The sequence below is a fragment of the Microvirga mediterraneensis genome (assembly GCF_013520865.1).
In the GTDB taxonomy this organism is placed as follows: Bacteria; Pseudomonadota; Alphaproteobacteria; order Rhizobiales; family Beijerinckiaceae; genus Microvirga; species Microvirga mediterraneensis.
In genome coordinates, this window is sequence record NZ_JACDXJ010000001.1 from 3,899,602 (window position 1) to 3,956,398 (window position 56,797).

Genomic DNA, 56,797 nt, shown 5'->3' on the forward strand with positions numbered 1-56,797 from the left:
CGACAGAAGCCCCACAAGGCGGTTTCTCATAGAGGCCTTAAAGTAGCACTCCCCTCTGAGGATCTTAGATGTCCCGTGGCGAGTTTCCACTGTCGGGTTTCTTGATTTAATAGTTTAGTTATGAACTATCCGCCATCCAAGCCTCAGGAGAATCAGATGGAAGAACTCATCGCCCGCATCACGCAGAAGACCGGCCTCGATCAGGCGACCGCTCACAAGGCCATCGGGCTCATCCTGGGATACCTTCAAAAGGAGGGTCCGCAGGAGGAAGTCAACAAGCTGATCGCGGCCCTGCCGGGCGCTCAGGACGCCATCGAGCAATCCAAGACCGGGGGCGGCGGCGGCCTCATGGGCATGGTCGGGTCCATGGGCGGCGGCGTGATGGCGCTCGGCGGCCAGCTCATGGGCATCGGCGTCTCCATGGGCCAGATGCAGCCGCTCGGCAAGGAACTCTTCGCCTATGGCCGCGAGAAAGCCGGCGAGGACACGATGGGCACCATCATGGGCTCCATTCCCGGCCTGTCGCAGTTCGTCTGAGCCGCAATCCGTCATCACCAGGCTTGTCCCGGTGATCCCCATGGGTTGCAGCGCTGCGCCTCCTCGAATCGGAATGGCTGGCCATGACGGGGCGGGTGTCATGCCCGGCCGGAGCGCAGCGGAGGGGAAGGGAATCCGCACCGTACGCTCCGCGCCATGGATCCCCTTCCCGGCCTTCAGCCGCCGGGGATGACAGCGGAGCGCGTCACCGGAGCGTGGTGGTCGCTGTCAAAGAGCCAGCACCTTGGGGCCCGCAGCTTGCGCTGCGAGCCTTTCGGGTTCGAGGGTGGCGCGTCGGGCAGCCCGGCTCGCTCTCTAAGGGTGAATGTGAGAGCCGAACTGCTCGTCACGCACGGTTCTTTTCAGGTGGACCAGCTGGGGAGCCCCCAAGGTCGACCTCCCGCGACCACAGGATTGCGAGGCCTGCGGCGGGACCGTGCCTGCTCTCACTCTTGCGACGCCTCGCGAGCGCGCCCCTCGTCAGAGCAGATCTAGGCAACGATATAGCCAAGGTTATTCGCCCTGTCAAGAACAAAATGAGAACATTCGATCCGGCCGACCTGACGGCTCTCCCCGTCATGGCTGTCCGTTCGTGGTGAGGGAGGAATGAGGGCATGCCCGCGCAATGCCGTCCTTTGGGGCATTCCCACTCTCGCCTCGTCCCGGTATTGTCCGGCGCAACCGATGAGCCCTCCTTCGGACGAGGATACCCATGGACGATCTCTCTCTCGCGGCTGAATTTCCGCAAGCCACCCGCGAGCAATGGCTCAAGCGGGTCGAGGGCGTGCTGAAGGGCGCGGACTTCCGGAAGAAGCTCGTCTCCCGCAGCCATGACGGCATCGATATCCAGCCGCTCTATGCCAAGGCGGAAGGATCCACGCCCGTCGCGCGCGAACAGGCGGGCCGCTGGCGTGTGTCGCAGCGAATCGACCATCCCGATCCCGCGAAGGCCAACGAACTCGCGCTGCTCGACCTCGAAGGCGGCGCCGATGCCCTGACGCTGGTGGCCCACAAGGCTCCCGCCGCGCGGGGCTTCGGCGTGCGGATCGGCTCCCTCGACGATCTCGATCAGGCGCTGTCGGGCGTGATGCTTGACCTCATCCACCTGCGCGTCGATGCGGGTGGGCATGGCCGCCAGATGGCCGCGCTGGTCCTCGCCCTGGCTGCGCGGCGCGGCCACAAGCTTGCCGACCTTTCCCTCGATCTCGGCCTCGACCCCATCGGGGCCATGGCCGCTCAAGGGAAGATGTCCGCCTCCTGGGACACCATGGCCGGGCGGATGGGCGACACCCTCGTCCACCTGACGGAGCAGGGTTTTGCCGGTCGAGCCTTTCTGGCCGATGGGCGCGTCTATCACGAAGCCGGCGCCAGCGAGGCGCAGGAGCTTGCCGCCGTGCTGGCGACCGGGGTCGGATATCTCCGCGCCCTGGAGATGCAGGGGCACACGCTCGACGCCGCCCGGCGGGCGCTCTCCTTCCTCCTCGTGGCCGATGCGGACGAGTTCCTCACCGTGGCGAAGCTGCGGGCCCTGCGGAGGCTCTGGGCGCGAGTGGAACAGGCCTGCGGCCTGGAACCGCGGCCGATCCGCCTCCACGCGGAAACCGCCTGGCGCATGACCACAAGGCGCGACCCTTGGGTGAACATGCTGCGCACGACGGTCGCGGCCTTCTCAGCCGGGATCGGCGGCGCGGATGCGGTCACGGTGCTGCCCTTCACGGCAGCCCTGGGCCTGCCCGATGCCTTCGCCCGACGTGTCGCGCGCAACACGCAGCTCATCCTGCTCGACGAGTCGAACCTCGCCCGCGTGACCGATCCGGCCGCGGGCGCGGGCGGGTTCGAGGCTCTCACCGATGCCCTGTGCGAAGAGGCCTGGGGACTGTTCCAGGAGATCGAGAGCGAGGGCGGAATCCTGGAGAGCCTCAAGGGCGACAAGCTCCAGGCCCGCATCGCCATCGTGCGGGCGCAGCGGGAGCAGGCCGTCGCCACCCGCAAGGAACCGATCACCGGCACGAGCGAATTCCCGAACATCCATGAGACGGAAGTCACCGTCTTGATGCCGGCATCGGGCGAGCCCCTCTCTCCCAAGGGCGAGGAGAAAGCGGCAGGAGAGCAGGTCGCGCCTGCGGAAACCTCCTTCTCGGCCCTGGTCCGGATGGCCGGACAGGGAGCAACCCTTCCCCAACTGGTCGGCACGGCCTCGGGCCCCTCGCCCGTCGCCATTGCGCCCCTGCCCTCAACCCGGACGGCCGAGCCCTTCGAGCGCCTGCGCGACCGGTCGGACGCGCATCTCGCGAAGACCGGCGAGCGGCCTAGGATCTTCCTCGCCAATCTCGGGCCGATCGCAGCCTTCACGGCGCGCGCCACCTTCGCGAAGAATTTCTTCGAGGCCGGCGGCATCGAAGCCGTCACGAACGACGGGTTCTCGGACGTAGGCGCGCTTCGAAAGGCCTATCTCGACAGCAGGGCCGGGCTGGCCTGCATCTGCTCGACGGATGAGATCTATGAAAAGCACGCCGAAGAGGCGGCTCAGGCCCTGGCATCCGCCGGATCCCCCCTCATCGCCCTCGCAGGGCGGCCGGGCGAACGAGAAGAGCAGCTGACCCGCGCCGGGATCACGACTTTCATCTATGCGGGGTGCGACACGCTCAAGGTTCTGAGCCGGGCTCTCGACGAGGCCTGCTCGTAAGCCTTCCCCCCTCGAAACGGGAGCCGCTTCATCGACAGGGATGAAGCGGCTTTTCTGCTGCTCACGGAAAGCTGAGGCGCCGCGCAGGAACCGGCCCCGGGGACTCACGTTGGTTCAGCCTGTTTCCCACTATCCCGGAGCGTTCCATGCGTGTGATTTCCTGGCTCGGTGCTGCAGCCCTGACGGCCATCGTCATGTCTCCGGAGGCCCATGCGCAGGCTAACCGTTTCGATGGCCGATGGAGCGTGGAAGTCGTGACCGAGAAGGGCTCCTGCGACCGGGCCTACCGTTACGCCGTCATCGTCGAGAACGGGCGCGCCCGCTACGGTGGACCGGAGGACTTCAATGTGAACGGCCAAGTCGGCCGCAACGGCGCCGTCTCCGCCAGCATCTCCCGTGGCCAGGACCGGGCCAACGTTTCCGGCGGCCTGTCCGGCAGAACCGGCCGCGGCACATGGTCGACCTCGGGCGGACGGGTCTGCTCGGGCTATTGGAATGCGGAGAAACGGGGGTGACGAGCCCCTTGTGTCATTACCGGCCGGAGCGAAAGCGGAGGGGAAGGAATCCATAGCGCCGCGCGTGAAAGTGGATCCCCTTCCCTCGCCTCCGGCTCGCCGGGGATGACACGTACCTGTCATGGCCGGTGATGACGCAGCGACAGGCCGACCTCGCCGCCTCCGACCATGCGCCGATAGCATCCCGGGTCCGGATGCCCTAAAATGATGCGGTTCACATTGTTTCAACCGTCAAGGCCATGACCAGCATCCCGGACTTTTCGAGCGTAGCCTTCACTGACGCTCCCCTGGCATCCTCCCCTCGGAGCGCCGCCGAGCCCTGGCTCACGCCCGAGGGGATCGCGGTCAAGGCAGGCTATGGCCCCGAGGATCGGGCCGGGCTCGACTTCCTCGACACCTATCCGGGCATCGCGCCGTACCTGCGCGGTCCCTACCCGACCATGTACGTGAACCAGCCCTGGACCGTGCGCCAGTATGCGGGCTTCTCCACGGCCGAGGATTCGAATGCCTTCTACCGCCGCAACCTCGCGGCCGGCCAGAAGGGCCTGTCCGTGGCCTTCGATCTCGCCACCCATCGCGGCTACGATTCCGATCACCCGCGCGTCTCGGGCGACGTGGGCATGGCGGGCGTCGCCATCGATTCCATCTACGACATGCGCACGCTGTTCGCCGGCATCCCGCTCGACCAGATGAGCGTGTCGATGACCATGAACGGCGCCGTGCTCCCCATCCTCGCGCTCTACATCGTGGCCGCCGAGGAACAGGGCGTGTCGCCGGAGAAACTCTCGGGCACGATCCAGAACGACATCCTGAAAGAATTCATGGTGCGCAACACCTACATCTACCCGCCCAAGGGGTCGATGCGCATCATCTCGGACATCTTCGGCTACACGTCGCAGAACATGCCGAAGTTCAACTCGATCTCGATCTCCGGCTACCACATGCAGGAAGCCGGTGCGACGCAGGACCTGGAGCTCGCCTATACGCTCGCCGACGGCGTCGAATACATCCGCGCCGGCATCGCGGCGGGACTGACCATCGACCAGTTTGCCCCGCGCCTGTCCTTCTTCTGGGCGGTCGGCATGAACTTTTTCATGGAAGTGGCCAAGATGCGCGCCGCGCGCCTACTCTGGGCCAAGCTCGTGAAGGAATTCAACCCGCAGAGCGAGAAGTCCCTGCCGCTGCGCACCCACTCGCAGACCTCGGGCTGGTCGCTGACCGCGCAGGACGTGTTCAACAACGTCACCCGCACCTGCATTGAGGCGATGGCGGCCACGCAGGGCCACACGCAGTCACTGCACACCAACGCGCTCGACGAGGCGCTGGCCCTGCCGACCGACTTCTCGGCGCGCATCGCCCGCAACACGCAGCTCTTCCTGCAGCAGGAGAGCGGCACAACGCGCATCATCGATCCGTGGGGCGGCTCCTATTACGTCGAGCGCCTCACCTATGAGCTGGCGCAGAAGGCCTGGAGCCATATCCAGGAGGTGGAGAGCCTGGGCGGCATGGCGAAGGCCATCGAGGCGGGCATCCCGAAGCTGAAGATCGAGGAGGCGGCGGCGCGCACGCAGGCGCGCATCGATTCCGGCCACCAGAAGATTGTCGGCGTGAACGCCTTCCGCACCACGGACGAAGCGTCCATCGACATCCTGAAAGTCGACAACGCCGCCGTGCGCGCGAGCCAGATCGACAAGCTCAGGCGCCTGAAGGCCGAGCGCAGCCAGGGCGACGTGGATGCGGCGCTGGCCGCCCTGTCGCAGGCGGCGGCAGGCGAAGGCAACCTGCTCGATCTCGCGGTCAAGGCCGCCCGCGCCAAGGCCACCGTGGGCGAGATTTCGGACGCGCTGGAAAAGGTCTGGGGCCGTCACCGGGCCGAGATCAAGGCGATCTCGGGCGTGTACAAACGGGAGGTCGGCATGGCGTCGCCAGCCGTGGAGAAGGTGCGTACCCTGGTGGAGCAGTTCGAGCACGACGACGGAAGGCGCCCGCGCATTCTCGTGGCCAAGATGGGCCAGGACGGGCACGACCGCGGCCAGAAGGTGATCGCCTCGGCCTTCGCCGATCTCGGCTTCGACGTGGATATCGGGCCGCTCTTCGCCACACCCGCCGAAGCGGCCCGGCAGGCGATCGAGAACGACGTGCACATCATCGGCGTCTCGTCGCTTGCGGCAGGCCATCTGACCCTCGTACCGGAGCTGAAAGCCGAACTCGCCAAGTTCGGCCGCGAGGACATCATGATCGTGGTCGGCGGCGTGATCCCGCCGCAGGATTTCGACGCGCTTTATCAGGCCGGCGCCTCGGCGATCTTCCCGCCCGGCACCGTGATCGCCGATGCGGCCGTGAACCTGATCGGCGACCTGAACAAGCGGCTGGGTTACGGCCCGAAGCAGGCAGCGGAATAATACGTCTCAACTCGCCTTCGCTGCCGGACGAGACGTCTCCAAAGCCGCCAAGGCTTCGGAAAGGCGCCTTCTGGCCTGATCGATCTCACCGTGCTTGATCGCATCGAGATCGAGGAACAGGTCGAGCCCCGTCACGTGTTCGACGATGACCTGAGGCCTTTGCGCGAGTTCGCCCAGGAAACCTTCGACCGCATAGGGCACCACCTCGCGCTTGATGCCTTTCATGGCGATGGCTTCCAAGGGCCTCGCCCGCACCAGGTCCCGCACGAGGGCATAGGTTTCATAGCTCAGGCAGATCCCGCCCGGCTCCGCCACGGCCTGCAGGCGGGCCGCGATATTCGCTTCGGCTCCGATGATCGTGTAGGCCATCCGGTCCTCGCTGCCGAAATTGCCCACATTGCAGAAGCCTGTATTGATGCCCATGCGCACGCGCATCGGCAGGTCGATCCCCTGTTTGCGCCAGCGGGCGTTCAGCTGCTCCATGTATTGCTGCATATCGACGGCCATGCGCAGGCAGGCTCTTGCATCCTCCTTGACGCCCTTCGTTTCAGGATCGCCGAAGAAAATCAGGATCGCATCGCCGACGAACTTGTCGATGGTGGCCCCGTGCCGGAGGGCGATGGCGGACATCTCGGTAAAATACTCGTTCAGGAGCTGCGTCAGGTCCTCCGGCTGCAGCCGTTCCGCAATGGTGGTGAAGTCCTTGATGTCCGAGAAGAAGATCGTGAGTTTCTTGCGCTCGGTGGCGATCGCCACATCCTTCTGGCCGCTGAAGATACTCTTGTAGATCTGGGGGGACAGGTACTTTGCGAGCTTGGTCGAGATCCCGGCGAGGAAATCGTTCGCCTCGGTCAGTTCCTGATTCATGCCGCGGATCAGCCTTTCCTGGCGCCGCTGCAGGAAGATGCAGGCGAGCCCGGCCAAGGAGGCGAGCGAGAGATAGATCAGCGAATACTTGAACGAGAGAATATTCGCGAAAATCGGCTGTCTCACGGAAATTTCCTGGATGCCCCGGATGTCGCCGACCTTCCAGTCCGTCTTGGGGCTGTCCGGATGAGAATTGTGACAGCTCACGCAGACGGGGCCCATCACGATCGGCGCAGCCGTTCGAACGTTCTTGTCGAAGAGAGAACCGGACACTTCCACGACGGGCTGTTCGGGGTTGGCGCGCAGACGGGAAAGGGCATCCCTCTCGAAGTCATCCAGTTGATGGGGCTCCCGGCCCTTGAACGGCATATCGGAAACGAAGCGGTATTTCACCGAGCCGTCCTGAGCGCTGATGCGCTTTCCGAGTTCGATCGAGAGAGTCGCGGGGATCGGAATGGCCCCGGAAATGTCGCGATAATTGTGAGTGACCATCACCGGCTCGGGCGCTTCGAGAACACGCCCGACAACGTCGCTGCCGTAAAAGCTTCGCATGTCGTCGATGATGCGGCTGGCTTCGCTTGCCTGCATCCGCAGGACGCGCTCCGATAGGATCTGCAGGTCGAGCCAGACGGCGACGGGCAGGCCCAGAACGCCCAAGATGACTGTTGCCACCAGCAGCGTGACCATCGCACGCGGCTGATAGGAAGCCCGTTCACCCAGTCCAGCCATAGGAAGCCTCACTGTCGAACTTATGCCGTGAGGACAATCATTTGCCTTTGTCGGCGGGCGTGCAACCCCTAATTCATGAGCGCCGGCGGGCTCCCGCCCGTCAGGGATAATGTCCGCGCTTGCGGGTCACCCCGCCCGCTCGATAGCCCGCTTGATCACCTGCTGCACTTCCTTGTTCGTCAGGAAGATGTCGTGATTGATGATACCGCTGCCGAACTCGGAGGCGTCGGCCACGCGGACGCCGAGCGCCTCCAGCCGGTCGCGATCCGCCGCGCCGGCCCGGACGATGCCGCCGGCAAGCCTGCTCGAGACGGCGAGCGCCCGGTCGTTGGTGGAGCTGATGACGGTGATCTTCTTGGCGTCGGGGCCGAGACGTTCGAGACCGCGGGCGAACAGGTCGATGTCGATGTCGGGAGCCGCCAGCACCACGGCGCCGATGCGGTCCATGGCGCTCTCGCCGCCGGAAGCGCGCAGCATCCGCAGGGTCTCCAGGGTGAGCAGCGTGCCCATGCTGTGGGCGACGATGTGGATGCGCCCGCCGCTCGGGGTCTTGGCGATGGCGGTCAGCAGGTCCTCCAGGGCATCGCGGGACCACATGGCGCTTTCGCGATCGGCCACATAGCTGAAGGTGGACGCTGCGGAAGGCCAGGTGAACAGGCCCGTCACCCCGGCGAACTTGATCCCTTCGGAGAGATCGATGGTCGAGGTCGCGGCCGTCTCGAAGCTCTCGCGATAGCCGTGGATGTAGAGCAGCAGATTGTGCCCGAACGCCGCCTGGGCGAAGGTCTGGGCCGCGTTGCCGTGGTCCAGGTTCTCGACCTTGGCGATGCTCCAGCCGCTGCCGCCGATCAGAGAATCCGAGGGCGGCTTCAGGCGCGCTTCCGCGAAGACCAGATCCGGAGACCGCTCACTGCTGAACCAGGGCTTTCTCGGCGGGTCGCCCACCGGGAGCCGCGTGGTCGCGACCAGGAGCTTCGGGTCCCGTGCGAGCCCCACCTGCGACGAGACCGGGCTGGTGAGCGCCGAATCCTCTCCGATGCAGCCGGACAGGGCGAGGCTTGCGAGGCACACGAGGGCGAGGCGGGAGACGGGAAAAAGCATGAGGCCGGATTTCAAGAGACAATGAGGGCAGTGCTGTTTTGTCCCCGATCATGGCACGCACAAGGCAGAGACGCGACCAAGTCACATCCGAGCCGAAATATGGTAACCCAATGGTGAACGGGGGTGTCGCAACATCATCTTGATGCTCCGGGGGTGGCCCCATACCTTCGCCCGATGCTTGCTTTCGTCTCCCGCATTCTCCTTCTCATCGTCGGCCTGTTTCTCCTGCCCCTGGGGGCTCACGCGCTCTGGTGGGCGCTGCGCGACGATGTCGCGCCGAGCTGGCGCGCCGCCGACTGGTCGAGCGCGAAACTTCTTCCCGCCGCATCCGAAGCGCCTCAGGCCGTCGTGGCCGTCTATGCGGCCCGGGTCGGCCGCTGGCGCGGCATCTTCGCCCACCATACCTGGATCGTCGTCAAGGAGGCCGGCGCCGGCACCTATACCCGTTACGACAAGGTCGGCTGGGGCAGCCCTGTCCGCACCAACGGATGGGCACCGGATGGGCGCTGGTTCGGCAATGCGCCGCATCCGGTGGTCGTGATCGAAGGCAAGGCGGCGGAACGGCTGATCCCGCAGGTGCGGCAGGCGGTGGCGAGCTACCCTTACCAGACCTTCGGCGCCTACAACGCCTGGCCGGGGCCGAACTCGAACACCTTCGTGGCCCATGTGATGCGCTCGGTCCCCGAACTCGACGCCGCGCTGCCTCCCACCGCTCTGGGAAAGGACTGGCAGCCCTGGCGGGACATCGTCGGCCTGACTCCGAGCCGGACCGGCATCCAGGTCTCCCTCGGCGGCTATGCGGGCCTCGCCCTCGGCTGGGTCGAGGGCGTCGAGATCGACTTCATGGGCCTCGTCGCCGGAATCGACGTGCGCCGGCCCGCCATCAAGATTCCCGCCTGGGGACGAATCGGCATGGACCCGATCACTTGGTGAAAGCGCGGTCGAGATACGCTAAACCTCTCCCATGACCGGGGGATCACCGAAAACGGCAGTAACGGCGGAGATGGTCGCGAAGGGCGACCGGGCATCGCTCGCGCGCGCCATCACGCTCATGGAATCGCGCCGCCCGGACCATCGCGAGGCGGCCCGCGCCCTTCTGCAGGAGCTGATGCCCCGCACGGGCCGTGCGGTGCGCATCGGCATCACCGGGGTTCCCGGCGTCGGCAAGTCCACCACCATCGACACGCTGGGCTCCATGCTCACCGGGAAGGGCCACAAGGTCGCCGTGCTGGCGGTCGATCCCTCGTCCACCCGCACGGGCGGCGCAATCCTCGGCGACAAGACCCGAATGGCGCGCCTCGCCGCCGATCCCGACGCCTTCATCCGCCCCTCCCCGTCCTCCGGGACGCTCGGCGGCGTCGCGGCCAAGACACGGGAGACCATGCTGCTCTGCGAGGCGGCCGGCTTCGACGTGATCCTGGTCGAGACCGTTGGAGTCGGGCAGTCGGAAACGGCGGTCGCCGACCTGACCGATTTCTTCCTCGTCCTCATGCTGCCGGGCGCGGGCGACGAATTGCAGGGGATCAAGAAGGGCATCCTCGAACTCGCCGACCTGATCGCCGTCAACAAGGCGGACGATGCGGGCGCGAAGGCGAAGGCGGCCGCCGCCGAGTACAAGGCCGCCCTTCACATCCTGTCGCCCGCCTCCCCCACCTGGACGCCGCCCGTGCTCACGATCTCGGGGCTTACCGGCCAGGGGCTCGACGAGCTCTGGGCGAAGGTCCTCGATCATCGCAAGCGCCTGGAAGCCACGGGAGAACTCGCGGCCAAGCGTCGGGCGCAGGACACGAAATGGATGTGGGCCCTCGTTCACGAGCGCCTGTATGAACGCCTGCACCACGATCCGGCCCTGCGCCAGCGCGTGCCGGAGATCGAGAAGGCCATTGCGGACGGAACTCTGTCGCCCAATGCGGGAGCCGGCGAGATCGTGAAGCTGTTGAGGCTCTAGGCCCGGTGCGTGCTCTGAGCGAGAATCGAAGGCTGCCCCCTAAATCCGGATGATTGCGGGTCGAGCATGGCCGGCATTAGCTTATAATCATGAGCGCACTGAATCTGACCCAGCACTTCGATGTCCCTGCCGCGGTGGTCTACCGGGCGCTGATCGATCCCGTGGCCGTCTCGGCCTGGATGTTCCCGGACGGAATGAGCATTCATATCCACTCTTTCGAATCCAGGGTCGGAGGCCGGTTTCCGATCTCGCTCACCTATGAGGACGATATCGGGGTCGGGAAATCCTCGGCACGGACCGACACCTATCGCGGTCGTTTCGTGGATCTGGTTCCGAACGAGCGCGTCGTTCAGGCTCTGGAGTTCGAGACGGAGGATCCGTCGATGCAGGGCGAGATGAGCATCACCTTTGCCCTGACCGAAATCGGAGGCTCGACCTTGCTCGACGCTTGGCATGAGAATGTCCCTTCGGGCATCTCTCCGGCCGACAACGAAACGGGCTGGCGAATGTCCTTGGCAAGGCTCAAGCAGCTCGTCGAACAGGGCCGAACCGGCACATCCGGGGACCCGCCGGACGGAGCAAGTCCCTCATGATCAGCTCCATCGGGGGAACGGTGAAGCATAGCCATGCTTCAAGCCTGTATTTTTGCCGATCCCGCCCATAGCAGGAAGCTCCGTCCCCCTATCCGGAATTCCACCTGATCCTTCTCGGGAAATCCGCTTCATTCGGGAAAGGCCCAAGGGCCAATACCGAGAGCCGGCAACGCCGTGATCGATCGACTGCATCAATTGCCCATTTTCATGGGCGCCGTGATCGTCTGCCTCGTCTTCCTGGTGCCGACCCTGGCCGGCCTGGTGCTGCTGCAGCCCACATTCACGCGCCTGATACGCAGGGAACGCGATCCGAACACGGTCGTCACGCTGCTCCTGAACGTCTTCTCGCTCTACTACGGCGTTCTCCTGGCCCTGCTGTCCGTCGCGGTGTTCGAGAATTACGTCAAGGCGCAGGATGCGGTCGGGCGCGAGTCGTCCAAGGTCATTGCCCTCTACCGCACTTTCAATGCCTATCCCGAACCGGCTCGCACGACCCTATTGGATACTCTTCGCCAGTATGTCGACGAGGAGACAGGGCCGGGCTGGGTCGCGCAGCGGACCGATCAGGTCTCCACACGCGGGACACAGCTCGTCGACCAGTTGAGCCGCCAGCTCCTCAGCTTCCGGCCCGATCGGGATGCGGGAGAGGACCTGATCCACCAGGCGGCGCTACGGACCTTCGAAGACTTCATCGAGCAGCGCCGCCTGCGCATTCAGGCGGCTGGGACCAGCATTCCAAGAGTCATCTGGGCGGTCGTCATGGTGGGCGCCGCCCTGAATGCCATCATTCTGTGGCTGTTCGACCTGAGGCGAACGACCCACTTCATTCTGAGTAGCATTCTGATGATCTTCATCGGCCTCGTCGTCTACATGGTCGGCGTTCTCGACCGGCCATTCCATGGCCCGCATGGCCTCCAGCCCGACGACCTCATCCACACCCGCCTGCAGATGAACCCGAGGCCGTGAGCGCCTTCAGGTAATGCCACGGATCTCCGGCGAGACGCGGATCTGTCCGACTTCGATGCCGTTCCAGTTCTTGAGCACCGGTCCGGCCAGCACTTCGACCGCTTTGCGCTCGTCGGCGCTCAAGGGCAGGAAGCGCAGGACGAGCCCGGCCATCATGGCCTCGGCCGCGCGGGCATGGCCATCCTCGACCTTCAGGGCCACGCCATAGCCGAGTTCCGGGAAGGAGGCGCAATAGACACCCTCGGCCCCAACCTTCACGAAGGCGCGCTCGCCGAGAAGCTCCATGAGCTTCGTGTCGAAGCGGCCGGTCCCCGCGACCATGAAGGGATGGCGCGCCACGGCCTTGCGGATCCGGGCCGCCGCGGCCTTGCCGTCGCCCGGCAGGCCCGTCCCGGTGCCGAAACGGGCGAAGCCGAATGCCAGAGACGGAAGCGGGATCGCATAGGTCGGAATCGAGCAACCGTCGATGCCGCTCTTCTCGACCGTGTGGCAGGCGCCGGTGATCTCCTCAAGCGCCTCGCGCACGCTGCGCTGCACCGGATGATCCGCCAGCACATAGCCCTTCGGGTTCTGGCCCTGGCCGCAGGCGAGGCAGACGAATCCCGCGTGCTTGCCCGAGCAGTTATTGTGCAGGGCGCTGGGACTGGCGCCCGAGGCGGCCAGAGCGCGGTTGGCGGCCTCTCCCATGGGCCAATGCACCCCGCATTCGAGGCAGCCGGCATCCTGCCCGGCCTTGGCCAGCATGGCCTTGGCAGTCGCCGCATGCTCCGGCTCGCCCGAATGGGACGCACAGGCGAGAGCGATCTCCTCGTCGGTCAGGCCGTATTTGTCCGCAATGCCGCTTTCGACCAGCGGCATGGCCTGGAGCGCCTTCACGGCGGAGCGCGGAAAAACGCGCCGGTCCACATCCCCGATCGACAGAACCGTGCCCCCCTCGGCGTCGACCACGGAGACGCTGCCCCGATGGCGCGACTCGACAAGGTGTCCGCGGGTGACCTCGACAAGAAAAGGATTGTGCATCAATGCCCCGTTTGAAAAGCGGCGGTGTTGTGGAGGCACTCCATCCAGAAGTCAAAGGGGACATTGTTGCAATGGCGAAAAATGTCTCATTCAAATCCTTTGCGGCTGTGGGTTGCTGCGGGGCTCCCGTCACTCTAAACCCAAGGTCCGAACAAACTGGGAGCTCTCGATGCGTGTCGCGATGATCGGAGCAGGCTATGTGGGCCTGGTCTCCGGCGCCTGCTTTGCGGATTTCGGCCACGAGGTCTGCTGCGTCGACAAGGATCCGGCCAAGATCGAGGCCCTCAACCGCGGCGAGATCCCCATCTTCGAGCCGGGCCTGGCCGAACTGGTCGCCAAGAACGTGCGCGAGGAGCGCCTCACCTTCACCACCGACCTGTCGTCGGCGGTCCGGAATGCCGAGGCGGTCTTCATCGCGGTCGGCACCCCGTCCCGCCGCGGCGACGGCCATGCCGACCTCTCCTACGTCTATCAGGCCGCCCGCGACATCGCCGCCGCCATGGACGGCTACACCGTCATCGTGACCAAATCGACCGTGCCGGTGGGCACCGGCGACGAGGTCGAACGCATCATCTGCGAAGTCCGCCCCGATGCGGATTTCGCCGTGGTGTCCAACCCGGAATTCCTGCGCGAGGGCGCGGCCATCGCCGATTTCAAGCGCCCGGACCGCATCGTGGTGGGCACCGAGGACGAGCGCGCCAAGGGGGTGATGACCGATCTCTACCGCCCGCTCTATCTCAACCAGTCGCCCCTGCTCGTCATGTCCCGGCGCACGGCGGAGCTGACGAAATACGCCGCCAACGCGTTCCTGGCGACCAAGATCACCTTCATCAACGAAATCGCCGACCTGTGCGAGCAGGTGGGCGCCAACGTGCAGGACGTGGCCAGGGGCATCGGGCTCGACAACCGCATCGGGGCGAAGTTCCTGCATGCCGGTCCGGGCTATGGCGGCTCGTGCTTCCCCAAGGACACGCTGGCCCTGATCAAAACGGCGCAGGATTACGAGGCGCCGATCCGCATCGTCGAGACGGTGGCGGCGGTCAACAGCCAGCGCAAGCGCGCCATGGGGCGCAAGGTGATCGCCGCCTGCGGCGGCTCCGTGCGGGGCAAGACCGTGGCGGTGCTCGGCCTGACCTTCAAGCCGAACACCGACGACATGCGCGACGCGCCCTCCATCGACGTGATCACCGCCCTGCAGGATGCGGGCGCCCAGGTGCGGGCCTACGATCCCGAGGGCATGGCGGCCGCCAGGGCGGTCCTGCCGGACGTGCACTATGCCCGGGACGCCTATGACTGCGCCCGCGGGGCGGATGCGCTCGTGCTCGTGACCGAATGGGACACGTTCCGGGCGCTCGATCTTCCCCGCCTGAGGGCTTTGCTGGCGGCTCCGGTGGTGGTGGACCTGCGCAACGTCTATCGCCCGGAGGAGATGCGCCGCCACGGCTTCACCTATGTGAGCGTCGGCCGGGGATGACACACCTCAGGATCGGACCGGAGGTTCTCACCGGTCCGGTCCCATGCCATATGTCTCGGACTGAGACATTCCAGACGCCCCCGGAGCTTCCCATGCAGACCTTCTTCGTCGAGATCAAATGCAAGCTCGGTAAGACCTACGCCGTCGCGAACGCTCTCGCCGACCGGGAGATCGCATCCGAGATCTACTCGACGGCCGGCAATTACGACATTCTCGCCAAGTTCCACGTGGATGACGGGGTCGATATCGGCCATTTCATCGCGGAGAACGTGCAGGTCATCCCCGAAATCGCCGATACGCATACGATCATCACGTTCAAGGCCTTCTAGGCAATCCAGACCGCTTTTGAGCGGCAGCCTCGTCAATCCCTGCCCCGTCAGAGGGCGGACGCGAATTCACTGCCGCCTCCGAGACACAGATCACGGCTCACGTCATTCCTCGACGAACCCGTCCGTCAGGTGCTTCCAAGCACAGCACGGCAATTGCACACTGGATAACATCGGGATCCTTCAAGGAGGAGCGGATGTCGTCTCAGCTGGATTGGCGCAGGGTCCATGATTTCTGGTTTCCGGTCGACCTGTCGCGTTCCGGCATCGCGGCTCACTGGGAGATGATGGCCTGGTGGCTGCACGGCGGCGTTCAAGCGGAACTGCCCCCTTTCGCCCCCCTGGTTCACGCGGCCAGGAGCGGCCAGCTCGACCATTGGCGCGCCACGCCGCCGGGACGGCTGTCTCTGATCATCGTTCTGGACCAGTTCCCCCGCAGCCTGTTCGCGGGGACGCCGCAAGCCTATTCGTCGGACCAGGATGCCTTGGGGATGGCCGAGGAGGGATTCGGAAACGGGCACTACGACGACCTCACGTCCCCGTATGAAAAATTCTTCTACCTCCTGCCCCTCGTCCATGCGGAGGGGCCGGATCATGGGGTTCGGATGAAGCGCGTCGTCGCCATCGCCGAGCGCGCCCTCGACGAGGCCCCCGCGGCTCTCAAGCCGGTCTGGCTTTTCTCCCTCAATCAGGCCCGGACCCGCTTCGACATCATCTCCCGGTTCGGCCGCTTCCCGCACCGGAATCCGGTTCTCGGGCGGCCCTCCACGCCGCAGGAGCTGACCTACCTGGCCAAGGACGATTTCGTCCACACCCGCTCGCTTCCCACCTCGGCATCGTCGGCGATCAGCGCGATCGGGTGACCTCCGGCAGGGCCGCCCTTACTGGACGAGAGCGGCCGCCTCGGATGTCCGCTCCTCGCTCTGACGGGAGATCTCGGCGAGATAAGGTCCGATGCCCTCGTAGCGGTCGAGGCGGCGGACGATCTTCGAATCGATCTTGTTGTAGAGTTCGGCGACGCTCACCGGACGGCGCTTGCGGCCCTTGCCTTCCATGAACAGCCCGGCATTGGCCTTCGCGGCCTTCGGGAAGAGCTTGGAGGCCTTCATGTTCGGGTCCTGGTCGAGGACCTCGAGGAACCGGACGGCGCTGGAGGCCCCCAGGAAGTGAGCGAGATAGAGTTCCGCCTCGGCCAGCTCCCGCTCGCCCTGGGCCTGGAGGGCGCGCTCCACGTCCTTGATCAGCTCTCCGGCCATGAGGGCGGAGAAATACGGGTCCGTGCGCAGGTTCATGATCCAGGCGCGGTCCCGGTCGCCGACGACCGGATCGCCGTCCACGGTCTTGATCGCCTCGGCGGCGGCGGCGAAGCCGTAATCGGCGGCGTGGAGCTGCACGATCTCGAGCCAGGTGCGGTCGATGAACTGGAACAGCCCCTGAGCCGACGAGGTCGGCGCCTTGGCTTCGGGCGAAAGGCTCGATTCCACATCGGCCAGGGTCATCATGTAGACCGGATCGACGCCGGTCACATGGGCGGCCTTGAGGATGGAATGCACGAGCCAGCGGGGGACATTGCGCCCGTTGAAGGGAATCAGCTCATCCGGGTCGCCGGCAGCCTCGTCCTGCATCTCATGGGGCGCCGGTTTCGCCGCATGCGGCTTCCTGAAGGAAAATGCGCCGTCGAGGATAGCCTTGAAGAGGCTCGGGTCCTTCATCAGCTTCGGGGTGAAATCCATCGAGGCCGTGATGAGGGAACCGGTGGTGACCGGCTGCGGCGCCGAGGCTGCGGCCGGCCGAGCCATGAGCGCGCTCGGCAGGGTCGCAACGGCCGCCGGTCCGGCGGAGAAGCCCTGGAGGCCCATGAGCAGGCCCGCGGTCACGGTCAGCTGAAGAAAACGGCGGCGACGTCCGGGCTTGCGCACATCCGCAACAGGCTGCGGAACCGCGCACAGCAGCGTTCTCGCGTTACTCATCATCACTTATCCCGCAACAGCCCGCCCTGACGGTCGGGCCTTCCCTTGTGTCATTCTGGGACAAGGGTTGACGGGTAGATGTGACGAGAATCGGTCAGCTTGGCCATTAGAGGTAGGATTTTGCTAACCTTAAGCAGGGTTTTCCCCTAAAAATCTCAAGGATTGCCTGGAAATTTAGGATGAGGATTGTGCGACAAGCTGCGCATTGGTCCGCTCGAGGCGCTTTGCCAGCTCTCGCATGATCGCCAGGGACATCTGGGGAAACTGGGCCAGAAGCTCGAGAAAGACCCTCTTGTCGATTCGCAGGGCCGTCGTCGGTTCGGCCGCCATGATCGTGGCGGAGCGCGGCGTGTCCGAGAGAATGCCCATTTCGCCGACGAGAGCATTGCTCCCCAGCTCGGCCACCTGGATGTCGCCGCCCGGCGTGTTGAGGAGAACGTTCGCCCGGCCGTCGAGGATCACGTAAGCGGCGTCGGAGGGATCCCCCTGCGAGAAGAAGCGCTGCCCGCCGGAGAACTGCACCCGCTCGCTCGTGAAGGCGAGAAGCTTCAGGCGGGCCGGATCCACATCCCGAAACATCGGCACCTGCCGCAAGGACTGAACCTCTGTTTCAAGGGTCATGCCACCTCTCCTGCTACTCTCTGGGCGGCGTCCGGCTCGGGTCTGGCGGACCCGAGGGCCGGAGCGGCCGTCTTTTCTGTAATGATTTGTCCGTCACGGAAGCGCAACTGAACATCGAAAGAGCCTGCCTGTCGATCATTCGGAAGGACCATGAACAGGCTTTGTTGATCGAGAAGCTCCAGCAGCAATTCGAGCATTTGCTGGCTGCGCGCCTCGTCGAAGGGGGCGAACGCCCCGTCGATCACGAGAATATCCGGGCGTTTCACGAGGCAGCGCACGAGATTGACGCTCGCCCGCTCCTGGGGCGACAGGAGCCGCCCGGCCGTGCCGACCTGATAATCGAGGCCGATCCGCTCGATATCCTCCACCAGGTCGAGTTCGCGGACCACCGTCGCGACGGCCTCGGTCACCCGAACGCGGGCATTGGCGACCTGATAGCTGACGCGTCCGAACAGGAGGTTGTCCCGCAAGGGCGCCGCCGCGCAGAAGTGCTCGGGATCGTAGAATTCCACCCCCTCCGACGCGGAGTTCGTGAGGACCTCCCGGACGCGGCCCCGCGCCTCTACGATCCGGGCCATCAGCTGTTCGTCGAGGAGGCCGAGGCGGTGCCGGGCTTCGATATAGGCGAGCGGGAGAGCCAGAAGCCGGGTGCGGTCCTCCCGCTTCAAGTTGCCCTCGCCCCGCGCCTGCCGGCGCAGGATCGCGGCGAATTCCGACAGTTCCTCGGCGCCGATGAAGGAGAACTGCTCGAACAGCGAATGGCCGGGGGGCAGCCCCTCGAAGATCTCGGTCATGGTCTCGGCGATCTGCAGGCCCATGCGGACGAGATCGTCGGTCAGCCCGGCCCGGTCGATGGCGCTGCGGAACTGGCCGTTCTCGGCCAGATTGCGGCCCTTGAACTCGTCCGAGATCGGGACTCCGAAGAGAAGGTTCTCGGCGATGGTGGCCTGGCTGTTGTATCGCTCCGGGTCGAAGGGTTCGACCAGATCGGCCATGCCGTTCGACTGGAACGTCTCGCGCAGGCGATGCCGGGCTTCGACCACGCGCTCGGCGAGAGCCGTGTGGCGCTCGGGATCGATCCGCCCCGCCAGCCCGAACAGGTAGATCGTGTCGCCCATGCCGATCCGGTCCAGCAGATCGAGGAGAATGCGGTCGAGATCGCTCTCGTCCCGCGCGCCGATCCGCTCGTAATCCACCCATTGATCGGCAATGCTCTCGACCGGGTTTCCCGTCCGGATCGCCTCGGCGATCCGGCGATCCATCTCCCGCTTCTCCTCCTCGATCCTGCCCAACGGCTTCGAGCGAAGGCCGTAGATCAGGTTGTCGCGAATGCTGCCGGGGAAGAGGATGGGATCGACGCCCGCATAGGCGATCCGTCGCCCGACCACCGGAACGGGGAGTTGCATCAGATCACGCTCGCCGATGCGGATCTGGCCGCTGAACTCCGAGGTACGCCGGGCGACGATGCGCGCGAGCATGCTGGCCGCGGCGCCGCCGTTGGAAATCAGGGCAACGCTCGCAGGCAGGTCCACCGCGAAGGTCCCACCCTCGATGATCATGTCGCCATGGATGCCGGCGACGCGGATGTCCTCGGCAAGCAGGGGACCCGTCAGGGGCATGTCCTCCTCGGCCGCCTCGCGGGCCTCATGCAGGGGCACGAGCCGCTCCTCGGCGAAATGCTGGGTGACCTGATCGTATTTCACCTGGACGTCGAGACGCTGCTGGTCCCAGTCGATCAGCTCCTTCAGGGGCGGAGGCAGCTCCCGATAGGCCCCGATGACGGCCACGAGCTGACCGATGTCGAGGGTGCCGCGCAGGGCGAAATAGCCGCCGATGGCGTAGAAGAAGAACGGCGTCAGCTGCGCCAGGAAATTGTTGAGCGATTTGACGAAGAACTTCCGGTTATAGATCTTCAGCCGGACGGAGAAGAGATTGAACAGACGATGCCCGATCTCGGCCCGTTCCCAGTTGTAGGCGTTGTGGACGTGAACGACCTCGATGCCGTCCTGGACCTCGGCGATGCGACCTGCCAACTGCCTCGATTCCAGCTGCCGCTGCTTTCCCAGGCGGAGCAGCTCTCGCCGAAGCCGTGGAATGATGGTGAACTGCACGGCGATCACCGCCAGTGCGATCAGGCCGAGCCAGACGTTCTGGATCATGATGAAGACGAGGGCCGTGATGGCCTGCATCCCCAGGAAAATCGGGGTGATGAAGGCATCCCCGATGAAGCCGCCGATGGGTTCGACCTCATCCTTGATGATCGTCGCCGTCTCGGAGGATTTCACGTTGCGCAGGGCGTCCGGGGTGAAGCGGAGCACCATGGAGAACAGGTCGAAGCGCATGCGCCTCAGCATGCGCTCGCCCAGGATGCCCTTGGCGACGTTGATCCAGTACTTGAACGCCCCGTTGACGACGACGAAGAACAGAAACAGGGTCGAGAGACCGAACAGAAGCCCCAGCCGGCCCACCTGGAACCCTTCGAAGATCTCCAGGGTGCCGCCGCCCAGCCATTTCGGCCACGCATAGCTGAGATGGAGGAAAGTGGCGGTGGAATTGCCGTCCCTGAAAGCCTCACCCTGGATGGCCTGGTTCACGATCTGCCGAGGCAGATCCAGGGACATGAAGTAAAACGGCAGCGAAGCGAGCACGACCGCGCAAACGATCAGCTGGTCACGCCTGGAATGTGTCCAAATGTACCTGAAGAGGCTCTTTTCCATTGCCGTAGGGTTACCACTTCTATACGCCTGGATGAACCTCTTTCCGATCTCGGGCAGCGCCTTATTTGATCGATAGGGACCTTAGTAGGTAGAGAAGGCCGATGGGTCGTCAATCGCCCTCGTCGCCTGACCGTAGGGGCAGCCGCATGGCAGACCTGGCAATGGATTACGATCAGGACGCAGGTTCTGTCTCGGCGCAGGCCGAGGGCACCCGTGGAACGCGGGTCCTGATCTACAGCCATGACACCTTTGGCCTCGGGCATCTGCGCCGGTCGAGGGCGATCGCCAACGCCATCGTGCAGGACCGGCCGGACACCTCGATCGTCATCATCTCGGGATCGCCCGTCATCGGCAATTTCGAGTTCGACAGCGGCGTCGACTACATTCGCATCCCGGGGGTCACGAAGCTGCCGGACGGGGATTACCGCAGCCTCAACCTCAACATCGAGCTGGACGAGGCCGTGGGCCTGCGCCAAGCCCTTATTCTTCAGGCCGCCAAGGCTTTCAGGCCGGACATATTCATTGTCGACAAGGAACCCACGGGCTTCCGCGGCGAGGTCGTGCCGGCGCTCGACTACCTCAAGGCTGCCGGCTGCCGCCTCGTTCTCGGGATTCGCGACGTGATGGACGAGCCCGCGCTTCTCGTCCCCGAATGGGAGCGCAAAGGGGCCAAGGATGCCCTGACCCGCTACTACGACGAGATCTGGGTCTACGGCCTCAAGGACGTCTACCAGCCTCTCAAGGCCCTGGACCTGCCTTCTTACGTGGAAGAGCGCATCACCTATACCGGCTACCTGCGCCGGGACGTGCCGCCGACCCCGTCCCTCACCAAATATCCCAAGATCACGAAGCAGCCCTTCATCCTTGTGACCACGGGCGGCGGCGGCGACGGGGACGACCTGATCGACTGGGTGATCTCGGCCTATGAGGCGGACGCGGCGCTCGAACAGCCCGCCCTCATCCTGTTCGGCCCCTTCATCGACAGGGACAAGCGCCGATCCTTCGTGGAGCGCATCGCCCGGCAGCCGAAACTCGACGTGATGTCCTTCGACAACAAGATCGAATGGCTGATGAAGAAGGCGGACGCCATCGTGGCCATGGGTGGGTACAACACCTTCTGCGAGGCCCTGTCCTTCGACAAGCGGACCCTGATCGTGCCGCGCACGAAGCCCCGTCTCGAGCAGTACATCCGCGCCGTCGAGGGCAAGCGGCTCGGGCTTGTGAGCATGCTGAGCGACTACAAGGAACCGCGAACACCCGAGCGCATGGCGGCGGCCTTGCGCGCCTTGTCGTCCCAGCCCCGCCCGTCGGAGGTGATCGTCCCCGGCCTTCTCGACGGTCTCGACAGGGTGCAGGATCGCCTGAAGGCACTCACAGCCTCCAGGGCACCGTTTGCCACCGCGTATCATCAGGCGGCCGAGTAACCGTACATATGCTTCCCTCCAAGACAGCCCGACGCATCGCCATCGTGGTGAAAGGCTACCCGCGCCTCTCCGAAACCTTCATCGCCCAGGAAATCCTGGCTCTCGAGCAGCGCGGCCTCGCGCTCGAGATCTGGTCCCTCCGGCACCCGACGGAACGGGCCGTGCATCCCATGCACAAGGCGATCAAGGCGCGGGTCTCCTATCTGCCCGAATATCTTTACGAGGAGCCCTTGCGCGTCCTGCGCGGCGCCTTCTGGAGCTTGGGCCGGAAAGGTTTCGGGCCGACCATCCGGGCCTTCTGGCGCGATCTGAAGCGTGATTTCACCGCGAACCGCGTGCGCCGCCTCGGCCAGGCCTTCGTGATGGCGCGCGAGATGCCGGAGGAGGTGCGGCACCTGCATGTGCATTATCTCCACACGCCCGCGTCCGTCGTCCGCTATGCGGCCCTGCTGACGGGCCGGAGCTGGACCTTCTCGGCCCATGCCAAGGATATCTGGACGACGCCCGACTGGGAAAAGCGCGAGAAAATGGAGGAAGCGCTCTGGGGCGTGACCTGCACGGCGCAGGGGGCCGGAAATCTCCAATCCCTGTCGCGGCCCGACAAGGTGGCGCTCGTCTATCACGGCCTCGATCTCTCCCGTTTTCCGGCAGCTCCCGAAAGCCGCCCCGCCAGGGACGGCTCCGACCCGCTCGATCCGGTCAGGATCGTGTCCGTCGGGCGAGCCGTGGCGAAGAAGGGTTTCGGCGATCTCATCCAGGCGCTCGCCGCCCTGCCTCAGGACCTCCATTGGCGCTTCGCCCATGTGGGCGGCGGCGAACTCCTGAACAGCCTGAAGAAGCAGGCCCAGGAGGCCGGTATCGCCGACAAGGTGGCGTTTCTCGGCTCGAAGGCGCAGCCCGACATCATCGCGCTCCTGCGGGAGGCGGACCTCTTCGTCCTGCCGTCGAAGGAGGCGAAGTCGGGCGACCGGGACGGCCTTCCCAACGTGATCATGGAAGCGGCCAGCCAGGGCCTCGCCATCGTGGCGACGGACTTCGCCGGCATTCCGGAATTCATCCGCAACGACGTGGAAGGCGTACTCGTGCCGCCGGGCGATTGGGCGGCCCTGTCCAACGCGCTCAACCTCCTGGCCCGCGACCCGGCTCAGCGCGATGCGCTCGGCGCCGCCGCCTTCGCGCGCCTGCGGCGGGACTTCTCCATGGAGGGCGGGATCGACGTTCTGGAGGATCGCCTCCGGGCCGTGACGGACAACGCCAGGAAAGAACCGGAGCGGGTGTGAAAAACGCGAGGCCAGTTGCGTTCTATGCCCCCTTGAAGAGCCCGAACCATCCGCTTCCCTCGGGCGACCGAACCATGGCCCGCCTGACGATGAAGGCGCTCGACCGGGCCGGCTATTCGCCCTGTCTCACCAGCGAAGTGCGAACCCTCGACAAGGCGGGCGACCGGCAGCGACAGGAGAGGCTCCGAGCCGAATCGCTGGAAGAGGCTGACCGCCTCATCGCACGCTACACGGCACTGCCCGGGGACAGCCGCCCCTGCCTGTGGTTCACCTACCACGTCTATTACAAGGCGCCCGACTGGATCGGCCCGCATGTCGCGGAGGCACTCGGCATCCCCTATGTCATTGCGGAAGGATCGCGAGCATCCAGGCGTGCGCAAGGACCCTGGGCGCTCGGGCACGAAGGCGCGCAAGCGGCTCTCGACCGCGCCGACGTGATCTTCAGCATGACGCCCGTTGACCGGGAGGCCCTGGAGACCGCGAGGCCCTCACATCAGGCTCTGGTGGACCTGCCGCCGTTCCTGGATCTTGAGGAATGGCCCCTGTCGGGCTCCCGCCCGTCGCGAGCGCCCGAACCACGCCTTCTCACGGTGGCAATGATGCGGGAGGGCGACAAGCTCGCTTCCTATCGCATTCTCGCGGCCGCCCTGGGGCGTCTCCTGCACCTGCCCTGGTCTCTCGACATCGTCGGGGACGGCGAAGCGCGGGACGAGATCGCGCGGCTGTTCTCGTCGATGCAGAACCGCGTCCGGCTCCACGGACAGGTCGAGTGCAAGGCCGATCTGGCAGCCCTCTATCGGGCGGCCGATCTCTTCGTCTGGCCTGCCGTGAACGAGGCCTACGGCATGGTGCTGCTCGAGGCTCAGGCCCTCGGCTGCGCGGTCGTTGCGGGCGCCTATGGGGGCGTTGCCAGCGTGGTGCGGAACGGCGAGACCGGACTCCTGACGTCGCCCGGCGACATCGCGGCTTTCGCCGGTTCCATGAGCGGTCTCCTGCAGGACCGGGAGCGTCTTGGGACCTTCGGCGCCAACGCATCCCGTTTCGTCGAACAGGAACGTGACCTCGGTCATGCCGCATTGCGCTTGCGCAATGCGCTGCAAGGCCTGACGGGGTAGAGTGTAAAAATGAGTTTACGCGTTTTGATCGCCGTCACGCATCTTCTGGGCGCAGGTCATCTCACCAGGGCCGCAGCCCTGGCGCGGGCTTTTGCGCGAAAGGGGCATACGGCGACACTCGTGTCGGGCGGCAGCCCTGCCCGACTGACCGATCTGGAGAATGTCACCTTCGTTCAGCTGCCGCCCGTGCGGACCGTCGGAACCGATTTCAAGACGCTGCTCGGCGATGATCTCGCGCCCGTGGATGAGGCCTATCTCGAAAGGCGCCGAGTCCTTCTGCTCGACACCCTGAAAACGGCCCGGCCCGATCTTCTGATCACCGAGCTTTTTCCTTTCGGCCGCCGCGTCCTGGCGGATGAGTTCTCCACTCTGCTCGATGCCGCCCGCCGCATGAGCCCGCGTCCGCTGGTACTATCCTCGATCCGGGACATCCTGGTCGCCTCCTCCAAGGCGTCGCGCCTCGCCGAGACCCATGAGCGCGTGCTTCGCGACTACGACGCAGTTCTTGTCCATGGCGATCCGGAACTCGCGCCGCTGGAGGCCTCATGGCCCCTGGATGAGCGGATCAGGCCGCTCATCCGCTATACCGGCTATGTGGACGAGAACGACGATTCCGTACCGGTGAACCGTCGGCATGGCATCGTCGTCTCCGGCGGATCGAGCGCCGCAAGCCTGCCGCTCTACCGCGCGGCCCTCGCGGCGGCGCAGGATTTCGCGGATCGCCCCTGGCGCATCCTCGTCGGCAGGGGAGTGGCGGACACCGAGTTCCTTGCCCTTCAGGAGAGCGCACCGGCCCACGTGACCGTGGAGCGGGCGCGGCCCGATTTCCGCGCCCTGCTCTCCGGGGCGGAGGTTTCCGTGAGCCAGGCCGGGTACAACACGGTTGTCGACCTCCTGCGCTGCGGAGTGCCATCGGTTCTCGTCCCGTTCGAAGCCGGCAGCGAGACGGAGCAGCGTCTGCGCGCCGAGCGCCTGGCGGCGCGGGGCCTTGCCGAGATCGTGCCCGAAGCAGCGCTCTCGCCGCGACGTCTGGCCGATGCCATCCGACGCGGACTGGCGCGTCCCTCCTCCCCAACTCCAGCCATCGCCCTGGATGGAGCCATGCGGACGGTCGCCATCGCCGAAAGCCTCGTGTCGTCGAGCCCTGCGCTCCACAGGACTATCGACTGGTCGTCCCTCGATCGGGCGCTGGACCAGGCCCGGGAACGGGGCATTCCCGTTCGCTTCTGGTGGCGCGACGACGATGCGGTGGCCGATACGCCCCAGCTCGACCGGCTTCTCGGTCTCGCACGCCGTTACGATGCCGGAATCGGCCTCGCGGTTATTCCCGAAGGCATCGAAGCCTCGCTCGCGAAGCGATTGGCGGAAGAGCCGAAGGTCTTCGCCCTCGTGCACGGCTGGAGCCATGCCGACCATGCGCCAGCCGGCGAGAAGAAGGCCGAGTTCGGTCCTCACCGTGCTCTCGATCGCATGGCGACGGAGGCGGAGCGGGCTCTGCATGTGGCGCGGGAGCATCTCGGGTCGCGGCTTCTGCCCGTCTTCGTGCCGCCCTGGAACAGGATCTCCCGGGATCTCGTCCCAGGCCTGACGGACCTGGGCTTCCGGGGACTATCCACCTTCACGGACAGGAAGAACGCCCAGCCCGCGCCGGGCCTTGTCCAGGTCAACACCCATGTGGATCCCATCGACTGGCACGGCACGAGAAGCCTCGCCGATCCGGCGCTGATCGTGGCCGCTCTCGCCGGAGCGGTCGAGAGGCGCGTGGCCGGCGTTGCAGACCCCGAGGAGCCGATCGGGTTCCTGACCCACCATCTCGTTCATGACGACGTCATCTGGGCGTTATGCGAAAGGCTTATCGCCCGCCTAGCCGTGCGGGGCATAGGTTTTTTGTGCCCCGATGCGTGTTTCGGATTGGAAACAAGATCACAATTGAGATCAAATGGGGACTGATGCGTTATGCTCATAGTTCCTGGGAGGAGCATATGGAAGCGCCACTCCTGTCGGTTCGCCAGCTGACAGTTGACTTCAACACCGATGCCGGAAACTTCCGGGCCGTCGACGGGCTGACATTCGACATTCCTAAAGGGAAGACGGTAGCCCTCGTCGGAGAGTCCGGATCGGGCAAATCGGTGACGGCGCAGGCCATCCTCCAGATCCTGTCGAAGAAGGCCCGCATCACGGGGGGATCCATCGTGTTCGACGATCCCGCGAATGGCGGCACCATCGACATCGCCGCCCTCCAGCCCGAGAGCGACGCCATGCATGCCCTGCGCGGCGGGCGCATCGCCATGATCTTCCAGGAGCCGATGACGTCCTTGTCCCCGCTCCACACCATCGGCGACCAGATCTCCGAGGCGCTGATGATCCACGCGGATGTGGATCAGGCCAAGGCGAACCAGCGGACCATGGAGGTGCTCGCCCGGGTCGGCTTCCCCGATCCGAAGCGGGCACTGAAGACCTACCCGTTCGAACTCTCCGGAGGCCTGCGCCAGCGCGCCATGATCGCCATGGCGCTCATCACCCGCCCGGCCCTCCTGATCGCCGACGAGCCCACGACGGCGCTCGACGTAACCACGCAGGCGCAGATCCTGGACCTCATCAAGGAACTTCAGGGCGAGACCGGCATGTCGGTTTTGCTCATCACGCACGACCTCGGCGTCGTGGCCAACGTGGCCGACGAGGTGGTGGTGATGTATCGGGGGAGGGTCATGGAGGCCGGCTCCCGGGAGAATATCTTCCGCAACGCGCAGCATCCCTATCTTCAGGCGCTCATGCGCGCCGTTCCGCGCTTCGCCATGGCGGAGAACGAGCGCCTGACGCCGATCCGCGAAGTCACGAGCGCAACGCTCACCTCGGCCTCGGCGCCGGAGCGGATCCAGCCGAAGGGGCCGATCCTGAAGGCCGAGCATCTCACGAAATGCTTCACCCTCCGGTCGGGCTGGTTCTCCGGCAAGACCCAGGAGATCCGCGCCGTCAGCGAGGTCGACCTGTCTCTTCCCGTCGGCAAGACCCTGGGGCTCGTGGGCGAATCCGGATGCGGCAAGACCACCGTGTCCAAGATGATCATGCGTGCGCTCACGCCCAATTCGGGCCGGGTGCTGTTCGACGACGGCACAGGGCCGAAGGATGTGCACAAACTGGAAGGCGACGCGCTGACCACCTATCGACGCTCCGTGCAGTTCATCTTCCAGGACCCGTTCTCGTCCCTCAATCCGCGCATGACGGTCTATGAACTTCTCACCGAGCCTCTGCGCATCCACAACATCGGCACTTCCGACGAGCGCTATGCGCGGGTGAAGCAGCTCCTCGACATGGTGGGGCTCGATCAGCGCGCGTTGAGACGCTATCCGCATTCCTTCTCCGGCGGCCAGCGCCAGCGCCTCGGCATCGCGCGGGCGCTCGCCCTCGAGCCGCGCGTGCTGCTCTGCGACGAGCCGGTGTCCGCCCTGGACGTATCCGTTCAGGCCCAGGTCCTCAACCTGCTCAAGGACCTGCAATCGGCGCTCGGATTGTCGTACCTCTTCGTCTCCCACAACCTCGCGGTCGTGGACTACATCGCCGACACGATCGCGGTCATGTGCCGGGGCTACATCGTCGAGGAGGCGCCGAAATCCTCCCTCTTCCGCAACCCGGTCCATCCCTATACGCAGGCCTTGCTCGCCGCCGTGCCGGATCCGGACATCGACCGGCCGCTGGACTTCGCCAAGCTGCGGAGCGGCCGCTTCTCGCAGCCGTCGGAATGGCCCGAGCCTTTCCGCATCAAGCCCGGCGAATTCGGCGTGATGAAAGAGATCGAACCGGGCCATAAGGTTCGCATGGGGCAGCTGACAGCCCGGGAGGCTGCGTGATGCCGCTCAAATCCCGAACACAGAAGTTCGCCCTTGCCTTCGCGCTCGGATTGCTGGCGCTGCCCGTCATGGCCCAGGATTTCAAGGACGCCCCGTTCCTTGCCGAGCAGGTGAAGGAGAAGAAGCTGCCCCCCCTGGCGGATCGGCTTCCGAAAACCCCCATCGTGGTCAATTCCGCCGGTCAGTACGGCGGCGACGTCGTGACCCTGGTGCCGCGGCCGCGCGACATACGATACATCTCGACCTTCGCCTATACCCGCCTCGTCGGCTATGACCAGGACCTCCAGCTTCAGCCGGATCTCCTGGAGAAGTACGAGAACGAGGACGATCGGGTCTTCACGTTTACCCTGCGGGAAGGACACCGCTGGTCCGACGGATCGCCCTTCACGGCGGAGGATTTCCGCTATTACTGGGAGGATGTAGCCCAGAACCAGGACCTCTCGCCGGCCGGGCCGCCGGAATTCATGATGGTGGACGGCAAGCCCCCGCGCTTCGAGGTCCTCGACGAACGGACGGTGCGATACACCTGGGACAAGCCCAATCCGCGCTTCCTGCCGCAACTGGCCGGGCCGCTCGATCCCGGCATCTACCGGGCTTCCGCCTACCTCAAGCAGTTCCACGCCAAATATGCCGACAAGGCCGCTCTCGAAGAGAAGGCGAAGCAGCAGAAGCTGAAATCCTGGGCGGCCCTGCACAACCGCATGGACGACATGAAGGAGCAGACCAACCCGACCCTGCCCACCCTCATGGCCTGGCGCGTGATGAACGCCGCCCCGGCCAACCGCTTCATCTTCGAGCGCAATCCTTATTACCACCGCGTCGACAACCAGGGACAGCAGCTGCCTTATGTCGACCGGCTCATCATGGACGTCTCGGCTCCCGGTCTCTTCGCCGCCAAGGCCAACGCGGGGGAGGTCGACCTTCTGTTCCGCGGCCTCTCCATGAGCGACATCCCGGTCCTGAAGGAAGGCGAGAAGGCGAAGGGCTACAAGACCCTGCTCTGGCCCTATGCCCGGGGCACCGAGCTTGCGCTCTATCCCAATCTGAACACCGTGGATCCGGCTTGGCGCCAGCTCAACCGGGACGTTCGCTTCCGCCGCGCCCTGTCGCTCGGCATCGACCGCAAGACGCTGAACAACGCGCTGCTCTTCGGACTCGGCACCGAGGGCAACAACACCATCGTGTCGGAAAGCCCGCTCTTCAAGGAGGAGCTGCGCACGATGAATGCCGGGTACGACCCGGCGGAGGCCTCGCGCCTCCTCGACGAGATCGGCCTGACGAAACGCAACGGCGCCGGCATCCGCCTGCTTCCCGATGGGCGCGAGCTGGAGATCATCGTCGAAACCGACGGCGAGAGCAGCCTCGTGGTCGACGGCCTGACCCTGATCGGCGAATTCTGGCGCGAGATCGGCGTGAGGCTCTTCGTGAAGCCCCAGGACCGCACGGTGCTGCGCAACCGCTCCTATGCCGGGCTGACCGTCATGGTGGCAGCGCCCGGCCTCGACAACGCGATCCCCACGGCGATCATGCCGCCGACGGAATTCGCCCCCATGCGCCAGGACAATTACGCTTGGCCGAAATGGGGTCAGCACGTCGAGACCAAAGGCAAGAACGGGGAGAAGGTCGACATCCCCGAAGCCCGGCGCCTCCTCGATCTCTACGAGACCTGGATGGGTACCGGGAACCGGGATGTACAACGGAACGTCTGGAGCGAGATGCTGCGCAATCATGCGGAGAACCAATGGGCCATCGGCACCATCTCCGGCGCCCTGCAGCCCATCGTCGTCCGCAACGGCTTGCAGGGACTGCCGGCCAAGGAGCTCTACAGCTGGGAGCCGACGGCCATGCTGGGCATCTATCGCCTGGATGAAATCCACTGGAACAAAGCCGCCCGCAAAGAGGCCCGTCGATGATCCGTTTCCTGTTGCGTCGCTTCGTCACCATGGCGGTGACCCTGCTGATCATTTCGGCCCTGGTCTTCTTCATCATCAAGCTGCCGCCGGGCGACTTCCTGACCAATCAGATCGCCGAACTGAGGGCGCAGGGTGAATCCGCCTCCATCGCGAAAGCCGAATTCCTCATCAAGCAATACGGGCTCGATAAGCCCGCCTGGCAGCAATATCTGGTCTGGATCGGCGTCATGCCCGGTCCGAACGGCTTTTCCGGCCTGCTGCAGGGCGATTGGGGCTGGTCCTTCGAGTACGATAAGCCGGTGGTGGACGTGATCGGCGACGCCCTGTGGCTGACGCTTCTGGTCAACCTCGCGGTGGTGATCTTCATCCACGTGGTGTCCATTCCCATCGCGATCTATTCGGCAACGCGGCAATATTCCGTCGGCGACTATCTCGCCACCTTCATCGGCTATATCGGGCTTGCGACCCCGAGTTTCCTGCTCGCGCTGATCATGCTCTATTACATGAACCGCTGGTTCGGCATTTCCATCGGCGGGCTTTACGACGCGCAATATGCGGGCGAGCCCTGGACCTGGGCCAAGACGCAATCCCTGCTCTCGCATCTCGTTGTCCCGACCGTCGTGATCGGCCTCGGCGGAACGGCGGCCATGATCCGGCGCATGCGCGCGAACCTGCTCGATGAGCTCGGCAAGCAATATTACGTGACGGCGAAAGCAAAGGGGCTCGAGCCCACCAGGGCCTTGCTGAAATATCCCTTCCGCATGTCGCTCAACCCCTTCATCGCCGATATCGGCAACCTGCTGCCGCATCTGGTCTCCGGGTCGGTTCTGGTCTCCCTGGTCCTGAGCCTGCCGACCGTAGGCCCGATCCTGTTGAGCGCGCTGAAAAGCCAGGATCAGTTCCTCGCCGGCTTCATCCTGATGTTCGTCGCGGTGCTGACCGTCGTCGGCATGCTGATATCCGATCTTCTGCTGGCCTGGCTCGATCCGCGGATCCGGATGGGAGGCGGACGATGAACACGGCTCTTTCCTCCAAGCGCCACTACGTCGACCCCGCGCCTTTCGATCCGGGCAGGACCGAGCCGGTCGGGGCCGAAAGCGAAAGCTTCTACCGCGCCTCGTCCTGGCAGCTGATGTGGTGGAAGTTCCGCCGCCACAAGGTGGCGGTGGCGGCGGCTTTCGTGCTGCTCGCCTTCTACCTTCTCGTGCCCTTCGTGGAGGTCGTCGCGCCCTACAACCAGACGAAGCGCCACGGCGACTTCCTCTATGCGCCGCCGCAGGCGATCCATCTGATGCACGAGGGCCGCTTCGTCGGGCCCTTCACCTATCCATACACCTACAGCTTCGACCTGGAGAGCTTCCGGCGCGTCTACACACCCGACAGATCGAAGCCGCAACCCATCCGCTTCCTCTGCCGGGGCGATGCCTATCAGTTCTGGGGCATGTGGGAGATGAACGTCCACCTGGTCTGCCCTCCGGAAGACGGCACGATGTTCCTGCTCGGCACCGACCGGCTCGGACGCGACCTGCTCTCGCGCATCATCTACGGGGCGCGGATCTCGCTCACCATCGGCATCGTCGGAATCGCCGTGTCGTTCGCGCTCGGCCTCTTCTTCGGCGGGCTTGCCGGCTATCTCGGCGGCTGGGTCGATCACGTGATCCAGCGTATGATCGAGATCCTGCGATCCCTGCCGGAGCTGCCCCTGTGGCTCGCGCTCTCCGCCGCCCTGCCGGCGAACTGGAGCCCGATCCTGGTGTTCTTCGGCATTACGATCATCCTCGGCCTGCTCGACTGGCCGGGACTCGCGCGCGCCGTGCGCTCCAAGCTCCTGTCGCTGCGCGAGGAGGATTTCGTGAAGGCCGCGGAGCTGATGGGCGCCTCCAAGCAGCGCATCATCGCCCGCCACCTCATCCCGAACTTCATGAGCCACCTGATCGCCTCGGCGACGCTCTCGATCCCGTCCATGATCCTCGGCGAGACCGCCCTCTCCTTCCTCGGCCTCGGCCTGCGCCCGCCCGTGACGAGCTGGGGCGTGCTGCTCAACGAGGCGCAGAACCTCGCGGCCGTGCAGCTGCATCCCTGGCTGCTCTTTCCGATGGTGCCCGTGGTGATCGTTGTGCTGGCCTTCAACTTCATGGGCGACGGGCTGCGCGACGCGGCGGATCCGTATCATTAGCCGGAAGGCGTGTTGTCCTTCACGCAGCGGAATGCGAGACATCCGGGATCGACAGTGAGTTCAGAGGTGTTTCGTGGCCGATTACCGGATTGATGCTTCCCCGGAGACCATTCACTGGGGTTATTTCGACGCGAACCTGAAATCTCTGCTGACGGTCGATTCCGGCGACACGGTCACGATCTCGACCGTATCGGGCGGACCGGAGGCGATGCCGAAGGAGCCCTTCGCGGTCCCGCAGGCGCTGACGGATATCCATGCGGCCCACAAGCCGAAGCTGCCGGGCCATATCTGCACCGGCCCGGTTGCCGTCCGGGGCGCTAAGGCCGGTCAGGTTCTCGAAGTCCGCATCAAGGACATCGCGCTGCATTACGACTGGGGCTTCACCTATTCGGCCCCGCAGAAAGGCGCCCTGCCGGACGATTTCGACGAGATGCACTTCATGACCATCCCGCTCGACCGGGAGCGGATGACGGGTCGGCTGCCCTGGGGCCTGGAGCTGCCCCTGAAGCCCTTCTTCGGGGTGATGGCGGTGGCGCCGCCCGCCGCCTGGGGCAGCGTGAACACCCTGCCGCCGCGCCGCAACGGCGGCAATCTCGACAACAAGGAGCTTGTGGCCGGCACGATTCTCTACCTGCCGGTCCATCACGAAGGCGCCCTCTTCTCCGTCGGCGACGGACACGGAGTCCAGGGCGACGGCGAGGTCTGCGTCACGGCCATCGAGACCGGCCTGATCGGCACCTTCGAGCTGCACCTGCGCGATGATATGCATCTGACCTGGCCCATGGCCGAGACGCCGACGCATGTGATGACCATGGCGTTCGATCCGGATCTCGACGATTGCGTCGTCATCGCGCTGCGCAGCATGATCGACCTGATCGTCGCCCGCACCGAAATCACCAAGGCGGAGGCCTATGCCCTGTGCAGCCTCGCGGCCGACCTGCGCATCACGCAGGTCGTCAACGGCAACAAGGGCGTCCACGTGATGCTCGACAAGAGCCTTCTTCAGAAAGCCCGGCGCTAAGCCGTTTCGTCCGGCGGCGGCTCGTCTCCGAAGATGGAGCGGCCGCCGTAGGAATGCGACTTGGCTCGCTCCTGGCGGATGTGCTCCTCCACCGTCGGGCCCGTGGCGTGGCGTTCGAGCGCGCGCGCCTGATCGTCGAGCCGCTTCAAGGCGAAAAGCTCCTCCTGCTGCCCGAGCTTCGCCTTCTGGACGGCTGATTTCAGCACGCGGATGGTCTCGTCATAGACCTTCACCGGCACCGGATAGGGGTGCCGGTCCTTGCCGCCATGGGCGAAGGAAAAGCGGGCCGGGTCGCTGAAGCGGCAGGGCGTGCCATGGACCACTTCCGCCACCAAGGCGAGAGCCTGCACGGTTCGCGGACCGACGCCCGGCGTCATCAGCAGGTCCGGGAAATCCGCCGGTCCCCGGTCGGCGGCCGCCGCGAGGGTCCCGTGCAGCCGCCGCAGCACCACGTCCTTGGCGCGCACATCGTGGTGCTCCGGCATCACGAGGTGCGGCAGCAGGGGCTGAAGGCTGGGCGAAGGTGGAGCTTCCGCCTCACGTTCTTCGAGCGCAAGGAATTTGCGGGCAATGTTGTCCGGCCCCAGGCTATCCAGGATCGCGATCTGCGCCTTCCGCGAGGCTTCCGCCCGCCGGTCGGTGAGGTTGACGATGGTGCCCTGCCCTTTACCGTCGATGGCCGAATGCGGCTCGTCGACGAAACTTTCGAGATCTTCCGACAGCCAGTGATAGCGGCGCGCCTGCCGGCTCGCATCGTTCATCCCCTGCTGGACCACGGCCCACTTGCCGTCATCCGTGACGATGAAGCCGTGGAGATAGAGGTCGAACCCGTCCTGGATCGCCGCGCTGTCGACCTTCGCCACCAATCGGCTGGCATCGGCCAGGGCCGCCCCATCGAAGCCGACGCGGCCGCCGATGGCGATCAGCTCATGAGGCGTCTGCCGTGAGTGCTTTCCCCGTCCGCCGCAGACATGGATCCCGAGTTCCTTCGACAGGGGTGCAAGCCCGCGCTTCAGGGCCCCGATGACGCTGGTGGTGATTCCGGAGGAGTGCCAATCCATCCCCATCACGGCCCCGAACGACTGGAACCAGAACGGATGGGCGAGCCGGCGCAGCAGCTCGTCGCGGCCATAGTGATGCACGATGGCCTCGCTCATCACGCCGCCGAGGCGCGTCATCCGATCGGCCAGCCATTTCGGCACATGGCCGCTATGGAGCGGCAGATCGGCGCTTCCGGCCCGTTTGGCCATCAGGTGATGTCTCCATGGAGGTTGGATGAGGCTGCTGGTTTACGAAAAAAGGCGCCCGAAGGCGCCTTTTCCGATGAGTGTGCCTTACCGGCGGCGGGGGCTCTTTTCGAGCCAGGCCACCTGGGCGCCATCCCCGCGGCGACCGTCCTGACGGCCCGAAGCAGGCTTTCCCTGAGCAGCGGGGCGCTGGCCCTGCGGGGCACGCTGTGCCTGCGCGGGACGCTGTCCCTGGGCCGGGCGCGGGGCCTGTGCGGACCTCTGCTGGTTCCCGGCCGGTTGGCCGCCCTGCGGCTGGGCGTTGCCGCCCGGCTTGCCGCCGCGACCGCGACGGCGCTTGGGGCCGCGCTCGGCGTTCGGATCGGCGTTGCGCGGCTGGCCGTGGCCCTGGTGCCCGCGGGCATGGGGAGCCGGACGACCGCGCTGCGGCTCGCGACGCTCGCCAGCCTCGGACGCGGGAGGAGCGGCGGGCAGTCCCTCGGGGAGAGGCATGACCGGAACCTTGAGGCGCGTCAGCTTCTCGATGTCCTTCAGGTAGGCCTTCTCCTCGTCGTTGCAGAACGAGATCGCAAGGCCGGTCGCACCGGCGCGGGCCGTGCGGCCGATGCGGTGGACATAGGATTCCGGCACGTTCGGCAGGTCGTAGTTGATGACGTGCGTCACGCCCTCGACGTCGATGCCGCGCGCGGCGATGTCGGTCGCCACGAGCACCCGGCAGGAGCCGTCACGAAAGCCCGCAAGGGCGCGCTCGCGCTGCGGCTGGGACTTGTTGCCGTGAATCGCAGCCCCGGCGATGCCGGCCTTGTCGAGGCCGCGCACCACCTTGTCCGCGCCGTGCTTGGTGCGGGTGAAGACGAGGACGCGGTCGATGGACGGGTCGCGCAGGAGCGTTTCGAGCAGGACCTGCTTGCGGTTCGTCTGAACGAAGATCACGCTCTGCTCGACGCGCTCGGCGGTGGTCGCCACCGGGGTGACGGCCACGTGGGCCGGATCGCGCAGGAAGGAATCGGCCAGCGTCGAGATCGTCTTCGGCATGGTGGCCGAGAAGAACAGGCTCTGGCGATCCTTCGGCAGCAGGGTCACGATGCGCTTCAACGCATGGATGAAGCCGAGGTCGAGCATCTGGTCGGCCTCGTCGAGGACGAGGATCTCGATGTCGCGCAGGGACAGGGCCCGGCGGTCCACGAGGTCGATCAGGCGGCCGGGCGTGGCGACGAGCACGTCGACGCCCTGCGCCAGCGCCTTCTCCTGGCGGGAGATGGTGACGCCGCCGAACACCACCTCGGTGGAAAGGCGCAGGTTGCGGCCGTAGGCCTTGAAGCTGTCGGCGATCTGGCCGGACAGCTCGCGGGTCGGGCTGAGCACGAGGACGCGCGGGCTCTTCGGCTTGCGCGGCTTCGGATTCGCGTCCAGGCGATGCAGGATCGGCAGCGCGAAGGCGGCCGTCTTGCCGGTGCCGGTCTGGGCGATGCCGCAGACGTCGCGGCCTTCCATGGCATAGGGAATGGTCTGGGCCTGGATCGGCGTGGGCTTCTCGTAGCCTTCGGCAGACAGGGCCTTCAGGATCGGCTGGGCCAATCCGAAATCGGTAAAGAGGGTCAAAGTGTATCTTTCGAACGGATGCGGTGAGCCGCAAAGCAGGTTCGGCTTAAAGCACAAGGCGCTTCAGGGCTCTTGAGGCGAGAGCCCGCGTGATGGGGCCGTCGTATGGTTGAGCGATTGAAGAAGGGGACCGGGGTCTTCGCCGTTTCGCGATTATCCGTCACGCAGTCCCGCTCAAGCGTCTCGATGGTCGAGCGCCGTCGCCTGATGTGCATATGGAGGTTTATGACCTATCCGTCAACCTCAAGGGCTGACATCGGCATCCCAACGGGCTTAAGAATAGATCCATGTCCGCCCCCGCCCGCATGCCCTGGGCCTTCGTTTCCGCTCTCTCGCTGAATGTGCTGATCTCCTACGGCACGATTTTCTATGCCTTCGCCCTGTTCGTCGATCCGATGAGCCGGGAACTCGGCTGGGGCAAGTCGGAAATGATGGCCGCCTATTCCCTTGCCTTGGGAACCTCGGCCTTCTGCGCCGTGCCCGTGGGACGGCTCATCGACCTCGGCTACGGCCGCGCGGTGATGACGGGCGGCTCCCTTCTCGCCGGGCTCCTTCTGGTGTTCTGGTCCTGGGTCGGGAGCTACGCCGCCTTCGTGCTGATCTGGATCGCCATGGGGATCACCATGAGCACGGTGTTCTACGAGCCGGGCTTCGCGGTCCTGACCCGCAGGCTCGGCTTCATGGCCCGCCGGGGGATCACCTTCATGACCCTGGTGGGAGGCTTTGCCAGCACGGTCTTCATCCCGCTCACGCATGTGCTGATCGAGCACCTGGGCTGGCGAAGCGCGCTCCTGGTCCTGGCCGGCTTCAACATCTTCATCTGCGCGGCCCTGCATGCGCTCATGATCCCGAGCGCGCCTCCGAAAAAGCTGCTCCATTCCGAAGGCGGACCGAGCCATCCTCGCCCGGCGAATGCCCGATGGGTTCTCCGGCGCGCCTCCTTCTGGTGCTTCGTCGCCTCCTCCGTTCTGCAGGGGGTGATTGCCGCAGGCCTGCCGATCCACCTGATTCCGCTTCTCGTCGAGAAGGGGTTTACGCTGGAGATGGCCGTGTTCGCTTTCTCCCTGATCGGGCCGGCCCAGGTGGCGGGACGGTTCGGCATGGCGTTCGGGGAGCGCGCCTTCGGCATGAAGGGCCTCGGCGTCATCGTGCTGACCCTGGGGGCCCTCGCCTTCGCCATCCTCCCCTTCACCCCGGCGGGCTTCTGGCTGGTCGTGGTCTTCGCCGTGCTCTTTGGGGCCTCGAACGGGATGATGACCATCGTGCGCGCCCTGCTCCCGTCGGAGCTGTTCGGCCGCGAGAGCTACGGCACGGTTCAGGGGATGATCGCCATGCCCGTCCGCCTCACGACGGCGGCGGCCCCGTTCATTTTTGGGGCTCTCTGGGCCTGGTGGGGCGGTTATACGGCCGTCATCGCTCTCTGCTTAGGGATGTCCCTTCTCGCGCTCGGTTTCTTCGTGCTTGTGCTGGTGTTTCAAAAGGCTCATGAAAAGCCGGAGAATTCACTTGCCTTAGACGGCTAAAGAACTCATTTGCTGAGCAGTAGAATGGCTTGGTTCTGAAGAAAGACGCGTTTCGTGACCACAGTGACTGATCTTCTGATTGTAGGCGGCGGCATCAACGGCGCGGGCATCGCGCGCGATGCTGTGGGCCGGGGCCTTTCGGTCGTGCTCTGCGAGCAGGGCGATCTGGCCGGCTACACCTCCTCCGCATCGACGAAGCTGATCCATGGCGGCCTGCGCTACCTGGAATATTACGAGTTCCGGCTGGTGCGCGAGGCGCTCTTCGAACGCGAGCGCCTGCTCAACTCCGCGCCCCACATCATCTGGCCCCTGCGCTTCATCCTGCCGCACGAGAAGGGGATCCGCCCGGCCTGGTTCGTGCGCCTCGGCCTGTTCATGTACGACCATCTCGCGCCGCGCAAGAAGCTGCCGGGAACGGAAGGGATCAAGCTCACCCGCCACCCGGCTGGCCAGGCGCTGAAGCCCGGCTTCGACACGGCCTTCGTCTATTCCGACTGCTGGGTCGAGGACAGCCGCATGGTGGCCCTCAACGCCATCGACGCCTTCGAGAAGGGCGCCGACATCCGGGTCCGCACCAAGCTCGTCTCCGCACGCCGAGACGGCGACACATGGGTGGCCACCCTGCAGAACGTGACGACCGGCGAATCCCAGGAGGTGCGGGCGAAGGTCATCGTCAATGCGGGCGGTCCTTTCGTGGCCGACGTCCTCAACGCCAAGCTCGGGCTCAACACCACCAAGAGCGTGCGCCTGGTGAAGGGCAGCCACATCGTGGTGCCGAAGCTCTTCGACACCAAGGAAGCCTTCATTCTCCAGAACACGGACAAGCGGATCGTCTTCGCGATCCCCTATCAGGAGAAGTTCACCCTGATCGGCACCACGGACATCCCGGTCGAGTCGGTGCCCGACAAGAAGGTCGAGATCAGCCAGGACGAGATCCAGTATCTCTGCAACGTCGTGAACCACTTCTTCAAGAAGCAGGTCACGCCCGCCGACGTGGTCTGGACCTATTCCGGCGTGCGCCCGCTCTTCGACGACGGATCGAGCAACGCCTCCGCGGTCACGCGCGACTATGTGTTCGACCTGGACGCACCGCAGGGCGGGGCGCCGGTCCTGTCGATCTTCGGCGGCAAGATCACCACCTTCCGCAAGCTCGCCGAGCATGCCCTCGAGGAGCTGAAGCCTTTCTTCCCCAACATGAAGCCGGCCTGGACGGAAGACGCCAAGATGCCGGGCGGAGACATGCCGGATGCGGATTTCGACCGCTTCTTCGCCACCGTGCGCCAGCGCTGGCCCTTCCTGCCCGAGCCCCTCGCCCATCGCCTGGCCCGCGCCTACGGCACCAGGATGGAAGAGCTCCTCGGCTCGGCGAAATCCATGGCCGATCTCGGCGAGGATTTCGGCGCGGGGCTGACGGCGGCGGAAGTCGATTATCTGGTGCGCCGTGAATGGGCGCGCACGGCCGAGGATATCCTCTGGCGGCGCTCCAAGCTCGGGCTGCATGTGCCGGTTGACGCTGCGGCCAAGATCGATGCCTATTTGGCCAAGAAGAACGCCGCGTCCGTCGCAGCGCAATGACATTGGGGAAGGACATGGCTCAGTACGTCGGCGCCATCGACCAGGGTACGACCAGCTCGCGCTTCATCGTGTTCGACAAGGCCGGAGCGATCGTCTCCGTCGGACAGAAGGAGCACGAGCAGATCTATCCCGCAGCCGGCCATGTGGAGCACGATCCGCTGGAGATCTGGCGGAACACCCAGGAGGTGATCCGGCAGGCATTGGAGAAGAAGGGCCTGAAGCCCCAGGACCTCGCGGCCATCGGCATCACCAACCAGCGGGAAACGACGCTGATCTGGGACCGCCGCACCGGCAAGCCCCTTCACAATGCCCTGGTCTGGCAGGATACCCGCGTCGATTCCATCGTGGAGGAATTCGCGCAGGACGGCGGTTACGATCGCCTGCGCGAAAAGACCGGCCTGCCGCTGGCGAGCTATTTCTCCGGGCTCAAGCTGCGCTGGCTGCTCGACAACGTGCCGGGCGCCCGGGACAAGGCGGCCGCCGGCGACGTGCTGTTCGGCAACATCGACACCTGGCTGGTCTGGAACCTGACGGGCGGCGTCGACGGGGGCTGCCACATCACCGATGTGACCAATGCCAGCCGCACCCAGCTCATGAACCTCAAGAGCCTGGACTGGGACGAGGAGATCCTGAACCTCTTCGACATCCCGAAGGCCTGCCTGCCGCAAATCCGCTCATCGAGCGAGGTCTACGGCGAGGCGACCGGCAGCCTCGCGGGCGTTCCCATCGCGGGCATTCTCGGCGACCAGCAGGCGGCCCTCGTGGGACAGGCCTGCTTCCAGCAGGGCGAGGCCAAGAACACCTACGGCACCGGCTGTTTCATGCTCATGAACACCGGGGAGACCCCCTATCCCTCGAAATGCGGCCTGCTCACCACCGTCGGTTACCGTTTCGGCCAGGGGAAGACCGTCTATGCCCTGGAAGGGTCGATCGCGATCGCCGGCGCCCTCGTGCAATGGCTGCGCGACAATCTAGGGCTGATCCGGGACAGCACCGAGATCGAGACCCTGGCCCGCGGGGTCGAGGACAATGGCGGCGTGACCATCGTGCCGGCCTTCTCGGGCCTCTACGCGCCGCACTGGAACGCCCATGCGCGCGGATTGGTCGGCGGCCTGACGCGCTTCGCCAACAAGGGCCACATCGCCCGCGCGGCGCTCGAGGCTACGGCCTTCCAGACCCGCGAGGTGCTGGACGCCATGACCAAGGACACTGGGATCGCCGTCAAGGAGCTGCGCACGGACGGCGGCATGGTCGTGAACGAGCTCCTGATGCAGTTCCAGGCCGATATCCTGAACGTGCCCGTGGTGCGCCCGAAGGTGATCGAGACGACGGCTCTCGGCGCCGCCTACGCGGCCGGGCTGGCCACGGGCTTTTGGAGCGGAACGGACGAGCTGGTGCGGAACTGGGCGGTCGACCGGCGCTGGACGCCGGACATGGCCTCGTCCCGCCGCGAGCAGCTCAACGCCGTCTGGGACAAGGCCATCGCCCGCTCCCTCGACTGGGCGGAGTGAGCCTGGGGCTGCCCTCCCTCCACGTCATAGCCGGCCTCGTGCCGGCCATCTCGATCAGAAGAGCGCGGCGCCGCAGGCTCTCGGGATCACCGGCACGAGGCCGGTGACGACGTGAAACAGGCCCCTTGCGCCGCAGCGATCCTCATCTGATCACGCCGCCGGCAGCGCCGCCCGGATCTTCGCGGCTAAATCCGCCAGGATTTCGGGCTTCTCCATCTGGCCCGAATGGGGCTTCAGGGCCACGCCCTCGAAGCGGGGAAGCACATGGAAGTGGATGTGGAAGACCACCTGCCCGCCTGCGCTCTCGTTGAATTGCTGGATCGTCAGGCCATCGGCCGCCAACGCCGCCTTCGCGGCCTTTCCGACGATCTGGACCGCCTTGGCGAGTTCCGCCAGATCGTCCGGCTCAACGTCGAACAGGTTGCGGGCCTTGGCCTTCGGGATCACCAGGACATGCCCGTCCCCACGCGGCATCACGTCCATGAAGGCCAGGATCCGGTCCGTCTCGTAGACCTTATGGCACGGAAGCTCCCCACGTAGGATCTTCGCGAACACATTGCTGTCGTCGTAGGTCATCCTGTCCTCTCTGCCTGCACGGATTTGTCCAAGGTGCTCGTCGAAGAGCGCCTGCGACAAGCCTTTTATCGCGGTCGGGAAGGATAATCATCTCTCGCGAAAACCGGGCGCCCTTCCCGACGAACTCCTCGGCGGTCTTCACCGAGCATCAACTACATACCTCTGTGGTTGAGATATTCGCAAATAGAACACAGTCCAGCGGCGGGTATCGAGGTAAGTACCTCCTCGGTTCTTATTCCCACGGACAAGTTGTTGCCACGTTTAGTTCGCGGAAATTGCCAAGTCTAAGCCTAACAATTCATGAGAGCTGAATATTTTCTGAAAATTTTTGCAAAGGTTGGCCCCAACCAACCGGAACCATCGAATCCCCTTGCGGTTGAAGAAGCACGGACACCATTGATAAGGAGGCATAAATGGCAGGTGGTTCGACCTCGAAGCGTGGCTTCGCGTCGATGGATTCTGACCGGCAGCGTGAAATCGCAAGCAAAGGCGGCAAGAGCGTTCCAGCCGAGAAGCGTTCCTTTTCCCAGGATCGGGAACTCGCTTCGGAAGCCGGCCGTAAGGGCGGTCAGGCCTCGGGCAACACCCGCGGCAATCAGGAATAATATATTTCTGATCCACATCGGTTTAGGGGCCGCTCGACGGCCCCTTTACTTTTGCTATCACCTTCGGAGAACTTGCGGCACCTGACCCGGGCAGGTCTGTCTTCCCAGTTTTGCGTTCCGACAGGGACAGGGCCGTGGCAGCGAGCATGATCCCCATGCCGACGGCCTCGGCCCAGCCGAACGGCTCGTGCGCGTAGGCGACGCCGACCGCGACGGCGATGATCGGACTGACGAAGGCATAGAGCCCCGCCCGGAACGCTCCCCAATCACGCACGAGGCCGAGATAGATCCAGAAGGCGATCAGCGATCCACCCAGCACCAGGGTGGTCAGGCCGAAGATGGCCCTCGCGTCCGCAAGCCCGGCGAAATGGGCCGGATCGTACCCTTCGATGACCAAGGAGACAGGCACGAGGGCGATTCCGCCGATCAGACTCTGCCAGAAGGCGAGCACCAGGGGCGGCAGGGACAGGGTCAGTGGCCGGCTGATCACCGAGCCCCAGGCATAGGACACGGTCGCGATGGCGACCGCGACGAGGCCAAGAACGGACGCAGTGCCCTCGCCAACAGCGCCCGTGCGGCTGGAGAACAGGAGTACGAGCCCCAGGATCCCGAGCCCTATCGCTGCGACGCGACGCTGCGTGATCCGTTCCTGTCCGTAAAGACGCCCGATCATGACTAGGAAGATGGGCATCAGCGACAGGTTGACGATCGCCGACAGCCCGCTCGGCGCTCTCGCGACGCCCCAGAACAGAAAGCCGTAGCAACCTGTGGTGATGAGCAGAGAGGCTGCGGCGATGCGGCCAAACCGGCCAGCGCGCAACGACAGGCCTTGTGCCATGGCGACCGCAAGGAAGCAGGGGGCGGCCAGCAGAAAGCGCATCGCCGCGAGGAAGATCGGAGGAACGACCTCCGAGGCCACCTTCATCGGCAGCCACGTCAATCCCCAGATGAGCGCCATCAGGGCAAAAGCTGCAACGCGGCTCACGCTGAAGGCCCGACAGCAGTCATTCCGTGCCCCTGAAGTCTTTAGAGCATCGTACGGACCCGAACGATGCTCTGATCTATGGACGAAGCATCGGATCGAAGCCCAAAAGTACAAGTCCGTTTTGGATCCGGTGCCGTCGTGACGATACCGCATATGGTGACATCTGGAGGAAGGGCTGAACAGCCGGGCAACCCAGGATTTCACAGGCAAGAAATGCGCATCAACCCGGCAAGGCGCTGGAAGACTTTTCGGTGAAGTGGATCCGGCTCACCGTCAAAAATGCGCCAAAGCAAACAAGAGAGGCGATTCCACGTCAGCGGAGACAGCTCTAGTTCCGGAAGTTGAACTCCGCCTTGTCCATCATGGATTCCACGAGAACTTCCTCGGTCGGGCCATATCCCATCAAAGCCCTGAATTCGGGCAGGCTCGGGCGCTCGAAAACGAGCGTCCCGAGGTCCATCTGGCGCACGATTTCCCCGGCGAGGGACACCATGAAATCGCGCGATGCGATCTCCAGCAACGCGGCCGCCTCCTGGGCGACATCCGAAGCGCCGCCCCGCGATGAGCCAATCAGCGTCAGCAGGCAGTACTCGTCCATGCTCCCATGCCGGGAGCCGACGGGGCGATACAGGAACGGCTTTCCCCGTTGGCGTGTCATCGAGAAGGCGAGCAGCAGGGCATCCGAGACGATGGCCTTGGCCGTCTCCGGCCGCGTGAAGGCTGCCAGCCCCTGCTCCGGTCCATCGAGAAGCGCCAGATCGTATTGATCCTCGAGACTGCTCAGCGACCGGAACACGTCGATTACCGGAACCATGCTCGGATGGAGCAGGAAGGCGACCGATCCGGGAGTTGCAGAAGAGGCGAATGCTTCAACCATCAAGACTTACCTTAGATACGCGGACTCGTTGCCGTCGGCATCACATGGGGCAACGCGGGAACCAGAAGATGCCGCCGCAGCAGCAGGGGGCAGGTCACCTCGTCCTGCGCGTGCATCGGGATGATGCCGCTGAGCATGGAGGCCACAGAGGGCCGATCCCTCGGAGGGGAGCTCGATGCGAGCCGCGAAAACTCATCCGGCAGCTCCTCCTGGCACAGCACCGCGTCCAGTTCATTCGTGGCAGTCATTATCGTTTCCTCCGCTGAGCGCATCTTTAGGAGTGGAGCATCCGATGGGCGCCGAAAGTGCAAAACCACTTTGGGACCGATGCTCATGCGCTCGAAACGGCAACGTATGCGCCTATTCCCAGTTCCTTGTGCGGCAAGAAGTCCAGCACATCCGGACGCCGGGAAGCTGAAGACCGTCAGGAACCCGGTCGTGCCCGCGATGTTCGGACGTCAACGGTTCGATTGCCCCTTGGGCCGGCACCTTCAAGGCGCAGCTCACCCGGCTGCGCCGTTTGTTTTGGCCGAGTTGCCCTGCTCGGCTCAAAGCAGAACGGCGCCTGGGTTTCCCCAGACGCCGTTCTTTGCAGAAACCGACTCTGCGCTTACTGCTTCGGAGCCGTCGTGGTGCTCGTGGTTCCGGACGTTCCGGTCGCGCCGGTAGTCGAGCGGTTGGCGTTGTTGCCGTTCTTGTCGAACGTCGGAGCGGCTTGAAGTTCGGCCTTCGTCATCCGGAGAACGACGCGCTCGGGCTCGTTCTGGTCATTCGAGGACGTGGTTGCGGCCGTATTGGTCGAAGCGGCGGAACCCGTGCCGGTTGCGGCGGTGTTGCCGGTCGCCGTCGAGCCCGTGGTGCTCACGTTCTTGTTGCTGCTGTCCAGGGCCTGAGCCTGCTGGGCACTCATGAACTCGAGCGCATTGAACGGAACGGCCACATTCTTCTCGCCGATGCCGAGGAAGCCGCCCACACCGACGACCGCGGCCATGACCTGACCGTTGCGATCCAGGATCACGTCATTGACGTCGCCAATGGATTCGTTGTTGGCGCTGACCACGCGAGTTCCGATCAGATCGGAGGCCATGATCTGGTTGGACTGCATCTGGGTCATGAACTGACCGGCCGAGGCGCTGCTCTGGCCCATCGAGGTCGAGGACTGGCCCATGGTGGACGAGCCGGACGTACCGGGCTGCATGGCCGACGAACCGGTGCCTGTCGTGCCGGAACCCGTCGCGGCCGGACGGTCGGTCGGAGCCGACGGGGAGGTCGAGGTCTGCGCAAGGGCGGGTGCAGCCGCGAAAGCCGTCACGACGAGACAAGCTGCCATATGCTTCTTCAGCATTGCGTTATTCTCCTGAAGTTTCTTGAAAATCGCGTTGTGCACCGAGGTGCTCTGGGGTGTAACGCGCAGCGAGAGCGACCGTTCCCAATATTACGGCCTATCAAACTAATGTTATCTGAGCAGTCAAAATCTACATTTCGATATTAATACTTGTTCATTCCCAATTCGACTTCTTCAACACTGCCCATTCCGGTATCAGCGACACTCCATACGCCGATATAAGCAACTCGATTTGGGAAAGGGTTGTTCCAGCGCCGTCGGGATTGGTCGAAAAGATTTCGGCGAGCCCCCTCAAACGGCGCTGGGCTCAGAGACCGAAGTCTTGGAGCGCCGTCGGGGCTTGCCGAGCACGCGCGGGGCCAAGCACGGATCTCCCCGTGCCGCGGTGCGTCATGTCCGAAAAGTCAGGACAGGGATTGTTCGAGCAATGCCAGGCAGAGGCTCGGCATCCGGTTGGTGCTTGCCTTGGCGAGGGGGCTGACATCGCCGAGGCAGCCGACCGGGTTGCGGCTCTTGGGTTTCTGCTCCTGAGGCGTATCGTTGCCTTCCTGACGGCGTACCGGGTGTTGCGCGACGGACCCTCGCGTCTCGTCCTTCACTGTTACGACAGGAAGGTCCGTATCCCGCGCGAAGGTCGTGATCCCGGTACGCGGATCGGACTTGTAGAGCACCTTGCCATTCTGATCCCGCAGGATCACGGCCGCGTTGGACACGCCAACCAGTTCGACGATCGAGACGGCAGCCGGCTGGCTCGCCGGGACCGGCGCGGCGATGCGATCGCCTTTCGCCAGAACACCCCCGGAGAGAGCCAAGGCTTCCGATTGAACCAGAGGGGGCATGTTGAAGGACGCGGGGGCGAAGCTTCCGGCCACGAAGAAAGCCCCAGCCAATCCGACCAAAGCCACAGGTGTGCGGAACATCCCTATCTCCCCTGCTATCCCAGCTCAACAATTCGAAAAAATAACGCGACCATAACTTTGATGTTCCTGTCTCGGATCGAAGGAGTGAAGAATAAAAAGGAGGGAAAAAGCTGGGAACCTTTGTTTTCGATAGGGCGTTCTTTAAGCACCGGCCTCCTGGTCCTCCCCGCATTCCCCTTGTGCATTGGCCGGCACCTTAGACGGGCTTTTGAGCCCGTCTTTTTTTGTGCCCAATACGATCATCATAAAAGAAAAGCCCGGCCAGAGGCCGGGCTAATACTTGGTACTCCAGTGAGCCTTGGTATTAAGCCGTTGCGGCACGAGGCTCGCGACGCCGGGCACTCTGCTGGAAGAACAGGGCTTGGCTGATGACGGCCGACACGTTCGCGGGCTGGAACGGCTTGGCGATCAGGAAGGCCGGTTCGGGCCGCTCGCCGGTCAGGAATCGCTCGGGATAGGCCGTGATGAAGATCACAGGCACCTCGAAGGCCTTCAGGAGATCATTGACCGCATCGAGGCCCGAGCTGCCGTCCGCCAGCTGGATATCCGCCAGGATCAGGCCCGGCTGCTTGGCCGAGGCGAGCTTGACGGCTTCCGTCCGCGTGCGGGCGACGCCCGTCACGTTGTGGCCGAGGCCCTCGACCAGGGCTTCGAGATCCATGGCGATGAGCGGCTCGTCCTCGATGATGAGAATGTCCGTGGCCATGTCGGCCGCAAGCTCCCGGCCCGCCTCGTCGACGAGATCACGAACGGTTTTCGTGTCTACGTCGAGGATCTGGCCGACCTCTTCCTCTCCGAAGCCTTCGAGACAGGACAGGAGGAACGCCTGACGGGGAAGCGGGGTGATCTGTCCGAGGCGGACTTCCGCCGGCAGATCGCGCTGAATCTGCTCGCTGCGTCCATTCACCGAGAGAGAATTCCAGATACGTGTGAAGACCTGGAAAAGCTCGACCTTCACGTTCCCGGAAGGACCGATGGTCTCGGGCTCGCTGACGAGGGTTTCCAAGGTAGCGGCCACATAGGCGTCTCCAGCCATCTGGCTGCCAGTGAGAGCGCGTGCGTAGCGGCGAAGATATGGTAAGTGCTGGACGACAAGCTGCGCTGTCGACATTCGCTTCCCCTTAACTGTGCTTTTGACTCGTTGTACCGACGGTCCATTCAACGTGGCAAAGCTGCAAAAGTTCCATGAATGGAACCGGGTGCAGCAACCAGCGTTATTGCTCGAAAACTAATATATGGATATTGCCAAGGTTGGCCATCCCTCCGAAAGATACGGGGTGGCAAGGGGACTAAGATGACGGTTGATAAGGGGAACAAGCTGGCCCGGACTACCCTGGAGGCGTCCGTGAACGATAAGCTTGCAACCGATCCCAAGCTCGACAGCGGCAGTCAGAAACGCATCGGCGACCAACTCCGCGCCATGTACGACGAACTGATGCAGCAACCTGTTCCGGACCGTTTCAAGGAGCTGCTCGAGCAACTGGACAAGAAGAACGGAGCAAAGGAAGGGTCTCAATGACCCCAGAACCCGATCCGGAGCTTCGGGAGGCACTTCTTGCGGCGGTTCCCAGCCTTCGCGCCTTCGCCATCTCGCTCTCGGGTCAGGTCGATCGGGCGGACGACCTCGTTCAGGACACGCTCCTCAGGGCGCTGGCCAATCTGCACCGTTTCGAGCCGGGCACGAATCTGAACGCCTGGCTGTTCACGATCCTGCGCAACCTTTTCCATTCCGAGTACCGCAAGCGCCGCCGCGAGGTCGAGGATCCCGACGGCTCCTATGCCGGTCGCCTGAAGGTGCAGCCCGATCAGGGCGCCCACCTGGATTTCGAGGACTTTCGCAGCGCGCTCGCCAAGCTTCCGTCCGACCAGCGGGAAGCCCTGCTTCTGGTCGGAGCCTCCGGCTTTTCCTACGAGGAAGCCGCCCATATCTGCGGCTGCGCGGTCGGCACCATCAAGAGCCGCGTGAACCGCGCGCGCTTTCGGCTCGCCTCCCTGCTGAATGTCGAGGACATCGAGGATCTGGGCCCCGACAGCATGACCCGCGCCGCCCTGCAGGGTTAGGCCTCCCCTCGCCTCCCGTCAAAACCGAATGCTTCAAAAGAGAACGCCGCCCTTGCGAGGCGGCGTTCGGATCTTGGATAGCCTTGCGGCATCACATGGGGCTTCGTCCACGCAGCAGGCCGATGACGGCCGAGATGGCGAAGAGGACGATCGCAACGAAGAAGATGAGCTTCGCGATCTCGACGGCCGTACCGGCGATGCCGCCGAAACCGAACAGAGCTGCGACAAGAGCGATAATCAGGAAAGTGACTGCCCAACCGAGCATGGTGTTACCTCGCTAAATAATGATCGACATCGAGCCGATTATGTTCAAACAACGCCAAGCGCGACTGTACGGTTCCACGCCCGAAAAATGATCCACTGCGTTCATGGACCGTTCAAAAGTAATTTTGCAGGCTTTTATTCGCATGGAACTCGCCTTACGCCCACACGTTTTCCAGATCACTTGGGAGAGATGGTCAATGACTCGTTCAGTTGCCCTTCGTGCATTTTGTATCTTTGCCGTTGTTACTACCCTTGCAGCGATTACTGGAGCGGCTTCTCAGGTCGTAATCGCAGAAGTACTTTTCCTGATCGCCGGTTCGCTTTCGGCCCTCATGCTTTTTGTCGCATGGACCACACCTGCGCCCAGCCTCGTGCCGGTGCGCGTGCGCCGCAGACGCTGATCGAACCCAATCGCAGTTACGAAAAGGGCGGCTCGATGAGCCGCCCTTTCTCGTTTTACGCTTCCGTCGGATCGCCGCCGTTCGGATGCAGGACCGTACCGGTGATATAGGAAGAATCCTCGCATGCCAGGAACAGGTAGGAGGGCGCCACCTCGTTCGGCTGGCCAGGCCGTTTCATCGGCGTGTTGGCCCCGAACTGCTTCACCTTCTCGACCGGGAAGGTCGATGGAATGAGCGGCGTCCAGATCGGCCCCGGCGCCACGCCGTTGACGCGGATGCCATCGCCCGCGAGCTTCTGCGCCAGGGATCGCGTGAAGGCCACGATGGCCCCCTTGGTGGCACTGTAGTCGAGAAGCTCCGAGCTGCCGCGATAGGCCGTCACCGACGTGGTGTTGATGATCGCGGAGCCCTTCTTGAGGTGCGGCATGGCGGCCTGCACCATGTAGAAATAGCCGAAGATGTTGGTGCGGAAGGTGCGGTCGATCTGGTCGGGCGTGATCTCGGCGATGTCCTTCTTCGGGTGCTGCTCGGCGGCGTTATTGACGAGCACGTCGAGCTTGCCGAAGCGCTGGACGACCTGATCGACGGCGGAGCGGCAGACATTCGGATCGCCGACATCGCCGGCGACGGTCAGGCAGGAGCGCCCTTCCCGCTCGATCAGGCGCTTCGTCTCCTGCGCATCCTCGCCCTCGTTCAGGTACAGGATGGCGATGTCCGCGCCTTCGCGGGCGAAGAGAACGGCGGTGGCCCTGCCGATGCCGCTGTCGCCTCCGGTGATGAGGGCGACCTTCCCGTTCAACCGGCCGCTGCCGGGATAACGGGGCTCGTAATCGGGCCGGGGATTCATCTCGGTCTCGTGACCGGGCTGCTTGTCCTGGACCTGAGGAGGCATCGTCTGCTGCTGTTCGGAGCTCATGGCGTCATTCCGTGCGCGATGGGAGGGAAGGAGTGCGGAGCTCCGTACGGCCGGGATGAGACAGACCATGCAAGACGAAGCCCGCGTTGAGGCTCAACGCGGGCTCCAGGGGCGTGTTCCTGATAAGGGTCTCGCTATTCGGCCGCCTGCGGATGCTCGACGGGTCCGGGCGACATCCGAAGGATGTGATAGAGAATGATGGCGCCGAACGTTGCCGTGCCGATGCCGTCCAGCGTGAAGCCGCCGACATTCAGCTTGAAGTTGCCAGCGCCGAGGACCAGGGCGACCGCCACGGTGATGAGATTGCGCGGGTTCGAGAAATCCACCCGGTTCTCGACCCAGATCCGGCCGGCGGTGGCCGCGATGAGACCGAACACCACGATGGACAGGCCGCCGAGCACGGGCCCCGGGATGGTGCCGATGAAGGCGCCGAACTTGGGCGACAGGCCGAGGAGGAGCGCGAACCCGGCCGCGATGATGAAGACCAGCGTCGAGTAGATGCGCGTCACGGCCATCACGCCCATGTTCTCGGCATAGGTGGTCATGCCCGTGCCGCCGGCGGCGCCGGACAGCATCGTGGACAGGCCGTCGCCCATGAAGGCGCGTCCGAGATAGGGATCGAGGTTGCGGCCCGTCATGGCACCGATGGCCTTGATGTGTCCGAGGTTCTCCGCCACGAGGATGATCGCCACGGGCGCGATGAGGCTGATGGCCCGGACGTCGAAGACGGGGCTCTGGAAGGTCGGCAGGCCGAACCAGGCGGCCTGGCTGATCCTGGTGAAGTCGATCGGCTGCCCGAGGCCCAGGATGTTGGCGCAGATGTAGTAGAGCAAGTAGCCGGCGGCACCGCCGATCAGCACGGGAAGGCGGCGCAGAGTGCCCGGCGCGTAGACGGCGACGAACCCGACCGCGATGACGGTCGCGAGCGCGATCCAGCGGGCGAAGTCGCTGCCGGCGGCATTGTCCGGCGTCACTCCCGAGGCGCTGTTGATCGCGATCGGGGCGAGCACGAGGCCGATGGCGGCCACGATGGCGCCCGTGACCACCGGCGGCATCAGCCGCTCGATCCAGCGGTGCCCCGCCATCTGCACCACGATGCCGATCAGGAAGTAGAGCGCGCCGGCCGCGATGATGCCGCCGAGCGCCAGGGGAATGTTCGGGTTGGGACTTCCCACGCTCGCGCCGGTGGCGACGAGAACCGGGCCGATGAAGGCGAAGCTCGATCCGAGATAGCTCGGCACCCGGCCGCCCACGACGAAGAAGAAGATCAGCGTCGCCAGGCCGGAAAACAGGATCGACACATTGGGGTCGAAGCCCATCAGGATCGGCGCGAGCACCGTCGAGCCGAACATGGCGACCACGTGCTGCAGGCCCACGACGACCATCTGGCCGGTCGGCAGACGCTCATCCGGCATGATGATGCCTTCGGTCTTCAGGCGCCACCGTGGCAGGAAACTGTCGGTCATGGTTCATCCCCCAAGTTGCTATGACTTATCGGGGCACCGTAGACCCGTAATCACGGGAATGGCTAGGTGAGATAAGGACTTATTAACTGCCGCGAGGGCCCGGATTCTGGACAAGTGCCCATTTGGCCGCCACATCATTCCCTTTGGCGACGGAAGAGGATGACGATGCGGAAGAATCATGATGTTCCGGCAGGCACGGTGCACAGCCTCTGGCTCGACAGCCGAAGCCTCAAGGGCAACCTCCTGGGGGATCCGGCCCGCCGCCGGATCGACGTCTACGTCCCGGCGGGTCATGACGGCCGGGACCTGCCTCTCCTCGTGGATCTCGTCGGCTACACGGCGGGCGGCCCCGCCCACACCAATTGGAAGAACTACGGCGAGAACGTTCCCGAGCGCCTCGATCGGCTGATCGGCACGGGCGCCATGCCGCCGGTCGTCGTGGCCTTTCCCGACTGCTTCACGCGCCTGGGCGGCAATCAATATGTGGACAGCGCGGCCATGGGCTCCTGGGAGACTTTCCTCATCGAGGAGATGCTGCCCTTCGTCGAGGAGCGCTTCGGTTGCGGTGGGGACGGACGCCGGGGCGTGTTCGGCAAGAGCTCGGGCGGATACGGCGCCATGGTCCATGCCCTTCGGCATGGCGGCTCGGTCTGGTCGGCGGCGGCATCCCATTCCGGCGACGTGGGGTTCGAATACCTCTACCATCTCGGCGAGTTCGCCGGGGCGCTGCGCCACCTCGCCGGTCACGACATGTCCATCGAGGCGTTCCTGCGCAAGTTCGAGGCTGGCCCCAAGGCGAAGGACAAGGACTGGCATACCCTGATGGTGCTCGCCCAGGCGGCGAGCTTCGATCCCGATCCGAGCCAGTTCTACGGTGTCCGCCTGCCGGTGGATCTGCAGACCTGCGAGATCATCGAGGAGCGCTGGGCCAACTGGCTGCGCTGGGATCCCCTGCGCATGGTCGATCAGCCTGAATGCCAGGAGAACCTGCGCAAGCTGAAAACCTTCTACATCGATTGCGGCGACATCGACCAATACAACATGGTCTACGGCTCGCGGATCATGCGCCGGAAGCTCGAAGCCGCAGGCATTCCCCATGCCTACGAGGAATTCCACGACGACCATTCCTCGGTCGATTACCGCATGGATGTCAGCCTGCCGCTTCTCGCGAAGGCGCTCGCCTGAGAGGCAAAGTCACGCCCCACCCGGCTCGTCCTCGGTCGGCCATTCGCAATGGTTGTGGATATGGGTCGCGGCAAGCGCCGCATGGCCCATGCCGACCACGATCTGGTCGAGGCCGCGAACGATGTCGCCCGCGGCGTAGAGCCCCTTCACGGTCGTCTGGCAATGGCTGTCGACCATTAGGGCGCCTGACGTGTCGTGCTCGGCGCCGAGCGAGATCGCGAGGTCCGAGCGGTATTTCAGACCGAGCGCCGAATAGAGCACGTCGAAGCGGTGCTCCTTGCCGCCCATATGCACGGCCGAGATCCGATCATCCTCCATGTCGAGGAACTCGACGGGGGTTTCCACGATCTTGACCTGATGCTCCTCGAGCCTCGCCCGCTGCTCCGGGTTCAGCTCCAGAGGCTGGCCCAGGGTGAGCAGGGTCACGTCACGGGAATAGGTGCGGGCGATGAAGACCGCCTCCCCGATCCCATGGGAGCCATAGGCGATGACGGCGATCTTCCGGTCGCGCGACTCGTAGCCGTCGCAGATCGGGCAGTAGCGGACGAGCCCCCGCTGGATGGCATTCGGCATATCCGGCAGGTCCGGCTCGATATCGACCGAGCCGGTGGCCAGCACCACGCGCCGGGCCGAGATCTGGCTCATGCCCCCCTCATTGTCCTCGACCACGCCGATGAAGCGGTCCGGCTGCTTGCGCAGGCCCGTAACCCGGCCGGTTTGGATCGTGGCCCCGTACTGCTCGAGATTGGCGCGGGCCCGGGCGAGGATGTCCTTGCCGGAGATGCCTTCCGCGAAGACCGGGATGTTATGGCTGGTGGGGATCCAGGCCGCCCGGGGCGTGCCGCTGTCCACCACCAGAAAACGGCGCTTGAACCGCGCCAGATACAGCGCCGTCGTCAGCCCCGCAGGCCCTCCTCCCACGATCAGGCAGTCCAGAATATCCCCTTTCGACCCCATTCCCGCACATTGCTCCCGCTGGCCTCACAGGAGGCACAACACATGAGGGCGGGAAAAGATCGCGACCGGGGAGCCTGTCAGCGGCCGTAATCGTCCTCGAACCGGATGATATCGTCCTCGCCTGTATAGCTGCCGACCTGCACTTCAATAATCTCCAGGGGAATATGGCCCGGATTGCCAAGGCGGTGCCTGGCCCCGATCGGGATGTAGACCGACTGGTTCTCGTGCACGAGCGAGATACTGTCGTCGACCGTCACTTCCGCGACGCCATGCACGACGACCCAATGCTCCGCGCGATGATGGTGCTTCTGGAGCGAGAGGCGGCCACCTGGTTTGACCATGATGTGCTTCACTTGGAAACGGGAGCCTCGGTCGATCCTCTGATACCATCCCCACGGACGGTAGACACGGATGTGATCCCTGGCCTCTGGGCGCTGCCGGACGCGCAGCGTGGCTACGAGCCCCTTCACGAGCTCCGAGCTCCTGCGCGAGGCCAGCAGGACGGCATCGGGCTTGGCGACGACCACGACATCCTCCAACCCCACGACAGCCGTGAGGATGTTGTCGCTGTGAACGAGGCTGTTGCGGGACCCGACCATTTCCACATCGCCCCGGATGCAATTCCCGGCCGCATCCCGAGGAGATGCGCCCCAGAGAGCGTCCCACGTGCCGATATCCGCCCAGGAGAAGGCAACCGGCACGACCCCTGCCCGCTTGGTGCGCTCCATGACGGCGCGATCGATGGAGATCTTGGGAGCGTGCCTTAAAGATTCCTCATGGAGGCGGATGAAATCCAAGTCGATGACCGCTTGCTCGAGCGCCTGCCGTGCAGCGGTCAGGATAGCCGGCTCAAATCGCTCCAATTCCTCCAGCATTACATCGGCCCGGAACATGAGGTTGCCGCTGTTCCAAAGAAACCCTTGCCCGACATATCGCTCCGCGCTTGCCTTGTCGGGCTTCTCGGCGAAGCGCTCGACCTCGAAGGCAGCGGTACGCGCGATGGGTTCGCCGGGGAGAATATAGCCATAGCTCGTCGTTGGATGCTGCGGCACCATGCCGAGGGTCATGATATGCCCTTGCCGCGCCGGATCGACAGCCGCTTCGCATGACGCAACGAAAGAAGTGACATCGTCGATGACATGATCCGAAGCCAGGATGAGCACGATGGCCGTGGGATCGCGTCCTGCCGCGTAGCAGGCGGCGACCGCAACGGCGGCCGCGGAATCGCGCTGGACAGGCTCAAGGAGGATGTCCGCATCGACCCCGATCTGAGCCAGCTGCTCTGCGGCGATGAACCGGGCCGCATCGCTCATGATGACGGCCGGGCGCGAGAAGACGCTGGGCTCTGCCACACGCTGAACGGCCATTTGGAACGTTGAGTAAGGTCCAAGAAGATCCATGAACTGCTTCGGCATGCTGTCCCGGGAGGCTGGCCAAAGCCGCGTTCCGGAGCCGCCGCAGAGAATGACAGGGAAGATGCGATGGGTATGATCTTCCAAGAAGGTTTCTCGTGCAACGGCAAACATTTTTTGAACTTTATAACATATAATCGCCTCATGTGGATTTAGCCAGTGTCATTGGCGTGGTTGTGAGATCTGAAGATGTTTATGCATCCCGCGCGAGTGTCTGTAGGTAGCCGCTTCGAAATCAACTCCCGATGAATCTGAGAAATGAACATGCCGCAACGGAGTGTTTGCACGACCCGCGTGAGTTGAGCCGAATGATCCGCCCTATCCTCGAAGATGGCTTGCCTGATCGCAAAGTCGCAGTCGCCTTTGTCGGCGATATGCACTGCCTGCATATCGCCGGCCTACTACAGGAGCGAAGAACCTGACTGACTGGACATTTTCTCATTCTATCCGAGAACCGTAATCAATCGCATGGCCGCTTACTGGATCAGGTCGCGGAGAGCCTACTCAGCCCCATGTCGAAATGCGGCTAGGCGACGTGCTTCTGGGAACTGTTTGATCAGACGTTTGCCATATTCCTCAACGGGACGTTCGATGACGCGATAGCTGATTTGAGCAACGACGGTAACCAAGCCAAGCACGATGGCCGACACGGAAGCGAACCGTAACCATTGAGGAGCTTCGATAGCATATATACTCTGCAGGAAGGGTCCGATTAGGCAATCACAGGGATATGGCAGAGATTGACGGAATAACTGCCCCGTCCGTAATACGATAATATACGGGACGCCAGAACTCGAGGCTGGCACAAACCAGCCCCTAGTAGGAGCAATGCATAGGCGATTGAGTCAACATGGACTTGGTGACATATCCCTCCTGCCCGCCTGAGACCTGCCATGCGAACAGCAGCATGCCTGCGATCAGAGCTCCGGAGCCGAAAGTTCTCGCCTGTTGGCTTCCCTTGAGCGCTGCATGGACGTCCAACGCGATGCATACCATCATAAAAGAGGGGAAAAGCGAACTATCAAGCGGGCCTCAAACCGTTCCCACAGACGTACATTTGAGATCAGCCACGAGAAATGATTCGCAAAGATGTAGTACAGAAAAATTCCCACAAACATAATAAACAAACGTGTTTTTATCCCTTTGGTGAAGACGTACAAAAGCGGAAACGTGGCGTAAAACATGACCTCCGTGCCGATGGCCCATCCCCCTGAAACGGCACTCCGGCTCCAGCTTGGAAAAAGTTAAAGAGGAATGAAACAGATCCTGCGATGAGCCCCCACGCAGGCGGCTTCCCTGTCGTCAGACAGTAGTGCAGAGTCGAGTAGATGATTAATACATAGAATAGGGGCGCAATCCGGGAGAAGCGACTGGCTGCGAAGCTCGTCAAGGGCATGCCCGTTGCGATGTGACGTGGCATCGTCAGGCTCAAAGAAAATGCACTGATTGCGAAGAACAGCCACACCCATGAATAACCGAAACCAATGAAGGAGGAGATGGCAGGAGGGGGCGCCAAATTCGGCGTGAGCACACAATAAACATGGAAGAGAAGCACGTACAGAGCTGCGATCCCACGAAGATTATCGAGAAAATCAAGCCGGTCTCTTTGCATCTGCCGCCCTTGAGTTGTCGGGTTCGATTATACGATAGTTCAAGTCACGGCAATATTATCTCAGGGCGCGATGCAATAGATGATAACGAAACCCGTAGGTTATTGCCGAGTTTATTCCCTGATGGAGTTGTATCCTGTTCGTCAGAGCACCGGCTGTGAATGTCTCGATTCGTGCCTGCTCGGGCCTTCCAAACGCGGACACGGCTGAGTCGAAATCATTGCTCGTCCCGCCCGCAAGCGGAATTGGCACGCCTCCCGCTGCATTTCCCAAGTACACTAACAGCTTCACAGGGCGATGCATTGGCTCGATCCGCCAAGGACAGCACTCGCGCAGGGCGTCAGCCGGTGAGACCGATGCTCCCGGGCCGCCTGGCCGTGTACTAGCAAAAGTCTTCCTGAGCATCACGGCCACGTCTGGGCGCTGCTTACGAGCAGGATGTGCCGTGGCATCACATATCCAACGAACCCGGCTGCACTGGCGCAAAGCATGAAAGACCCGAGCCGTTGA

49 protein-coding genes are annotated in these 56,797 nt (G+C 64.2%); 28 read left to right on the forward strand and 21 right to left on the reverse strand.

The window, feature by feature from the left end; translation table 11 throughout:
* Positions 1-156 precede the first annotated feature (156 nt).
* From H0S73_RS18580 to scpA, 4 genes are all read left to right on the forward strand, one after another.
* A complete protein-coding gene (locus H0S73_RS18580; RefSeq protein ID WP_181053543.1) occupies positions 157-537 on the forward strand; it encodes a DUF2267 domain-containing protein in 381 nt (126 codons plus the stop codon).
* Between the two features lie 712 nt (positions 538-1,249).
* Positions 1,250-3,223, forward strand: coding sequence for a methylmalonyl-CoA mutase subunit beta (locus H0S73_RS18585; protein ID WP_181053544.1), 1,974 nt, complete (start codon positions 1,250-1,252; stop codon positions 3,221-3,223).
* A 146-nt stretch (positions 3,224-3,369) separates the two neighbouring features.
* Positions 3,370-3,738: a hypothetical protein gene (locus tag H0S73_RS18590; RefSeq protein ID WP_181053545.1), complete on the forward strand. Its 369-nt coding sequence runs from the start codon at positions 3,370-3,372 to the stop codon at positions 3,736-3,738.
* A gap of 239 nt (positions 3,739-3,977) precedes the next feature.
* On the forward strand, positions 3,978-6,140 hold the full coding sequence (scpA, locus tag H0S73_RS18595; protein WP_181053546.1) for a methylmalonyl-CoA mutase: 2,163 nt from the start codon (positions 3,978-3,980) through the stop codon (positions 6,138-6,140).
* Positions 6,141-6,146: 6 nt separating this feature from the next.
* On the opposite strand, the gene H0S73_RS18600 is transcribed toward scpA, so the two are convergent.
* Both H0S73_RS18600 and H0S73_RS18605 read right to left on the reverse strand, forming a co-directional pair.
* On the reverse strand, positions 6,147-7,736 hold the full coding sequence (locus H0S73_RS18600; RefSeq protein ID WP_181053547.1) for an adenylate/guanylate cyclase domain-containing protein: 1,590 nt from the start codon (positions 7,734-7,736) through the stop codon (positions 6,147-6,149).
* A 126-nt stretch (positions 7,737-7,862) separates the two neighbouring features.
* Positions 7,863-8,837, reverse strand: coding sequence for an alpha/beta hydrolase (locus H0S73_RS18605; protein WP_181053548.1), 975 nt, complete (start codon positions 8,835-8,837; stop codon positions 7,863-7,865).
* Between the two features lie 174 nt (positions 8,838-9,011).
* On the opposite strand from H0S73_RS18605, the gene H0S73_RS18610 reads away from it, so the two are divergent.
* From H0S73_RS18610 to H0S73_RS18625, 4 genes are all read left to right on the forward strand, one after another.
* Complete coding sequence (locus H0S73_RS18610; RefSeq protein WP_181054384.1) at positions 9,012-9,770, forward strand: DUF3750 domain-containing protein; 759 nt, start codon at positions 9,012-9,014, stop codon at positions 9,768-9,770.
* 31 nt (positions 9,771-9,801) lie between these two features.
* A complete protein-coding gene (meaB, locus tag H0S73_RS18615) occupies positions 9,802-10,785 on the forward strand; it encodes a methylmalonyl Co-A mutase-associated GTPase MeaB (RefSeq protein WP_181053549.1) in 984 nt (327 codons plus the stop codon).
* 89 nt (positions 10,786-10,874) lie between these two features.
* Positions 10,875-11,378, forward strand: coding sequence for an SRPBCC domain-containing protein (locus H0S73_RS18620; RefSeq protein ID WP_181053550.1), 504 nt, complete (start codon positions 10,875-10,877; stop codon positions 11,376-11,378).
* A gap of 174 nt (positions 11,379-11,552) precedes the next feature.
* The gene (locus tag H0S73_RS18625; protein WP_181053551.1) at positions 11,553-12,344 is read left to right on the forward strand and encodes a bestrophin-like domain; all 792 of its coding nucleotides are present in this window, start codon (positions 11,553-11,555) and stop codon (positions 12,342-12,344) included.
* A 6-nt stretch (positions 12,345-12,350) separates the two neighbouring features.
* On the opposite strand, the gene H0S73_RS18630 is transcribed toward H0S73_RS18625, so the two are convergent.
* Positions 12,351-13,364: an asparaginase gene (locus H0S73_RS18630; protein ID WP_181053552.1), complete on the reverse strand. Its 1,014-nt coding sequence runs from the start codon at positions 13,362-13,364 to the stop codon at positions 12,351-12,353.
* 169 nt (positions 13,365-13,533) lie between these two features.
* On the opposite strand from H0S73_RS18630, the gene H0S73_RS18635 reads away from it, so the two are divergent.
* The 3 genes from H0S73_RS18635 (at position 13,534) to H0S73_RS18645 (ending at position 16,027) form a co-directional block, all read left to right on the forward strand.
* A complete protein-coding gene (locus H0S73_RS18635) occupies positions 13,534-14,838 on the forward strand; it encodes a UDP-glucose dehydrogenase family protein (protein WP_181053553.1) in 1,305 nt (434 codons plus the stop codon).
* Between the two features lie 92 nt (positions 14,839-14,930).
* Complete coding sequence (locus H0S73_RS18640; RefSeq protein WP_009494007.1) at positions 14,931-15,167, forward strand: Lrp/AsnC ligand binding domain-containing protein; 237 nt, start codon at positions 14,931-14,933, stop codon at positions 15,165-15,167.
* A gap of 194 nt (positions 15,168-15,361) precedes the next feature.
* Positions 15,362-16,027 (forward strand): DUF924 family protein, encoded by a 666-nt coding sequence (locus H0S73_RS18645; protein WP_181053554.1) that lies wholly within the window; start codon positions 15,362-15,364, stop codon positions 16,025-16,027.
* Positions 16,028-16,045: 18 nt separating this feature from the next.
* Here the strand turns inward: H0S73_RS18645 and H0S73_RS18650 are convergent, their stop codons facing one another.
* The 3 genes from H0S73_RS18650 to H0S73_RS18660 all read right to left on the reverse strand — a co-directional run bounded on the left by H0S73_RS18650 (position 16,046) and on the right by H0S73_RS18660 (position 20,376).
* Positions 16,046-17,134 (reverse strand): transglycosylase SLT domain-containing protein, encoded by a 1,089-nt coding sequence (locus tag H0S73_RS18650; RefSeq protein WP_181053555.1) that lies wholly within the window; start codon positions 17,132-17,134, stop codon positions 16,046-16,048.
* Positions 17,135-17,308: 174 nt separating this feature from the next.
* The gene (locus H0S73_RS18655) at positions 17,309-17,755 is read right to left on the reverse strand and encodes a Crp/Fnr family transcriptional regulator (protein ID WP_152712473.1); all 447 of its coding nucleotides are present in this window, start codon (positions 17,753-17,755) and stop codon (positions 17,309-17,311) included.
* Positions 17,752-20,376 (reverse strand): ABC transporter ATP-binding protein/permease, encoded by a 2,625-nt coding sequence (locus tag H0S73_RS18660; RefSeq protein WP_246389080.1) that lies wholly within the window; start codon positions 20,374-20,376, stop codon positions 17,752-17,754. The genes H0S73_RS18655 and H0S73_RS18660 overlap by 4 nt, the downstream gene beginning before the upstream one ends.
* A 242-nt stretch (positions 20,377-20,618) precedes the next feature.
* Between H0S73_RS18660 and H0S73_RS18665 the strand changes: the two genes are divergently transcribed.
* The 9 genes from H0S73_RS18665 (at position 20,619) to H0S73_RS18705 (ending at position 33,249) form a co-directional block, all read left to right on the forward strand.
* Positions 20,619-21,896, forward strand: a complete 1,278-nt coding sequence (locus H0S73_RS18665) for a glycosyltransferase family protein (protein WP_181053557.1) — start codon at positions 20,619-20,621, stop codon at positions 21,894-21,896.
* An 8-nt stretch (positions 21,897-21,904) separates the two neighbouring features.
* Entirely contained in the window at positions 21,905-23,176 is a 1,272-nt protein-coding gene (locus tag H0S73_RS18670; protein ID WP_181053558.1) for a glycosyltransferase family 4 protein, read from the forward strand.
* A gap of 74 nt (positions 23,177-23,250) precedes the next feature.
* Positions 23,251-24,291, forward strand: coding sequence for a glycosyltransferase family 4 protein (locus H0S73_RS18675; RefSeq protein WP_246389082.1), 1,041 nt, complete (start codon positions 23,251-23,253; stop codon positions 24,289-24,291).
* 9 nt (positions 24,292-24,300) lie between these two features.
* On the forward strand, positions 24,301-26,241 hold the full coding sequence (locus H0S73_RS18680) for a glycosyltransferase (protein ID WP_181053560.1): 1,941 nt from the start codon (positions 24,301-24,303) through the stop codon (positions 26,239-26,241).
* Between the two features lie 32 nt (positions 26,242-26,273).
* Positions 26,274-28,139 (forward strand): ABC transporter ATP-binding protein, encoded by a 1,866-nt coding sequence (locus tag H0S73_RS18685; protein WP_181053561.1) that lies wholly within the window; start codon positions 26,274-26,276, stop codon positions 28,137-28,139.
* A complete protein-coding gene (locus H0S73_RS18690) occupies positions 28,139-30,052 on the forward strand; it encodes an ABC transporter substrate-binding protein (RefSeq protein ID WP_181053562.1) in 1,914 nt (637 codons plus the stop codon). The genes H0S73_RS18685 and H0S73_RS18690 overlap by 1 nt, the downstream gene beginning before the upstream one ends.
* Entirely contained in the window at positions 30,049-31,068 is a 1,020-nt protein-coding gene (locus H0S73_RS18695; RefSeq protein WP_181053563.1) for an ABC transporter permease, read from the forward strand. The genes H0S73_RS18690 and H0S73_RS18695 overlap by 4 nt, the downstream gene beginning before the upstream one ends.
* The gene (locus H0S73_RS18700; RefSeq protein WP_181053564.1) at positions 31,065-32,228 is read left to right on the forward strand and encodes an ABC transporter permease; all 1,164 of its coding nucleotides are present in this window, start codon (positions 31,065-31,067) and stop codon (positions 32,226-32,228) included. The genes H0S73_RS18695 and H0S73_RS18700 overlap by 4 nt, the downstream gene beginning before the upstream one ends.
* Positions 32,229-32,301: 73 nt before the next feature.
* On the forward strand, positions 32,302-33,249 hold the full coding sequence (locus tag H0S73_RS18705; RefSeq protein WP_181053565.1) for an acetamidase/formamidase family protein: 948 nt from the start codon (positions 32,302-32,304) through the stop codon (positions 33,247-33,249).
* Here the strand turns inward: H0S73_RS18705 and H0S73_RS18710 are convergent.
* Positions 33,246-34,499: a DUF763 domain-containing protein gene (locus tag H0S73_RS18710; protein ID WP_181053566.1), complete on the reverse strand. Its 1,254-nt coding sequence runs from the start codon at positions 34,497-34,499 to the stop codon at positions 33,246-33,248. The two genes, H0S73_RS18705 and H0S73_RS18710, sit on opposite strands and share 4 nt — an antisense overlap.
* 84 nt (positions 34,500-34,583) lie before the next feature.
* On the reverse strand, positions 34,584-36,098 hold the full coding sequence (locus H0S73_RS18715) for a DEAD/DEAH box helicase (protein WP_181053567.1): 1,515 nt from the start codon (positions 36,096-36,098) through the stop codon (positions 34,584-34,586).
* A gap of 287 nt (positions 36,099-36,385) precedes the next feature.
* Here H0S73_RS18715 and H0S73_RS18720 point away from each other — a divergent pair, with 287 nt between their 5' ends.
* Genes H0S73_RS18720 through glpK form a run of 3 tightly spaced genes read left to right on the forward strand, consistent with a single transcriptional unit; the run spans position 36,386 to position 40,707 of the window.
* On the forward strand, positions 36,386-37,621 hold the full coding sequence (locus H0S73_RS18720) for an MFS transporter (protein ID WP_181053568.1): 1,236 nt from the start codon (positions 36,386-36,388) through the stop codon (positions 37,619-37,621).
* 54 nt (positions 37,622-37,675) lie between these two features.
* On the forward strand, positions 37,676-39,196 hold the full coding sequence (locus H0S73_RS18725; RefSeq protein WP_181053569.1) for a glycerol-3-phosphate dehydrogenase: 1,521 nt from the start codon (positions 37,676-37,678) through the stop codon (positions 39,194-39,196).
* A gap of 14 nt (positions 39,197-39,210) precedes the next feature.
* Positions 39,211-40,707, forward strand: a complete 1,497-nt coding sequence (gene glpK, locus H0S73_RS18730; RefSeq protein ID WP_181053570.1) for a glycerol kinase GlpK — start codon at positions 39,211-39,213, stop codon at positions 40,705-40,707.
* 150 nt (positions 40,708-40,857) lie between these two features.
* Here the strand turns inward: glpK and H0S73_RS18735 are convergent, their stop codons facing one another.
* On the reverse strand, positions 40,858-41,283 hold the full coding sequence (locus H0S73_RS18735) for an HIT family protein (protein ID WP_181053571.1): 426 nt from the start codon (positions 41,281-41,283) through the stop codon (positions 40,858-40,860).
* Positions 41,284-41,696: 413 nt separating this feature from the next.
* Here H0S73_RS18735 and H0S73_RS18740 point away from each other — a divergent pair, with 413 nt between their 5' ends.
* Complete coding sequence (locus H0S73_RS18740) at positions 41,697-41,888, forward strand: con-10 family general stress protein (protein ID WP_009494027.1); 192 nt, start codon at positions 41,697-41,699, stop codon at positions 41,886-41,888.
* Between the two features lie 22 nt (positions 41,889-41,910).
* Here H0S73_RS18740 and H0S73_RS18745 read toward each other — a convergent pair whose 3' ends face one another.
* The 6 genes from H0S73_RS18745 to H0S73_RS18770 all read right to left on the reverse strand — a co-directional run bounded on the left by H0S73_RS18745 (position 41,911) and on the right by H0S73_RS18770 (position 47,126).
* Positions 41,911-42,873 (reverse strand): DMT family transporter, encoded by a 963-nt coding sequence (locus H0S73_RS18745; RefSeq protein WP_343058410.1) that lies wholly within the window; start codon positions 42,871-42,873, stop codon positions 41,911-41,913.
* Positions 42,874-43,201: 328 nt separating this feature from the next.
* A complete protein-coding gene (locus H0S73_RS18750; protein WP_181053572.1) occupies positions 43,202-43,750 on the reverse strand; it encodes a hypothetical protein in 549 nt (182 codons plus the stop codon).
* Positions 43,751-43,761: 11 nt separating this feature from the next.
* Complete coding sequence (locus H0S73_RS18755) at positions 43,762-43,998, reverse strand: hypothetical protein (protein ID WP_181053573.1); 237 nt, start codon at positions 43,996-43,998, stop codon at positions 43,762-43,764.
* 362 nt (positions 43,999-44,360) lie between these two features.
* Positions 44,361-45,095 (reverse strand): PRC-barrel domain-containing protein, encoded by a 735-nt coding sequence (locus tag H0S73_RS18760; protein ID WP_181053574.1) that lies wholly within the window; start codon positions 45,093-45,095, stop codon positions 44,361-44,363.
* 404 nt (positions 45,096-45,499) lie between these two features.
* Complete coding sequence (locus H0S73_RS18765; RefSeq protein WP_181053575.1) at positions 45,500-46,015, reverse strand: hypothetical protein; 516 nt, start codon at positions 46,013-46,015, stop codon at positions 45,500-45,502.
* Positions 46,016-46,319: 304 nt separating this feature from the next.
* Positions 46,320-47,126 (reverse strand): response regulator, encoded by an 807-nt coding sequence (locus H0S73_RS18770; protein ID WP_009494033.1) that lies wholly within the window; start codon positions 47,124-47,126, stop codon positions 46,320-46,322.
* Positions 47,127-47,309: 183 nt separating this feature from the next.
* Here H0S73_RS18770 and H0S73_RS18775 point away from each other — a divergent pair, with 183 nt between their 5' ends.
* Positions 47,310-47,534, forward strand: a complete 225-nt coding sequence (locus H0S73_RS18775) for a NepR family anti-sigma factor (protein ID WP_181053576.1) — start codon at positions 47,310-47,312, stop codon at positions 47,532-47,534.
* Positions 47,531-48,076, forward strand: a complete 546-nt coding sequence (locus H0S73_RS18780) for a sigma-70 family RNA polymerase sigma factor (RefSeq protein ID WP_181053577.1) — start codon at positions 47,531-47,533, stop codon at positions 48,074-48,076. Before H0S73_RS18775 ends, H0S73_RS18780 begins: the two co-directional genes overlap by 4 nt.
* A gap of 91 nt (positions 48,077-48,167) precedes the next feature.
* Here H0S73_RS18780 and H0S73_RS18785 read toward each other — a convergent pair whose 3' ends face one another.
* A complete protein-coding gene (locus tag H0S73_RS18785; RefSeq protein WP_009494036.1) occupies positions 48,168-48,341 on the reverse strand; it encodes a DUF1328 domain-containing protein in 174 nt (57 codons plus the stop codon).
* Between the two features lie 103 nt (positions 48,342-48,444).
* On the opposite strand from H0S73_RS18785, the gene H0S73_RS18790 reads away from it, so the two are divergent.
* Positions 48,445-48,741 (forward strand): hypothetical protein, encoded by a 297-nt coding sequence (locus tag H0S73_RS18790; RefSeq protein ID WP_181053578.1) that lies wholly within the window; start codon positions 48,445-48,447, stop codon positions 48,739-48,741.
* Between the two features lie 55 nt (positions 48,742-48,796).
* On the opposite strand, the gene H0S73_RS18795 is transcribed toward H0S73_RS18790, so the two are convergent.
* Together H0S73_RS18795 and H0S73_RS18800 are read right to left on the reverse strand one after the other, a co-directional pair.
* A complete protein-coding gene (locus H0S73_RS18795; protein ID WP_181053579.1) occupies positions 48,797-49,657 on the reverse strand; it encodes an SDR family oxidoreductase in 861 nt (286 codons plus the stop codon).
* A 134-nt stretch (positions 49,658-49,791) separates the two neighbouring features.
* A complete protein-coding gene (locus H0S73_RS18800) occupies positions 49,792-51,123 on the reverse strand; it encodes a solute carrier family 23 protein (protein WP_181053580.1) in 1,332 nt (443 codons plus the stop codon).
* Positions 51,124-51,288: 165 nt separating this feature from the next.
* On the opposite strand from H0S73_RS18800, the gene H0S73_RS18805 reads away from it, so the two are divergent.
* Positions 51,289-52,308, forward strand: a complete 1,020-nt coding sequence (locus H0S73_RS18805) for an alpha/beta hydrolase (protein WP_181053581.1) — start codon at positions 51,289-51,291, stop codon at positions 52,306-52,308.
* Positions 52,309-52,317: 9 nt separating this feature from the next.
* Here H0S73_RS18805 and H0S73_RS18810 read toward each other — a convergent pair whose 3' ends face one another.
* The 3 genes from H0S73_RS18810 to H0S73_RS26365 all read right to left on the reverse strand — a co-directional run bounded on the left by H0S73_RS18810 (position 52,318) and on the right by H0S73_RS26365 (position 56,289).
* Positions 52,318-53,265: an NAD(P)/FAD-dependent oxidoreductase gene (locus H0S73_RS18810; RefSeq protein WP_181053582.1), complete on the reverse strand. Its 948-nt coding sequence runs from the start codon at positions 53,263-53,265 to the stop codon at positions 52,318-52,320.
* 77 nt (positions 53,266-53,342) lie between these two features.
* Complete coding sequence (locus H0S73_RS18815) at positions 53,343-54,791, reverse strand: mannose-1-phosphate guanylyltransferase/mannose-6-phosphate isomerase (RefSeq protein ID WP_181053583.1); 1,449 nt, start codon at positions 54,789-54,791, stop codon at positions 53,343-53,345.
* Positions 54,792-55,812: 1,021 nt separating this feature from the next.
* Positions 55,813-56,289 (reverse strand): acyltransferase family protein, encoded by a 477-nt coding sequence (locus H0S73_RS26365; RefSeq protein ID WP_181053584.1) that lies wholly within the window; start codon positions 56,287-56,289, stop codon positions 55,813-55,815.
* Positions 56,290-56,797: the final 508 nt, after the last annotated feature.

Excerpts from the sequence above, each read along its gene's own strand:
- H0S73_RS18580 (WP_181053543.1), top strand. The coding sequence starts at position 157 with ATGGAAGAACTCATCGCCCGCATCACGCAGAAGACCGGCCTCGATCAG.
- H0S73_RS18585 (WP_181053544.1), top strand. The coding sequence starts at position 1,250 with ATGGACGATCTCTCTCTCGCGGCTGAATTTCCGCAAGCCACCCGCGAG.
- H0S73_RS18590 (WP_181053545.1), top strand. The coding sequence starts at position 3,370 with ATGCGTGTGATTTCCTGGCTCGGTGCTGCAGCCCTGACGGCCATCGTC.
- scpA (WP_181053546.1), top strand. The coding sequence starts at position 3,978 with ATGACCAGCATCCCGGACTTTTCGAGCGTAGCCTTCACTGACGCTCCC.
- H0S73_RS18600 (WP_181053547.1), bottom strand. The coding sequence starts at position 7,736 with ATGGCTGGACTGGGTGAACGGGCTTCCTATCAGCCGCGTGCGATGGTC.
- H0S73_RS18605 (WP_181053548.1), bottom strand. The coding sequence starts at position 8,837 with ATGCTTTTTCCCGTCTCCCGCCTCGCCCTCGTGTGCCTCGCAAGCCTC.
- H0S73_RS18610 (WP_181054384.1), top strand. The coding sequence starts at position 9,012 with ATGCTTGCTTTCGTCTCCCGCATTCTCCTTCTCATCGTCGGCCTGTTT.
- meaB (WP_181053549.1), top strand. The coding sequence starts at position 9,802 with ATGACCGGGGGATCACCGAAAACGGCAGTAACGGCGGAGATGGTCGCG.
- H0S73_RS18620 (WP_181053550.1), top strand. The coding sequence starts at position 10,875 with ATGAGCGCACTGAATCTGACCCAGCACTTCGATGTCCCTGCCGCGGTG.
- H0S73_RS18630 (WP_181053552.1), bottom strand. The coding sequence starts at position 13,364 with ATGCACAATCCTTTTCTTGTCGAGGTCACCCGCGGACACCTTGTCGAG.
- H0S73_RS18635 (WP_181053553.1), top strand. The coding sequence starts at position 13,534 with ATGCGTGTCGCGATGATCGGAGCAGGCTATGTGGGCCTGGTCTCCGGC.
- H0S73_RS18640 (WP_009494007.1), top strand. The coding sequence starts at position 14,931 with ATGCAGACCTTCTTCGTCGAGATCAAATGCAAGCTCGGTAAGACCTAC.
- H0S73_RS18645 (WP_181053554.1), top strand. The coding sequence starts at position 15,362 with ATGTCGTCTCAGCTGGATTGGCGCAGGGTCCATGATTTCTGGTTTCCG.
- H0S73_RS18650 (WP_181053555.1), bottom strand. The coding sequence starts at position 17,134 with ATGAGTAACGCGAGAACGCTGCTGTGCGCGGTTCCGCAGCCTGTTGCG.
- H0S73_RS18655 (WP_152712473.1), bottom strand. The coding sequence starts at position 17,755 with ATGACCCTTGAAACAGAGGTTCAGTCCTTGCGGCAGGTGCCGATGTTT.
- H0S73_RS18660 (WP_246389080.1), bottom strand. The coding sequence starts at position 20,376 with ATGTCCCTGGATCTGCCTCGGCAGATCGTGAACCAGGCCATCCAGGGT.
- H0S73_RS18665 (WP_181053557.1), top strand. The coding sequence starts at position 20,619 with ATGGCAGACCTGGCAATGGATTACGATCAGGACGCAGGTTCTGTCTCG.
- H0S73_RS18670 (WP_181053558.1), top strand. The coding sequence starts at position 21,905 with ATGCTTCCCTCCAAGACAGCCCGACGCATCGCCATCGTGGTGAAAGGC.
- H0S73_RS18675 (WP_246389082.1), top strand. The coding sequence starts at position 23,251 with ATGGCCCGCCTGACGATGAAGGCGCTCGACCGGGCCGGCTATTCGCCC.
- H0S73_RS18680 (WP_181053560.1), top strand. The coding sequence starts at position 24,301 with ATGAGTTTACGCGTTTTGATCGCCGTCACGCATCTTCTGGGCGCAGGT.
- H0S73_RS18685 (WP_181053561.1), top strand. The coding sequence starts at position 26,274 with ATGGAAGCGCCACTCCTGTCGGTTCGCCAGCTGACAGTTGACTTCAAC.
- H0S73_RS18690 (WP_181053562.1), top strand. The coding sequence starts at position 28,139 with ATGCCGCTCAAATCCCGAACACAGAAGTTCGCCCTTGCCTTCGCGCTC.
- H0S73_RS18695 (WP_181053563.1), top strand. The coding sequence starts at position 30,049 with ATGATCCGTTTCCTGTTGCGTCGCTTCGTCACCATGGCGGTGACCCTG.
- H0S73_RS18700 (WP_181053564.1), top strand. The coding sequence starts at position 31,065 with ATGAACACGGCTCTTTCCTCCAAGCGCCACTACGTCGACCCCGCGCCT.
- H0S73_RS18710 (WP_181053566.1), bottom strand. The coding sequence starts at position 34,499 with ATGGCCAAACGGGCCGGAAGCGCCGATCTGCCGCTCCATAGCGGCCAT.
- H0S73_RS18720 (WP_181053568.1), top strand. The coding sequence starts at position 36,386 with ATGTCCGCCCCCGCCCGCATGCCCTGGGCCTTCGTTTCCGCTCTCTCG.
- glpK (WP_181053570.1), top strand. The coding sequence starts at position 39,211 with ATGGCTCAGTACGTCGGCGCCATCGACCAGGGTACGACCAGCTCGCGC.
- H0S73_RS18735 (WP_181053571.1), bottom strand. The coding sequence starts at position 41,283 with ATGACCTACGACGACAGCAATGTGTTCGCGAAGATCCTACGTGGGGAG.
- H0S73_RS18740 (WP_009494027.1), top strand. The coding sequence starts at position 41,697 with ATGGCAGGTGGTTCGACCTCGAAGCGTGGCTTCGCGTCGATGGATTCT.
- H0S73_RS18750 (WP_181053572.1), bottom strand. The coding sequence starts at position 43,750 with ATGGTTGAAGCATTCGCCTCTTCTGCAACTCCCGGATCGGTCGCCTTC.
- H0S73_RS18755 (WP_181053573.1), bottom strand. The coding sequence starts at position 43,998 with ATGACTGCCACGAATGAACTGGACGCGGTGCTGTGCCAGGAGGAGCTG.
- H0S73_RS18760 (WP_181053574.1), bottom strand. The coding sequence starts at position 45,095 with ATGCTGAAGAAGCATATGGCAGCTTGTCTCGTCGTGACGGCTTTCGCG.
- H0S73_RS18765 (WP_181053575.1), bottom strand. The coding sequence starts at position 46,015 with ATGTTCCGCACACCTGTGGCTTTGGTCGGATTGGCTGGGGCTTTCTTC.
- H0S73_RS18770 (WP_009494033.1), bottom strand. The coding sequence starts at position 47,126 with ATGTCGACAGCGCAGCTTGTCGTCCAGCACTTACCATATCTTCGCCGC.
- H0S73_RS18775 (WP_181053576.1), top strand. The coding sequence starts at position 47,310 with ATGACGGTTGATAAGGGGAACAAGCTGGCCCGGACTACCCTGGAGGCG.
- H0S73_RS18780 (WP_181053577.1), top strand. The coding sequence starts at position 47,531 with ATGACCCCAGAACCCGATCCGGAGCTTCGGGAGGCACTTCTTGCGGCG.
- H0S73_RS18785 (WP_009494036.1), bottom strand. The coding sequence starts at position 48,341 with ATGCTCGGTTGGGCAGTCACTTTCCTGATTATCGCTCTTGTCGCAGCT.
- H0S73_RS18790 (WP_181053578.1), top strand. The coding sequence starts at position 48,445 with ATGGACCGTTCAAAAGTAATTTTGCAGGCTTTTATTCGCATGGAACTC.
- H0S73_RS18795 (WP_181053579.1), bottom strand. The coding sequence starts at position 49,657 with ATGAGCTCCGAACAGCAGCAGACGATGCCTCCTCAGGTCCAGGACAAG.
- H0S73_RS18800 (WP_181053580.1), bottom strand. The coding sequence starts at position 51,123 with ATGACCGACAGTTTCCTGCCACGGTGGCGCCTGAAGACCGAAGGCATC.
- H0S73_RS18805 (WP_181053581.1), top strand. The coding sequence starts at position 51,289 with ATGCGGAAGAATCATGATGTTCCGGCAGGCACGGTGCACAGCCTCTGG.
- H0S73_RS18810 (WP_181053582.1), bottom strand. The coding sequence starts at position 53,265 with ATGGGGTCGAAAGGGGATATTCTGGACTGCCTGATCGTGGGAGGAGGG.
- H0S73_RS18815 (WP_181053583.1), bottom strand. The coding sequence starts at position 54,791 with ATGTTTGCCGTTGCACGAGAAACCTTCTTGGAAGATCATACCCATCGC.
- H0S73_RS26365 (WP_181053584.1), bottom strand. The coding sequence starts at position 56,289 with ATGCAAAGAGACCGGCTTGATTTTCTCGATAATCTTCGTGGGATCGCA.